This is a genomic window from Novosphingobium lindaniclasticum LE124 (genome assembly GCF_000445125.1).
GTDB classification, from domain to species: Bacteria; Pseudomonadota; Alphaproteobacteria; order Sphingomonadales; family Sphingomonadaceae; genus Novosphingobium; species Novosphingobium lindaniclasticum.
In genome coordinates this window covers 114,907-171,163 of sequence record NZ_ATHL01000076.1, presented here as the reverse complement: position 1 = coordinate 171,163, position 56,257 = coordinate 114,907, and the positions used below count along the sequence as shown (strand labels likewise).

Annotated in this window: 53 protein-coding genes and 1 riboswitch (2 of these 54 running past the window's edge); of the genes, 29 read left to right on the top strand and 24 right to left on the bottom strand. The window is 64.9% G+C overall.

Annotated features, from left to right (window positions below):
- Positions 1-63, bottom strand: the start of a protein-coding gene (locus L284_RS36030; RefSeq protein WP_021234183.1) for an ABC transporter ATP-binding protein. The gene continues 711 nt to the left of window position 1, outside the view; only the first 63 of its 774 coding nucleotides appear in the window; the start codon lies at positions 61-63; its stop codon lies off the left edge, out of view.
- Positions 57-1,013, bottom strand: a complete 957-nt coding sequence (locus tag L284_RS36025) for a FecCD family ABC transporter permease (protein WP_052018395.1) — start codon at positions 1,011-1,013, stop codon at positions 57-59. The genes L284_RS36030 and L284_RS36025 overlap by 7 nt, the downstream gene beginning before the upstream one ends.
- 141 nt (positions 1,014-1,154) lie before the next feature.
- Between L284_RS36025 and L284_RS36020 the strand changes: the two genes are divergently transcribed.
- Positions 1,155-2,003: an ABC transporter substrate-binding protein gene (locus L284_RS36020; protein ID WP_021234181.1), complete on the top strand. Its 849-nt coding sequence runs from the start codon at positions 1,155-1,157 to the stop codon at positions 2,001-2,003.
- On the opposite strand, the gene bluB is transcribed toward L284_RS36020, so the two are convergent.
- The 5 genes from bluB to L284_RS35995 form a co-directional block, all read right to left on the bottom strand.
- Positions 1,990-2,625, bottom strand: a complete 636-nt coding sequence (bluB, locus tag L284_RS36015) for a 5,6-dimethylbenzimidazole synthase (RefSeq protein ID WP_021234180.1) — start codon at positions 2,623-2,625, stop codon at positions 1,990-1,992. The genes L284_RS36020 and bluB overlap by 14 nt on opposite strands.
- Positions 2,626-2,627: 2 nt before the next feature.
- Positions 2,628-3,233 (bottom strand): cob(I)yrinic acid a,c-diamide adenosyltransferase, encoded by a 606-nt coding sequence (gene cobO, locus L284_RS36010; protein WP_031342185.1) that lies wholly within the window; start codon positions 3,231-3,233, stop codon positions 2,628-2,630.
- Between the two features lie 2 nt (positions 3,234-3,235).
- Complete coding sequence (gene cobN / locus L284_RS36005; RefSeq protein WP_021234178.1) at positions 3,236-7,048, bottom strand: cobaltochelatase subunit CobN; 3,813 nt, start codon at positions 7,046-7,048, stop codon at positions 3,236-3,238.
- 136 nt (positions 7,049-7,184) lie between these two features.
- Positions 7,185-8,234 carry a cobalamin biosynthesis protein CobW gene (gene cobW, locus L284_RS36000; protein ID WP_021234177.1) on the bottom strand — a complete coding sequence of 350 codons (1,050 nt, stop codon included), beginning with the start codon at positions 8,232-8,234 and terminating at the stop codon, positions 7,185-7,187.
- A gap of 192 nt (positions 8,235-8,426) precedes the next feature.
- A riboswitch (cobalamin riboswitch) is annotated at positions 8,427-8,670 on the bottom strand.
- 32 nt (positions 8,671-8,702) lie between these two features.
- Positions 8,703-9,284, bottom strand: a complete 582-nt coding sequence (locus tag L284_RS35995) for a histidine phosphatase family protein (protein WP_021234176.1) — start codon at positions 9,282-9,284, stop codon at positions 8,703-8,705.
- Between the two features lie 196 nt (positions 9,285-9,480).
- Here L284_RS35995 and L284_RS35990 point away from each other — a divergent pair, with 196 nt between their 5' ends.
- Positions 9,481-9,708, top strand: coding sequence for a CbtB domain-containing protein (locus L284_RS35990; RefSeq protein ID WP_021234174.1), 228 nt, complete (start codon positions 9,481-9,483; stop codon positions 9,706-9,708).
- An 8-nt stretch (positions 9,709-9,716) separates the two neighbouring features.
- Positions 9,717-10,469 (top strand): CbtA family protein, encoded by a 753-nt coding sequence (locus L284_RS35985; protein WP_021234173.1) that lies wholly within the window; start codon positions 9,717-9,719, stop codon positions 10,467-10,469.
- A gap of 102 nt (positions 10,470-10,571) precedes the next feature.
- Here the strand turns inward: L284_RS35985 and L284_RS35980 are convergent, their stop codons facing one another.
- Positions 10,572-11,048 (bottom strand): MarR family winged helix-turn-helix transcriptional regulator, encoded by a 477-nt coding sequence (locus L284_RS35980; protein WP_021234172.1) that lies wholly within the window; start codon positions 11,046-11,048, stop codon positions 10,572-10,574.
- A gap of 423 nt (positions 11,049-11,471) precedes the next feature.
- Here L284_RS35980 and L284_RS35975 point away from each other — a divergent pair, with 423 nt between their 5' ends.
- On the top strand, positions 11,472-13,262 hold the full coding sequence (locus tag L284_RS35975; protein WP_021234171.1) for a M14 family metallopeptidase: 1,791 nt from the start codon (positions 11,472-11,474) through the stop codon (positions 13,260-13,262).
- A gap of 108 nt (positions 13,263-13,370) precedes the next feature.
- On the opposite strand, the gene L284_RS35970 is transcribed toward L284_RS35975, so the two are convergent.
- Both L284_RS35970 and L284_RS47945 read right to left on the bottom strand, forming a co-directional pair.
- Positions 13,371-13,637, bottom strand: coding sequence for a DUF6356 family protein (locus L284_RS35970; protein WP_021234170.1), 267 nt, complete (start codon positions 13,635-13,637; stop codon positions 13,371-13,373).
- Between the two features lie 56 nt (positions 13,638-13,693).
- Positions 13,694-14,263 carry a hypothetical protein gene (locus L284_RS47945; RefSeq protein ID WP_152524661.1) on the bottom strand — a complete coding sequence of 190 codons (570 nt, stop codon included), beginning with the start codon at positions 14,261-14,263 and terminating at the stop codon, positions 13,694-13,696.
- Positions 14,264-14,278: 15 nt separating this feature from the next.
- Here L284_RS47945 and L284_RS35960 point away from each other — a divergent pair, with 15 nt between their 5' ends.
- On the top strand, positions 14,279-14,581 hold the full coding sequence (locus tag L284_RS35960) for a hypothetical protein (protein WP_021234168.1): 303 nt from the start codon (positions 14,279-14,281) through the stop codon (positions 14,579-14,581).
- A gap of 77 nt (positions 14,582-14,658) precedes the next feature.
- The gene (locus L284_RS35955) at positions 14,659-15,942 is read left to right on the top strand and encodes a cystathionine gamma-synthase family protein (protein WP_021234167.1); all 1,284 of its coding nucleotides are present in this window, start codon (positions 14,659-14,661) and stop codon (positions 15,940-15,942) included.
- A gap of 24 nt (positions 15,943-15,966) precedes the next feature.
- On the opposite strand, the gene L284_RS35950 is transcribed toward L284_RS35955, so the two are convergent.
- The 4 genes from L284_RS35950 to L284_RS35935 form a co-directional block, all read right to left on the bottom strand.
- Entirely contained in the window at positions 15,967-16,533 is a 567-nt protein-coding gene (locus L284_RS35950; RefSeq protein ID WP_235054367.1) for a DUF1989 domain-containing protein, read from the bottom strand.
- Between the two features lie 17 nt (positions 16,534-16,550).
- Positions 16,551-17,231 carry a guanitoxin biosynthesis heme-dependent pre-guanitoxin N-hydroxylase GntA gene (gntA, locus tag L284_RS35945; RefSeq protein ID WP_021234165.1) on the bottom strand — a complete coding sequence of 227 codons (681 nt, stop codon included), beginning with the start codon at positions 17,229-17,231 and terminating at the stop codon, positions 16,551-16,553.
- Positions 17,232-17,486: 255 nt separating this feature from the next.
- On the bottom strand, positions 17,487-17,678 hold the full coding sequence (locus L284_RS35940; RefSeq protein WP_021234164.1) for a hypothetical protein: 192 nt from the start codon (positions 17,676-17,678) through the stop codon (positions 17,487-17,489).
- 15 nt (positions 17,679-17,693) lie between these two features.
- A complete protein-coding gene (locus tag L284_RS35935) occupies positions 17,694-18,203 on the bottom strand; it encodes a hemerythrin domain-containing protein (protein WP_021234163.1) in 510 nt (169 codons plus the stop codon).
- A gap of 229 nt (positions 18,204-18,432) precedes the next feature.
- Between L284_RS35935 and L284_RS35930 the strand changes: the two genes are divergently transcribed.
- The gene (locus L284_RS35930; RefSeq protein WP_021234162.1) at positions 18,433-19,191 is read left to right on the top strand and encodes an SDR family oxidoreductase; all 759 of its coding nucleotides are present in this window, start codon (positions 18,433-18,435) and stop codon (positions 19,189-19,191) included.
- Here L284_RS35930 and L284_RS35925 read toward each other — a convergent pair.
- Entirely contained in the window at positions 19,157-19,486 is a 330-nt protein-coding gene (locus tag L284_RS35925; protein WP_235054366.1) for a hypothetical protein, read from the bottom strand. The genes L284_RS35930 and L284_RS35925 overlap by 35 nt on opposite strands.
- A gap of 175 nt (positions 19,487-19,661) precedes the next feature.
- On the opposite strand from L284_RS35925, the gene L284_RS35920 reads away from it, so the two are divergent.
- Positions 19,662-21,902: a fused MFS/spermidine synthase gene (locus L284_RS35920; protein ID WP_021234160.1), complete on the top strand. Its 2,241-nt coding sequence runs from the start codon at positions 19,662-19,664 to the stop codon at positions 21,900-21,902.
- Positions 21,903-22,263: 361 nt separating this feature from the next.
- Here the strand turns inward: L284_RS35920 and L284_RS35915 are convergent, their stop codons facing one another.
- Positions 22,264-22,527, bottom strand: a complete 264-nt coding sequence (locus tag L284_RS35915; RefSeq protein WP_031342178.1) for a hypothetical protein — start codon at positions 22,525-22,527, stop codon at positions 22,264-22,266.
- A gap of 172 nt (positions 22,528-22,699) precedes the next feature.
- Positions 22,700-23,296, bottom strand: a complete 597-nt coding sequence (locus L284_RS35910) for a TetR/AcrR family transcriptional regulator (protein WP_021234158.1) — start codon at positions 23,294-23,296, stop codon at positions 22,700-22,702.
- Positions 23,297-23,419: 123 nt separating this feature from the next.
- Between L284_RS35910 and L284_RS35905 the strand changes: the two genes are divergently transcribed.
- Genes L284_RS35905 through L284_RS35895 form a run of 3 tightly spaced genes read left to right on the top strand, consistent with a single transcriptional unit; the run spans position 23,420 to position 29,280 of the window.
- On the top strand, positions 23,420-24,604 hold the full coding sequence (locus L284_RS35905) for an efflux RND transporter periplasmic adaptor subunit (protein WP_021234157.1): 1,185 nt from the start codon (positions 23,420-23,422) through the stop codon (positions 24,602-24,604).
- 6 nt (positions 24,605-24,610) lie between these two features.
- Positions 24,611-27,805 (top strand): efflux RND transporter permease subunit, encoded by a 3,195-nt coding sequence (locus L284_RS35900; protein ID WP_021234156.1) that lies wholly within the window; start codon positions 24,611-24,613, stop codon positions 27,803-27,805.
- A gap of 2 nt (positions 27,806-27,807) precedes the next feature.
- Positions 27,808-29,280, top strand: coding sequence for an efflux transporter outer membrane subunit (locus tag L284_RS35895; protein ID WP_021234155.1), 1,473 nt, complete (start codon positions 27,808-27,810; stop codon positions 29,278-29,280).
- A gap of 61 nt (positions 29,281-29,341) precedes the next feature.
- Here the strand turns inward: L284_RS35895 and L284_RS0124185 are convergent, their stop codons facing one another.
- Complete coding sequence (locus L284_RS0124185; RefSeq protein ID WP_031342176.1) at positions 29,342-29,542, bottom strand: pectate lyase; 201 nt, start codon at positions 29,540-29,542, stop codon at positions 29,342-29,344.
- Positions 29,543-29,591: 49 nt separating this feature from the next.
- Between L284_RS0124185 and L284_RS0124180 the strand changes: the two genes are divergently transcribed.
- Positions 29,592-29,852 carry a LysR substrate-binding domain-containing protein gene (locus L284_RS0124180; RefSeq protein WP_031342174.1) on the top strand — a complete coding sequence of 87 codons (261 nt, stop codon included), beginning with the start codon at positions 29,592-29,594 and terminating at the stop codon, positions 29,850-29,852.
- A gap of 124 nt (positions 29,853-29,976) precedes the next feature.
- On the top strand, positions 29,977-31,026 hold the full coding sequence (locus tag L284_RS35890) for an NAD(P)-dependent alcohol dehydrogenase (protein ID WP_031342173.1): 1,050 nt from the start codon (positions 29,977-29,979) through the stop codon (positions 31,024-31,026).
- Between the two features lie 210 nt (positions 31,027-31,236).
- On the opposite strand, the gene L284_RS35885 is transcribed toward L284_RS35890, so the two are convergent.
- The gene (locus tag L284_RS35885) at positions 31,237-33,501 is read right to left on the bottom strand and encodes an NADP-dependent malic enzyme (protein WP_021234151.1); all 2,265 of its coding nucleotides are present in this window, start codon (positions 33,499-33,501) and stop codon (positions 31,237-31,239) included.
- Positions 33,502-33,921: 420 nt separating this feature from the next.
- Here L284_RS35885 and L284_RS35880 point away from each other — a divergent pair, with 420 nt between their 5' ends.
- Positions 33,922-34,389 (top strand): outer membrane protein, encoded by a 468-nt coding sequence (locus L284_RS35880; RefSeq protein ID WP_021234150.1) that lies wholly within the window; start codon positions 33,922-33,924, stop codon positions 34,387-34,389.
- A 209-nt stretch (positions 34,390-34,598) separates the two neighbouring features.
- Positions 34,599-35,006, top strand: a complete 408-nt coding sequence (locus tag L284_RS35875; protein WP_021234149.1) for a hypothetical protein — start codon at positions 34,599-34,601, stop codon at positions 35,004-35,006.
- Positions 35,007-35,051: 45 nt separating this feature from the next.
- On the opposite strand, the gene L284_RS35870 is transcribed toward L284_RS35875, so the two are convergent.
- The gene (locus L284_RS35870; protein ID WP_021234148.1) at positions 35,052-35,414 is read right to left on the bottom strand and encodes a winged helix-turn-helix transcriptional regulator; all 363 of its coding nucleotides are present in this window, start codon (positions 35,412-35,414) and stop codon (positions 35,052-35,054) included.
- A 101-nt stretch (positions 35,415-35,515) separates the two neighbouring features.
- On the opposite strand from L284_RS35870, the gene L284_RS35865 reads away from it, so the two are divergent.
- Positions 35,516-36,634, top strand: coding sequence for an NADH:flavin oxidoreductase (locus L284_RS35865; protein ID WP_021234147.1), 1,119 nt, complete (start codon positions 35,516-35,518; stop codon positions 36,632-36,634).
- 40 nt (positions 36,635-36,674) lie between these two features.
- Here L284_RS35865 and L284_RS35860 read toward each other — a convergent pair whose 3' ends face one another.
- On the bottom strand, positions 36,675-37,949 hold the full coding sequence (locus L284_RS35860; RefSeq protein ID WP_021234146.1) for an MFS transporter: 1,275 nt from the start codon (positions 37,947-37,949) through the stop codon (positions 36,675-36,677).
- A gap of 190 nt (positions 37,950-38,139) precedes the next feature.
- On the opposite strand from L284_RS35860, the gene L284_RS35855 reads away from it, so the two are divergent.
- Positions 38,140-39,879: a DUF4153 domain-containing protein gene (locus tag L284_RS35855; protein ID WP_021234145.1), complete on the top strand. Its 1,740-nt coding sequence runs from the start codon at positions 38,140-38,142 to the stop codon at positions 39,877-39,879.
- Between the two features lie 18 nt (positions 39,880-39,897).
- Here the strand turns inward: L284_RS35855 and L284_RS35850 are convergent, their stop codons facing one another.
- The gene (locus tag L284_RS35850; protein ID WP_021234144.1) at positions 39,898-40,710 is read right to left on the bottom strand and encodes an alpha/beta fold hydrolase; all 813 of its coding nucleotides are present in this window, start codon (positions 40,708-40,710) and stop codon (positions 39,898-39,900) included.
- Between the two features lie 87 nt (positions 40,711-40,797).
- On the opposite strand from L284_RS35850, the gene L284_RS35845 reads away from it, so the two are divergent.
- The 9 genes from L284_RS35845 to tenA all read left to right on the top strand — a co-directional run bounded on the left by L284_RS35845 (position 40,798) and on the right by tenA (position 48,886).
- Complete coding sequence (locus tag L284_RS35845; RefSeq protein WP_031342167.1) at positions 40,798-41,694, top strand: LysR family transcriptional regulator; 897 nt, start codon at positions 40,798-40,800, stop codon at positions 41,692-41,694.
- 60 nt (positions 41,695-41,754) lie between these two features.
- Positions 41,755-43,599 carry a sensor domain-containing diguanylate cyclase gene (locus tag L284_RS35840; protein ID WP_031342164.1) on the top strand — a complete coding sequence of 615 codons (1,845 nt, stop codon included), beginning with the start codon at positions 41,755-41,757 and terminating at the stop codon, positions 43,597-43,599.
- A 109-nt stretch (positions 43,600-43,708) separates the two neighbouring features.
- Positions 43,709-44,008 carry a hypothetical protein gene (locus L284_RS35835; protein WP_021234141.1) on the top strand — a complete coding sequence of 100 codons (300 nt, stop codon included), beginning with the start codon at positions 43,709-43,711 and terminating at the stop codon, positions 44,006-44,008.
- A 19-nt stretch (positions 44,009-44,027) separates the two neighbouring features.
- Complete coding sequence (locus L284_RS35830) at positions 44,028-45,326, top strand: replication-associated recombination protein A (protein WP_021234140.1); 1,299 nt, start codon at positions 44,028-44,030, stop codon at positions 45,324-45,326.
- 281 nt (positions 45,327-45,607) lie between these two features.
- Positions 45,608-46,237: a hypothetical protein gene (locus L284_RS35825; protein WP_235054365.1), complete on the top strand. Its 630-nt coding sequence runs from the start codon at positions 45,608-45,610 to the stop codon at positions 46,235-46,237.
- Positions 46,238-46,281: 44 nt separating this feature from the next.
- Positions 46,282-46,806, top strand: a complete 525-nt coding sequence (locus L284_RS35820; RefSeq protein WP_021234137.1) for a hypothetical protein — start codon at positions 46,282-46,284, stop codon at positions 46,804-46,806.
- 84 nt (positions 46,807-46,890) lie between these two features.
- Complete coding sequence (gene gloA2 / locus L284_RS35815) at positions 46,891-47,280, top strand: SMU1112c/YaeR family gloxylase I-like metalloprotein (protein WP_031342158.1); 390 nt, start codon at positions 46,891-46,893, stop codon at positions 47,278-47,280.
- Between the two features lie 140 nt (positions 47,281-47,420).
- A complete protein-coding gene (locus L284_RS35810) occupies positions 47,421-48,188 on the top strand; it encodes a S1/P1 nuclease (protein ID WP_052018394.1) in 768 nt (255 codons plus the stop codon).
- Positions 48,189-48,223: 35 nt separating this feature from the next.
- Complete coding sequence (gene tenA / locus L284_RS35805; RefSeq protein ID WP_021234134.1) at positions 48,224-48,886, top strand: thiaminase II; 663 nt, start codon at positions 48,224-48,226, stop codon at positions 48,884-48,886.
- Positions 48,887-48,906: 20 nt separating this feature from the next.
- On the opposite strand, the gene L284_RS35800 is transcribed toward tenA, so the two are convergent.
- Together L284_RS35800 and glpK are read right to left on the bottom strand one after the other, a co-directional pair.
- Positions 48,907-50,223 (bottom strand): Hsp70 family protein, encoded by a 1,317-nt coding sequence (locus L284_RS35800; protein WP_021234133.1) that lies wholly within the window; start codon positions 50,221-50,223, stop codon positions 48,907-48,909.
- Positions 50,224-50,298: 75 nt separating this feature from the next.
- Complete coding sequence (gene glpK / locus L284_RS35795) at positions 50,299-51,789, bottom strand: glycerol kinase GlpK (protein WP_021234132.1); 1,491 nt, start codon at positions 51,787-51,789, stop codon at positions 50,299-50,301.
- A 132-nt stretch (positions 51,790-51,921) separates the two neighbouring features.
- Here glpK and L284_RS35790 point away from each other — a divergent pair, with 132 nt between their 5' ends.
- The 3 genes from L284_RS35790 to L284_RS35780 form a co-directional block, all read left to right on the top strand.
- Positions 51,922-53,433, top strand: coding sequence for a glycerol-3-phosphate dehydrogenase (locus tag L284_RS35790; protein WP_031342154.1), 1,512 nt, complete (start codon positions 51,922-51,924; stop codon positions 53,431-53,433).
- Between the two features lie 151 nt (positions 53,434-53,584).
- Positions 53,585-55,270 carry a coiled-coil domain-containing protein gene (locus L284_RS35785; protein ID WP_021234130.1) on the top strand — a complete coding sequence of 562 codons (1,686 nt, stop codon included), beginning with the start codon at positions 53,585-53,587 and terminating at the stop codon, positions 55,268-55,270.
- An 8-nt stretch (positions 55,271-55,278) separates the two neighbouring features.
- Positions 55,279-56,257 carry the 5' portion of a phospholipase D family protein gene (locus L284_RS35780; RefSeq protein WP_021234129.1) on the top strand. The gene runs 665 nt beyond the window's last position, so only the first 979 of its 1,644 coding nucleotides appear in the window; the start codon lies at positions 55,279-55,281; its stop codon lies beyond the right edge, outside the window.

The following is a 56,257-nucleotide window of genomic DNA, read 5'->3' as shown; positions in this document are numbered from 1 at the left end:
ACCCTGCAGAACGTCACGGCGCCCGAGGCGGACATGCAGGTCCTCGATGGCGATGGTCACCACAGGCGGCGCTCCCTGAGCAGGTGGAAGAGGAAGACCGGAACGCCGAGGAAGGCCGTCACTACGCCCAGCTTGAGTTCGGCATCGGTGGGGATCAGGCGAACGAGCACATCGGCCGCGGTCAGCAGCACGGCACCGCCCAGCATGGAAGGCGCGAGGAGAGCGGAAGGGCTGCGGTCGGTCAGGGGGCGCACGAGATGCGGCACGATCAGGCCGACGAAGCCGATAGCGCCCGAAACCGCCACCGCGCCGCCCACGCCGATCGCCACGCCCAGCATCAATCGGCGGCGGGTATGGCGCAGATCGACGCCCAGCGAGCGCGCGCCGTCCTCGCCCAGCGACAGGGCGTCGAGCGCGCGCGGACTGGCCATCAGCAGGCCGGCGCCCACGACCACGCAGGGCAGGGCGATCCAGACATGCTCCATCGCCCGGTTCTCGATCGAACCGAGAAGCCAGGACATGATCTCCATCGCCGCGAAAGGATTGGGCGAGAGGTTGAGAGCCAGGCTGATCCCGGCGCCGGCCAAGGTCGAGACGGCGATCCCGGCTAGGATCAGGCTCAAGGGGCTTTCCGAACGCCCCGCCAGCGCGAAGAGCAGTGCGATCGAGAGCATGCCGGTGGCGATGGCCATCAGAGGCAACATCACCGGATGCCATTCGGAAAGCCCGAAGTAGAGCGCCACCACCGCGCCCAGCGCCGAGGCATTCGATGTGCCGAGGACCGACGGTTCGGCCAGGGGGTTGCGCAAGTAGCCCTGGAGAACCGCTCCGGCGAGGCCCAGCATCGCTCCTACCATGAGGCCGATCAGCGTGCGCGGCAGGCGAAGCTCGAACAGGATCGCGCGTGCTACCCGATCGTTTGCCGGGTCGCCGAGGGTTGCGACGATCCTGCCCCAGCCCAGCGCAACCGGTCCTACAGCCAGCGATGTGATGGCCACGGCGACCAGCGCCATCGCCAGCAACGGAATCAAGGCCGGATGACGCGGAACGGAGGGAGGGCGGGACGAACTGCGGCTCTGCACGATAACCTCGCATGCGATCGGGTTGCCCGTCACGCTTGTGTCCCGGGTCGGTGTTGGTAAGGAGCCCATGACATGGGCCTCGAAAAAATCCATCGCTATCTTCGGCTTGTCCCCTGCCTCCTGCTGGCGGCGCCTCTGGCGGCAGCCTCTTCGGGGGCGGCAAAGCATGCAAAAGACCGGCCGCACCGGATCGTCTCGCTGAATCTCTGTGCGGACCAGCTGCTGGTAGCGCTGGCCGATCGCGAGCAGATCGCCGGGCTGACCCGCTACGCATCCGATCCGAACATGTCCGAGGTGGCGAAACAGGCCCGGAGCCTGCCGGTCTTCGGCGGTTCGGCGGAAGAAGTCCTGGCAGCCGATCCCGATCTGGTGATCGGCATGCCGGCGCGCCGCAATTCGGCCATCGCCGTGCTCAAGAGCCAGCACTACACCTCGCTCGATCTCAAGTCGGCGCATGACTACGCGGGCATTCTCGCCTCGATCCGCGACGTGGCGCGCGCGGTAGGGCATCCGGAGCGCGGCGAAGCGATGATCGCGCGGATGAACGCCGATCTTGCGGGCTTGCGGAGTGCCGGTCGAGGCAGGGTAGCCGCCTATTACCAGCGGCGGGGCTATCTTACCGGCACCGGTACGCTGGTGGACGACCTGATGACGCGGGTCGGTCTCGTCAACCTGGCGGGGAAACTCGGCAAGCCATCGCTCTCGCAGATGAGCCTGGAAGACATGGCGGTGGCGCATCCCGATTTCATCGTGATCGACAGCGCCACGCAGCGGATTTCCGATCAGGGCACCGAGATGATCCATCATCCGATCCTGCGCGACATCCCGCGCGTGGCGATACCGCAGGCGTGGACCGTCTGCGGCAGTCCCGCCTACGTCAAGGCGGCGAAAGCGCTGGCGGCGGGGGTCAGCGCTCGCTGACGTTGGTCCGCCAATCCAGTCGCGATTGCCAGCCGCGTCTTTCGAGTTCGGGCGTGTCGTCCAGCTCCAGCGGGTGACCCAGACAGAGCAGGGCGACGAACCGCCAGTCCGGCGCGACGCCCAGCACGCTCTCGACATATTCCGGCACGACCACCGAAACCCAGCCGAGCCCCAGTCCTTTCGCGCGCGCCGCAAGCCAGAGCGTATGGATCGCCAGAACCACCGAATAGCGCCTGCTTTCCGGCATCGTCGCAGCACCGAGGCCCGAGCCTGAGACAGTCGCCTCGTCGCAGAACACGGCGATCACCTCCCCCGCTTCTCGCATGCCGTGAAGCTTGAGCGCGGAATAGGCGGCGCGGCGATCTTCTGACAGGGAAAGTCCGGCGCGCGCCACTTCCGCGTCGGCATGGAGTGCCAGTTCTTCCCGCAATTCGGCCGAACGCACGCGCACGAAGCGCCATGGCTGCGAGTTGCCTACGGAAGGCGCGAGTTGCGCGGTCGCCAGCAGTTCGGCCACCGCATCTTCGTCCAGCGGATCGCGGCGGAAATGGCGAACATCGCGTCGCCATTCCAGCAGTGCGGCAAGTTCGTCCTGGAATGCGGGGCCGAAGCGGGGCTGCATTCTCAGAATTCTATGCCGGCCTGCGCCTTCACGCCAGAGCGAAACGGATGCTTCACCAGCGTCATTTCCGTTACCAGATCGGCGGCGTCCATCAGGGCCTCCGGTGCATTGCGGCCGGTCACGAGGACGTGCTTCATCTCGCCGCGTCCGGTCAGGACCTCCAGCACTTCGTTGAGCGGCAGGTAGTCGTAGCGGAGCACGATGTTGAGTTCATCCGCCAGCACCATGTCGTAAGCAGGATCGGCAACCATGCGCTTCACCTCTTCCCAGGCTTCGCGGGACAGCGCGATATCGCGGGCACGGTCCTGGGTATTCCAGGTAAAGCCTTCGCCCATCGGCTTGAACTCGACCTGGTCGGGGAAGGCATCGAAGACGACCTTCTCGCCCGTGGTCATCGCGCCTTTCACGAACTGGACCACGCCCACTTTCTTGCCGTGGCCGATGGCGCGCACCACCATTCCCAGAGCGGCCGTAGTCTTGCCCTTGCCCTTGCCGGTGTGGACGATCAGCAGGCCCTTTTCGACCGTCTTGCCAGCCATGATCTTGTCATGCGCGGCCTGCTTCTTCTTCATCTTCTCGGCGTGCTGTTCATCGGTACGCTGCACCATGGTCATGCTCCAGAGAGTTCGGCGAGCGTGAGGCCCGCGCTGTTCGATCGGGGTTTCCAAAGGCCGCGCTCCAGCGCCTCGGACAGGCGCGCGGCGGTCTCCCGCAGGGCGGCGGGATTGGCCTCGGCCATGAAGTCTCGCACCGCTTCGTCCTCGATGAAAGCTGCGTGGACGAGGTCGAAGTGATGGTCCTGCACTGCATGGGTGGTTGCGGCGAAGGCGAAGAGGTAATCGACCGAAGCGGCGATCTCGAACGCGCCCTTGTAGCCGTGGCGCATCACGCCAGCGATCCACTTGGGGTTGGTGACGCGCCCGCGCACGATGCGCCCGATCTCGTCCTCGAGCGTGCGGATCACCGGGCGCTCGGGGCGGCTGTGATCGTTATGATAGCTGACCGGCGCGCGGCCTTTCAGATGCTCGACGGCGGCGGCGATACCGCCTTCGAACTGGTAGTAGTCGTCGCTGTCCAGCAGGTCGTGCTCGCGGTTGTCCTGGTTCTGGACCACCGCATCGACGGAGGCGAGGCGGGCCGCAAACAGCCCGCGCTCGGCATCGCCCTCCACCCCGCCGCCATAGGCGTAGCTGCCCCACTCGAGATAGACATCCGCCAGATCGCCGCGTTCGTGCCAGATCTTCTCGTCGATCATGGCCTGAAGTCCCGCGCCATAAGCCCCCGGCTTCGATCCGAAGACGCGCGTACCGGCCCGGCGCATAGCTTCGCTTTCCGCCTCGCCACTTTCGACCAGCTTTGTGCTTTCGGCGCGATGGCGCTCGGCGGCGGGGTTGTCGCCAAGGGGCTCGTCCAGTGCCATGACGGCACGGGCGGCGCTGTCGATCAGGTCGATCTGCTCGGGGAAGGCATCCCTGAAGAAGCCGGATACGCGCAAGGTCACGTCCACGCGCGGGCGGCCAAGTTCGGCCACGGTCATGATCTCGAACCCGACCACGCGGCCCGATGTCCAGTCCCAGCGCGGGCGCACGCCCATCAGTGCCAGGGCTTGCGCGATATCGTCGCCGCCGGTGCGCATATTGGCGGTGCCCCAGGCGGAAAGCGCGATGGCCTGGGGGTACTCGCCCTCGCGCTGGAGGTAGTCGTTGACCAGTAGATCGGCGGACTTGCGGCCGAGTTCCCAGGCGACGGCGGTGGGCACCGCGCGGGTATCGACCGAATAGAAGTTGCGACCCGTGGGCAGCACATCCGGCCGTCCGCGCGTGGGCGCGCCGGAAGGACCGGGGAGGACGAAGCGACCGTCAAGGCCGGCGATCAAGGCATCCGCCTCACGCAGCCCGCAAAGATCGATGCGGGGTGCGAGGTCGGCCGCGATGGCGTGGAGGACTGCGGCGGTGCGTTCGCCTACGTCGTCCCGGACCTGATGCGGGACCGCTGGCAGTTCTGGAGGCGCTTCCTCGCGAGCAAGGCGCCGCTCGGCCACCGGTCCCCGATCAGGTCCGGGACGACGGCGATCGACCAGTTCCGCCGCCAGCAGTTCCAATCGCTCGACGGTGTCGCCATGGGTGCGCCATGGCTCCTTCGACACCGCCTCCAGCATCTGCGGACGCGCGCCCTCCCAGCGGTCGCCCATCCGGCAATCGAGCGGGTCGAAATCGAGCCCGAAGTCCTCGGCCATGGCGCGCAGCAGAGAGGCCTGCCCGGCATGATCGTAACCGCGCGGTGTGCGCGCAAGAGCCACCAGCAAGTCGCGGCGCAAGCGGCCTTGCGGAGATTGCGTGAAGACATGCAGACCGTCGCGGATCTGCAACTCCTTCAACTCGCACAGATAATTGTCGATGGCTGAAAGCGCGTCGTCGCCGTCGCCGCTGGCCCCGGCATCGCGGTCGAGACCGTGGCTGCGGGCCAGATCGAGAATGTCGCGTCGCAGCCGGTGGAGACGGCGGGGGTCCATGCCGGCGGCGAGGTAGTATTCGTCCACCAGCGCCTCGAGCTGCTTGAGCGGCCCATAAGTCTCGGCGCGGGTGAGCGGCGGGGTGAGGTGGTCGACCACCACCGCGCTGATGCGGCGCTTGGCCTGAGTGCCTTCGCCGGGATCGTTGACGATAAAGGGATAGAGTTGCGGCAACGGCCCGGCGCAGATCTCCGGGAAGCACTCACGCGAGAGCGAGATCGCCTTGCCCGGCAGCCATTCCAGGTTTCCGTGCTTGCCGACATGAACCACGGCCTGCACGCGGAAATCCTGCGCCAGCCAGATGTGAAAAGCCAGATAGGCGTGCGGCGGGGGTAGGGCCGGGTCGTGGTAACTGGCCTTGGGGTCGATGTTGTAGCCGCGCGCGGGCTGCACCGCGATGGCAAGCCTGCCGAAGCGGTGCACGGGCAGGCGAAAGGCTTCATCCTTTACGAAAGGATCGGCCGAAGGTTCACCCCAGCGCTCCAGCATGGCCTTGCGCGCGCTTCTGGGGATCGCCGCAAAGGCGGTTTCATAGGCGGAGAGCGGCAGCGAGACTTCGCCGGGCCGCTCCAGCGCGGTAAGATCGTTGGTCACGCCGCCGGTCATGATCCGCATCAACGCGGCCCCGTCTCGCGGCGCGGCGCCGGTATCGTAGCCTGCTTCGGCCAGGGCGGCGATGATGGCGGCGGTGCTGGCGGGCGTGTCGAGGCCGACACCGTTGCCGATGCGACCGTCGCGGTTGGGGTAGTTCGCCAGCACCAACGCCACGCGCCGCTCGGACGGTTCGCTGCGACGCAGGCTTGCCCAACCGGCCGCCAGGTCCGCGACGAAGGCGACCCGATCCGGCGCAACCCGCGGAACGACGATACCGCACTGGGTCACGTCATCGAAGCGCTCGGCCGCCTTGAAGGCGACAGCGCGGGTGAAGATGCGACCGTCGACTTCGGGCAACGCCACGTTCATCGCAAGATCGCGAGGGCCCAGGCCACGTGCGGCATCCTGCCATTCGGTTTCCTCCACGCCTGCGAATGCGACTTGCAGGATGGGGCAGTCCGCCTTTTCGAGGATGCCAGGCTTGCGGTCGTCCCCGGTGGACGAGGAGGCGAAGCTCGTGGCGTTGACGATCACGTCCGGGGTGATCTCGCCCAGCAATCCCCCGAGCCAGTCCACGGCGAAAGGCTCTCGCAAAGCGCGGACATGGACGGCGGCGACATTGAAGCCGCGAGTCCGCAGCGCCGCGATCATGGCGTCCACGGCGTCGAGCGTCCCCGCGATCATCAGCGCGCGGTAGAACACCAGCAGTGCGAGCGGGCGGCCTTCGATCCAGCCTTCGCGCACGTCGGCCAGGCCGGCGCGCTCGGTGCCGGCAAGGTAGAGCCCGGCATCGGCAACCGGCACTGGATCGTCCGGCCGTCCCGCGTCATGACCGATGACTTTTGCGGCGGTGCGAAGAAAGGAAAGCGCGTTGGCCGTGCCGCCCTGCCGCAAGTAGTCACGCATCCGCTCGCGCAGATCGGACGGAAGGGTGGAGGCGCGATCGAGTGCCGGGTCCGCTTCGCGCCCATCGGTGATGGCGGCGAAAGCGATCCCGTTCTCGCGGGCGACGCGCGCGATTTCGTCAATCCCGTAAGGCCAGTAGCTCTTGCCGCCGAGCAGGACGACGCAGACGAACTTGGCCTTGGCGATCACTTTCTCGACGTAGAGGTCGATCGAGTAGGGATGGCGCAGTTGCAGCAGGTTGGCGAGGCGAACGCTGGGAGCGTCGGAGGAAAGGCGCGCCGCCGCGCTTGCAAAGCAGGCAAGTTCGCTGTCGGCCACGGTGAGGATCACCATGTCGCCGGGAGACTGGTCGAGGTCGATCGCCTCCTCGCCGTTGGCGATCGTTCCCGGCGTGGCGGAGAGCAGGTGCATCAGGCGCGGCCCTCGTACACGTCGCTCTCGTCATTGCGCGCGTGGCGAAGCAATCCAGGGCGGCTCCGCGCCGCTCTGGATTGCTTCGCCGGCTTCGCCTCCTCGCCATGACGAAGAGGGGAGGAATGGAGCGGCTTCACGCCGGCACGGTGCCGAGCACGTCCGCCAGTCCCGCTTCGAGGGTGGCCCGGTCCAGCCCCTTCTGGCCGATGACGACGAGCTGGGTACGGCGCGCTTCCTGAGCCTGCCAGGCGCGGTCGTAGAAGTGCTGGATGCGCGGGCCGACGGCCTGCACGACGAGGCGGCTCGGCTTGCCGCCGACCGCGACCATGCCCTTCACACGCAGCACGTCGTGCGCTGCGATCAGGTTTGCGAGGCGGCCGAGCAGGGCGTCGAGATCAGCCACGTCGCCGCCCGTGACGACGAAGCTGTCGAAATCGTCATGGTCGTGGTCTTCGGCCAGGCCGTCGATGTGAGAGGGGCGGGAGTCGAGGTCGTCCTCGGCGGCCGCGGTGATGCCGAGCAGGGCCGCGATGTCCACAGCGCCGTGATCCGCGCGCACGATCTTCACGCCGGGGCGGGTTTCGGCGAGGACCAGCGTTTCCACGCGCGCAAGCGCGTCGGCATCGACGAGATCGGTCTTGTTGAGCACGACCATGTCGGCGCAGCCCAACTGTTCCTCGAAGAGTTCCTCCAGCGGGCTTTCGTGATCGAGCATCGGGTCGGCCGCGCGCGCTGCGGCAAGGGCCGCTTCATCGGTGGCGAAGCGGCCCGCGGCCACGGCGTCGGCGTCGATCAGGGCGACCACGCCGTCCACCGTCGCGCGGGTGCGAATGTCGGGCCACTGGAAGGCCTTCACCAGCGGCTTGGGCAGGGCGAGGCCGCTGGTCTCGATGATGATGTGATCGGGCTTGTGCTCGCGGTCGAGCAGCTTCTGCATGGTCGGCAGAAAATCGTCCGCGACGGTGCAGCAGATGCAGCCGTTGGCCAATTCGACGATATCGTCTTCCGGGCATGCCTCGTCGTTGCAGCCCTTCACGAGTTCGCCGTCGACGCCGATGTCGCCGAACTCGTTGATGACGAGGGCGAGGCGGCGGCCTTTGGCGTTCTGCAGCAGGTGGCGGATCAGCGTGGTCTTTCCAGCGCCGAGGAAGCCGGTGATGACGGTGGTGGGAACTTTGCTCATGGTAGTCGTCTCCCGCGCGCCAGCGACCTGAAACGGCGGGGCTTCCTCATCGCGGGTGCGACGATCACGGAATAGCGCGTCAGGCCGGCGCACGGGCGCCCGACACGGCATGCCGCTGCGGCCCCGGCCGCATGCATCACGTCGCTCAGACGGAACAGTTACCGTGCCTTGGCCATTCCCTGGACCCGGGCAAGAGCGACATCGACGCCGGCAGGTTTCCTGGCTCGCGGGTCACGGCCCGATGCACGGCCTTCCCAGGCCTCGCATGACTTAGCGTCCGGCCCAGTGGCTGCGCCGGGCAATCTTTGCCCGCCGCGAATGTGCATCGCGCTCGCCGCTTACAGTTGCAGGGACAGCCTCGGATCGGGATGGCGGACCATCCTTACCGTGTTCCCGTATTAAGCCCCTTTCGGGGCACCGGCGCGATCTTTGCCGGGATGCCAGAAGGCATCCCGAACCTCACGGCGATTAGCTGCCGGCGCTCTCCCCCGCAAGCCCCAGCGACTGCAATCGCCACGTTCGGTTGAACGAAAGCACGGTTCGCGACAGCGGCGCCACATCGATGGAGAGAGTGCTGCGGAGCGGCATATCAAGCGCGTGCGCAAGGGCCGCGCGGACGATCATGGGATGCGTGATGGCGCAAACCGCATCGTTCCGCGCCGTGATCCGGTCCATCCATGCACCCACGCGCAGGCGTGCCTGCTCCAAGGTTTCACCTCCCGGAACGCCCTTTGACGGGTCGGAAAGCCACCTCGTCATCGCGCCCGGTTCCGCCGCCTCGATTTCGGCGAAGGATCGACCCGTCCAGCGGCCATGGGAAAGATCGGACAGGGCGATCTCCTCCTGCGCGAGAAGTCCCATCGCCGTGGCGGTTTCGGCGGCGGCGCGGGACGGACCTCGATGGACGTCGCCCCGAAAGCGGTTCGGCAGCGACACGCCTGCAGCCTCCCGGGCCCCAGCGGCATCGAGCGGTTCGCCATTACCTGGAAAACCGCCCTCCCGGCTCGATGCGGTGGCCGCGATGCAGATCAGCAGGAGGGTCGTCGCCAAGCGGTCATTCCGTGAAGTCGTTGACGCCGCCGCCCGCGCGGTCGTAAGGGAGCAGCGTCGAGTATCGAAGAAGCCGGTGAGAATCCGGCGCGGTCGCGCCACTGTAATCGCATGGGACCTTTTCCGTCGAGAGCCAGACCTTCCTGTTCGGCAACAGGTTTTCCGGGGACGCGCAATCCCGCCAAGGAGCATGACAATGGCTGTTTCCGCCGCAGTTTTCGATGACGCCTTTATTCCGGTAGAAGGCGGCAATGCCATTCCGCTCGAGGATATCGCACCCTGGGCCGTGCTCGGCGCCCTGCTGGCGGTAATCTTCCTCTATTTCGTCAGCACGGAGCAGGGCGCTTTCTCGCTGTTTCAGGGCATGTACGTGCACGAATTCGTGCACGACGGCCGCCATCTCCTCGGCTTCCCCTGCCACTGAGATAAGCCATGACCAGGGACCTGCTCTGGCGCGGGATGCTTGCCGGCATCCTGGGCGCCCTTCTTGCCACGCTTTTCGCGCGCGGCTTCGCGGAACCGCAGATAGACCTCGCGATCGGCTTCGAGGAAAGCCATTCGGCGCACCATGCCGCTCAGGAACATGCCGGACCGGCGCATGCGGAGCCGCAGGAGAAAGACCTCGTCAGTCGCGAGACCCAGAAGGGCGCGGGATTGCTCACGGCTCTGGCGCTTTACGGAGCGGCGGTCGGCGGTATCTTTTCGCTCGTCTTCGCCTATGGCTACGGCCGCATGGGGCATCTGGGGCCGCGCAGCTTTGCGCTGCTGCTGGCGGTTGTGACGTTCGTGCTCGTGGTCGTCGTGCCCGGGATCAAGTATCCGCAGACGCCGCCTGCGGTAGGCCAGCATGAGACGGTGGCCCTGCGTACCGCCGCCTATTTCGGAATGATCGCGCTGTCTCTCGGCGCCGCCTTGGTGGCGGTACGCGTTCGAAATGCCCTGGCCCGTCCTGGGCGAGGGTTCGACGCGACATTACTGGGCTTGGTGGTCTATCTCGGGCTGGTCGGCCTGGGCCAGTTCGTGCTTCCGACGATAAACGAAGTGCCTGCCGATTTTCCGGCCGTCCTGCTGTGGAAATTCCGCCTCGCCTCGCTCGGCACGCAGCTCGTGCTCTGGGCGACGATCGGGCTGGCTTTCGGACTGTGGGCGGAACGGGTTCTCAGGCGCGGGAGATCGCCTCGCTAGAGCGGTTTCCGATCAAATTGCACCGGATCGACCACCCTAACTTTCCGGTTAGATGCATTTTCGAGTCATCAGGTGATTCCACCTGATTGGAAAATGCTCTAATCACGCACTCTCGCTTCTTGCGACGAGACGGAGGGGAGCACGGCTCATCTCGTTGCCCGCCTGCGTCGTCTTTTGCAGAAGCTTGACGAAAAGCTCGCATTCTTCCGGGGTGAGGTGCGAGAGCAGGTCGGCCTGAACCTCGTCGACCAGAGGCGTCGCCGCATCGAGCGCCTCGCGTCCCAGCGGGCTCAGCAGGAGTACGCGCGCCCGGCGATCCGAAGGGCTCACCTCGCGGCTGACCAAGCCTTTCTGAACCAGCCTGTCGATTACGCCGCCGATGGTGACGCGGTCGTAGGCGATCATGCCGGCAAGCGTCTGCTGGTCCAGTCCCGGATGATCGCGCAAGGTCAGCATCGCAGCATATTGCACGGACGTGAGATCGAGCCCGGCTTGCGTCATGCGGCACGCAAAACGTGCAACGGAAATCTGATGCAGGCGGCGGACCAGATGTCCCGGCAAAGTCTCGAGGTCGCTCATGGCGCCACCTAGCGCGAGATTCCGTCATTGCTCAAGATCATGTTTTCGCGGCGCGGCGCTGAGCCCCAACGCGTGGGTTCTTTCAATGACAGCGCCAAGATGGCAGGAAATGTTGCAACATATCATTGACCCCAGAGGCACCGGCTGCCAGAAGCCGGAAGCCAAGGCTCCTTCCGGCCAATCTTTGGAACGGAGATAACGATTTTGCGCTTCGCCTCAAACGGCAATCTGTTCGCTGGGAGCTTGCCGATTTGCCTAGCCGTTTTTCGCTCCGGCATCTGCCAGTGAGGTGGAGGCGGAGACGGAGACAGGCGAACACGGCAAGCAGATCATGGACTCCGATGTGGATGGCAGGCCTGTGGCGGCAACTTCGCCGCTTCCGAGATCCCGTAAGCGATTGCCGAGAGAATGACAAAAAGGACGATGACGTTGACCAAGCTCCCTTTCGCCGCGGCGTTGGTGGCCGCATCGATTACCGTGCCGGTCCAGGCCGGGTCGTCGCCGCCGCCCGCGATCCTGCCGCCTGAGCTGCCCTGGTCGGGCGCCAGCGAGAAACTGATCGCGGGCAAGGACGATCCCTGGATCACGCCTGCGGAAGCGGCCGGGTTCGCGACGACGCCACGCTATGCCGACGTTCGTGCATGGCTGGAAAAGCTGCAGGCCGCTTCGCCGCTGATTCATCTGGAAACGTTTGGGCGTACCGGAGAAGGCCGTGACATGATCATGGTGCGGGCCGGCAAGGGCGCGCCGGGTAAGCCGGTCGTGCTGGTTCAGGCGGGCATTCACTCCGGCGAGATCGACGGCAAGGATGCAGGGCTCATGCTGCTGCGCGACATCGCGATGGGCGGCAAGGACGGCCTGCTCGACAAGGTGGACCTGGTCTTCGTGCCGGTCCTCAACATCGACGGGCACGAACGAGCGAGCGCCTGGAACTTCCTTCATGTGCGAGGCCCGGCCGAGAAGGGCACCGAGGGCAACGCACGGGGCATCAATCTCAACCGGGACTATGCCAAGGTCGATGCGCCGGAGACCCGCGCGATGATCGCCCTGCTACGCCGCCTGGATCCTGTGCTCTACGTCGACTGCCACGTAAGCGGCGGCTTCGACATGCAGTACGACATCACCTTCACTTACGCGGGATGGGGACGCTATGCCCGTCACCGCGCAACGGCGCAGTGGCTGGAAACCCGCTTCGGCCCGAATGTCACGGCTGCCCTGCAAAAGGCGGGACATGTGCCGACGATCTACCCGAGCCCCATCGATACCCGCGAACCGCAGCGCGGCATTCGCCAGAGCCCGGAAGGTCCGCGCTACTCGACGGGATATGGCGACTTCATCGGCGTGCCCACGGTGCTGGTCGAAAACCACATGCTCAAGCCCTACCGGCAGCGCGTACTCGGCACCTATGTCCTATTGGAAGCGGCGCTCAAGCTGGCAGCCCGCGATGCGTCCGAAATCGACCGGGCCAAGGCTGCGGATCGTGCCAGTCGCCCGGACACGCTGCTGACCCGCTGGCAACCGGCGAAAAACCCGATCGACTGGGTAGATGGGTTCAAGGGCGTGGCTTTCGAAAGCTACACCTCGCCCGCGTCGGGAAGGCGCGAGCAGCGGTGGACCGGGAAAAGTATATCGTTCCGCATGCCGGTGATCGGACAGGAGCCGGTGGAAATCGTCACTCTGCCCCAGGCCTGGCTGATCCCGGCTGCGCAGACCGAGGTCATCGACCGGCTCAAGGTCCACGGGATCGCTTTCGAGCCGATCGCGGCGGAACGGGAGCGAAGGATCGACCGCGTTCGCGTTCTCGAGGCGAAAGCAGGGCGAGCCCACGACGGGCGCGTACCGGTGGAAGCCCGGTTCCAACATGAGACGGTGACGCAAGTCGTACCCAGCGGAACCCTGCGCGTTCCTGCCGATCAGCCCCTGGGACTGCTCGCCGCAGCGCTCCTGGAGCCCGAAAGCCAGGACTCGTTCCTTGCCTGGGGCTTCTTCCCGGAAGTCCTGTCCTCGCGGCCCGGCAGCGAGGACTTCGTGACGGCACCGATCGCCGACGCTTTCCTGGCGCGCGATGCAAGCGCGCGTGCCGAGTTCGCGGCCAAGCTGGCGAACGAGCCCGCATTCGCCGCAGATGCCGATGCGCGGATCGCATGGCTGTTTGCGCGGATGAAGCGGCCGATCGCAGGCTTCCAAGACTATCCCATCCTGCGGGAGATGTAAGCAGGATACAGGGCGCGCCCGTCTGGCCGCGCCCTGTATCCTGGCGTTGCAGATCGGCACGTTAATCGAGGAAGTCTCCCCAAGCAGCTGATCTTCATGGCTAACCCACTAGATTTCGTACTCGATCTGCCAATGAGGAATGCGGGCAGGGCCCCCTTGCACTGCGCTTCTGGCTTGGCGCCGGGTCATCTCGCCATGCAGCTTCCTCACCATGTCGCTGCCTGCATGAGTGAGCAGACCGGGGACGAAGCCGTGGAGCATGGTCCCGAGACCTGCGATCACCATGCGCAGGCCGAAGCGGTTGGCGACGAGCCAATGCTGCGTGTAGCTTTCATCCACGGCACGGGGGTGATCGACGAAGAGTCGTTTCAGCATCGTTCTCACTCCAGACAGGAGGCCAGCGCGCCAATACACGAGCCGGCGAGGACTTTTCAGGCCGTGGGAGGGTAGGGATGGTGGCCGAAGACCCAGTGTGTGCGCGGGCTCGCGTGATCATCGGCCAGCACGACGGTAGCCTTGTGGCCCTTCATCCCGACTTGATGCGCAGCGTCGATCGCGCGGTTGATGGCGGCGCGTTGAGTCTCGAAGGCGGCGAGGAAAACGCCATGAAGGCTCACGGCCCACTCGAGTCCTTTGCGGACGACGTGGAAATCGCTTTGAAGCATGGATCCGTACTCCCGGTTTTTGTCTCTGACGATGGCGGAACCGTTCCTGCGTCCGTCACGGTCCGCCCGATTGATCCCGATTGCCGCTGAAAGCGGGGAGAATTTCAGAAGGCGATGTTTTTCCGTCCTGCTTCTCAACCTATTTAATTGAGAATGCAACGTCAAGGTTCTTGCTCCGCAGGCGGTGGCATTGTCGCCGAAGAGGTCATCCGGAGAGATGAAGCGCTGCGGGACCTGTCGAGCGGCGGTTTTCTGCGCTGTTCGCCGAAACTCCGGGCGTTCCTGCGCGTTGTAAAGAATTAGGAATCGCGCGGGGTCAGCGGGCTTCGCCGCCATCAGGAGTCAGGGAAAGTGAATATCTACGCAGGACACCGGAACCGTAACGAGCGGCTGGTTTCGCGTGATGACAATTCGCTCGGCAAGAATGCGCGGCGCGATGAACCGGTGCTCCAGGTGCGTCTCCTCGGCGAATCGGTCAGGGCGGCAGGGCAGTTTCAGCGTTCTGCGTTGGGGCATATCGATCATGAGCACTGGCTCGAGCGTCTTCGTGCGGATGGCCAGCGCCTGGTGGATCTCCTCACGCAGATGGGGTTCAGCCCCAGTACGGACCTGGGCAGCGACCTGCCCAAGCCCGGTGTGAAGCACCGCCTCTAGATCGTCCGATCTCTGCCATTGCAACTTGACGAATTATCGGCAGTTTATCTCCTTCGGCCCGGTCAGAGGAGAGGTATATGACGGCACCGCGTGAAAGCAAGACGGCGATCGGCGACCACCGGCTCCACCCCGATACCTTGATGCTGAACTACGGCTACGACCCGTTCCTGTCCGAGGGGGCGGTGAAGCCTCCGGTCTTCCTGACATCGACCTTCGTGTTCCCCACCGCCGAAGAGGGCAGGGACTTCTTCGATTACGTAGCCGGCCGCAAGGAGCCGCCGCCGGGGCAGGGGCGAGGGCTGGTCTATTCCCGGTTCAATCATCCCAACAGCGAGATCGTCGAGGATCGCATGGCGGTCTACGAGGGGGCCGAAGCGGGTGTGGTGTTCTCATCGGGGATGGGCGCGATCACCACTACGCTCCTGGCCTTTGCGCGGCCCGGCGATGTCATTCTCCATTCCCAACCTCTATACGGCGGCACCGAGACGCTGCTTGCCAGAACTTTCGCGAACCTCGGCATCAAAGCCGTGGGGTTCAGCGACGGACTCGACGAAGACGCCATAGCGCCGGCGGCCAAGGAGGCCGTGTCTCAAGGCCGCGTTTCCCTGGTCCTGATCGAGACGCCTGCAAATCCGACCAACAGCCTGGTCGATATCGCGCTCCTGAAGCGGCTTTGCGAGGACATCGAACGACAGCAAGGCCACCGCCCGCTCCTGGTCTGCGACAATACCCTGCTCGGACCGGTGTTCCAGCATCCGCTGCGGCTTGGCGCCGACATATCGCTCTATTCGCTCACCAAATATGTCGGCGGGCACTCGGACCTGGTTGCCGGGGCGGCGCTCGGTTCGGCCAAGCTCATGCGCGAAGTGCGCCTGCTGCGCAGCGCCATCGGTACCCAGCTAGACCCGCACAGCTGCTGGATGCTGGGCCGATCGCTGGAGACGCTGGGCCTGCGGATGGAGCGAGCGAACACCAATGCCACCGCCGCCGCAACGTTCCTGCGCGATCATGCCAAGGTTCAGGGCGTGGCCTACCCACCGTTCGCACAAGCCGGTACGAGGCAGGCCGAAGTCTTCGCAGCACAGTGCACCGGAGCGGGATCGACGTTCTCCTTCGACATCGCGGGCGGACAACCTGCCGCCTTCCGCTTCCTCAACGCACTGCAGATCTTCAAGCTGGCGGTGAGCCTTGGGGGCACGGAGTCGCTGGCCAGCCATCCGGCGACGACCACGCATTCCGGCGTGGCAGTCGACATCCGGAATCGTATCGGCGTTCTGGAATCGACGATCCGCCTCTCCATCGGCGTGGAGCATCCGGACGACATCGTTGCCGATCTTGCCCAGGCGCTCGACGCGAGTTGAACCCTCTGATCGTAGCCGTGCCGGTCAGTCCTCGATCCGATAATCGATCGGCTTGAACGTGCCACCATTGCTGGCATAAGCCGAGCAGGCGGTCAGACCGATGATCAGATCCTGCTCGGCCCGGAAGGAAACGCTGTCGCCGGCGCGACTGGGTGGCGGCAGGACCGAAATCCCGCCGGTGCTGTCGATCGGCACGTTCATGAAGCAGTTGAACGCCACCGGTATGTCGTCGGCGGTGACGCCGTAAGGAGCGAGCGCCTCCGCCAGATTACCGAAACATCCCCGGTGTTCGGGCTTGTCCGGGTAGAAGTGCCGGAAGGTGTCCACGCTGCACGGGGTAAGGAGGAAATCGTGGCAGCCGACGCTGTCCTCCTCGATCGTCAGCAGCACGCGGGATCGGTTCGACCAGATCCGATTGCCGCGCGTCAGCCTCAGGGTTTCCTCGTAATCGAACGTGCGGCCATTGCTGATCACTTCGCGCACATCGTCGGCCGCAAAGGCCAGCAGGTCGGATACTTGGGTACCGAGCGGATCGAGCACGGTCAGAAGCTGCCCGCGAGCCAGGGGAAAGGCCGCTCCGCTGCGGGGCATGATCCTGGTCGTTTCCATCACCGGGCAGCCCTCGGGTTCTGGAAAGGACATTGCCATTCGGGGCCAACCTCGCGCCCGCTATACTGCGCGGCTTCGCTCGCCTCGCCGTGCCGGGCGAGCATGGGATTGATCGAGCCTGCTATCTTGATGTCGCGTTCCAAAATGGTCTCTCGTATCTTTTCGTAGCGCCCTTGCGCCCGAAGCTGTTCGAACTGGTCGTGAAGATTGAACACCATCACCGGGCGCTCGAACCGCCGCGCCGGGCGACTGGCTTGGGGGTGCATGCCGACGACGAAGAAGGCTTCTCCTCCGAAGCTCAGCGAAAAATGGGGATCGTCGGGGTCGCTGCTGACCCGGCCATCGTAAGGAAGCCCCAGCCAGGCGTCCTTGTCGGTCAGCGACTGAACCCTGTTCCACAAGGCAAGTTCGAACTGGCCCTCGGTCAGAGGTTCGTCATCCGCGAAGATCACGGCAAGACTGCGGAACAGCGACGGATCTTCCTGATAGCTTGCCGTCCAGTCCAGCAGCTTTTCATAGATGACGAGGTCGTCCCAGCTGCTCTCGATGGAATGGCAGACGACGGTCGCCAACGTTCCGCGCGACAGTGCGGATTTGGCACCCACGCAAGGGAAGGACTTGGCTTCGATGAAGGCCCTGAACCGTTCTTCCCAGTGCGAGCGTTGATCTTCGGAAAGCACATGCTTCCTTTCCAGAGTTGAAGAGTCCCCGGAAGCTGCTGCAGCGTCTCCGGTATGGCGAATAGCGCTTTGAAACGGCATCACTTCAGCCGAAGGCATTCCAGCATTTCAGCGTCGTTCCTGATGCAGTCTTTCGGCCAGCCACAAGTGCCCCCCGGCGAAGATCAGCAGGACTGCTGCAAGAACGAGGATGACAGGATCGCCGCGTCCTCGCGCCGATGGGGCGGCAGCGGGCCATGCCCCTGTACGTGCGCCTCACCTTTTTTCCTCGAACTTTGCGCGCTGATCGTCCGGGTAATCCTCGGGCTTGACCGTGCTGACGTAAGGACGATCTTCCACTTTCTCGGGCTTCTGCGGGCCTTCCTTCTGGCGATGCGGATCGACCGCATCAGGCCGCGCATCGCCCAGAGGCTCGCGCCGGGTTCCGGTATCGTCCTGTTCCGTCATGGCCGTGGCTCCTTTTCAGGCCGCCTTGAGATTGATTGCGGTCGGCTGCGAGGGCGGCAAGCCATCGACCTTGGCTTGGGCGAGCAGTTCCTTCTTGCGGGCCAGCATACGATCCCGAAGGTCGACGAGATCCACATCGGTCTTGCGGCACTGGGCGAACATGCCCTCGGACTGCATTTCTTCCTCGTGAACGTGGTGCTTGATCTCTTCGGAAAGTACGGTGACTTTCGCATCGAAGAAATCATCCTCGGGCGATCCCGCCTCGATGTCGTTGATAAGAACTTTGGCCCCGTCATGCTCGACATAGGCTTCGTCGAGCGTGTCGTCCTCGATCTTGCCGCGGAAGCTGGGATAGAAGATTTCTTCTTCGATCAGGGTGTGGATCTTGAGTTCGGTGCAGATCTCATGAGCCAGCTTCTTCTTCTGAGCGGAAGACTTGGTCGCTTCGAACTTCTCGAACAGCGCCTCCACCTTGCGGTGATCGGCCTTCAGCAAGGCAATGGCATCGGTAAAGGATTCTGTCATGGGGTCCTCCTTCTCGGATTTCGTCCTGTAAAGTTCCCGAAACTTGCTCTCGTTCCCGCCATGTTGATCTAGGTTTATGCGATTAAGCCAGCCACGGGCGAGGAGAATGCCTGAACCGGAACCGTGATCGGGGCGGACTCGTGCCTGATGCGGAACGACCTCGTCTGTTGAGGACTTGTCCTTCTCGTGCGGTTCGCCGCCGCCCTCCAGCACAAGGACGCGACAGGTAATGAAGGATTTGTTCGACGCACATACCGCCAAGCCTGATCTGAACGGTCGCAAGGCGATCATCACCGGCGGCACCACCGGGATCGGCAGGGCCATTGCGGTGCTGCTTGCCAGCGAGGGCGTGGAGGTATTCATCTGCGGCCGCTCGCCCGAGCATCTGGGCGATGCGCTGGAGCGCATACGCGAGGTTGGCAAGGGTGACGGCGTGGCCCTCGACCTGGCAGACCCGGAACAGCTCGAAAGATTCTTCGATCAAGCGCGCAACGCGCTAGGGGATCCCGACATCGTCGTCGTCAATGCGGCCGTCCCGGCCTCGGCTTTGTCCGAGATGTTGGCGGATGAGATCCGCTACGCCGTCGCCGTCGATTTCACCGCCTACCTGCTCAGCGCCAAGGCGGCGCAGGAGACGCTGGTCGACAAGGGCGACATCGTCCTGATCGGCTCCATGTCGGCGCACGTCTTGGGAGCGGGATCTACCGTCTACGCGGGGATGAAAGCCGGAATCGCCGGCTTCGCCGAGGCTCTGCGCCGTGAACTGGGCCCTCAGGGTATCAAAGTCAGCCTTGTCGAGCCGGGCAAGACCGGGGCCGACTTCCAGTATCCCGACATCCCTGCGGAAAAGCAGCGCGAGATGATCGCGGAGGAGACCATGCTGCGTGCCGAAGACATCGCGGTGGGCGTCCACTATCTCCTGACGCAGCCGCGCCGTGCCGTCGTCCAGCAGCTCACGATCGCTCCGCGCGGCCAGGCGCAGGAATGAGAGCGTCGAACCAATCCGCATAGGGCGTATTGCCTATGAGGCGACGGTTGAGATCGGGATCGCCGTCGCTCCACCAGACCGGGCCGCGTTCTCCCAGAGCGCGCTTGGCCCGGTCCAATTCCCGGCGCGCGGCGGCTTCTGCATCGCGGTCCCCTGCGCGCTTGGCTTGGCCCACCGCGCGGCGGGCCTGCATCAGATCTCGAACGCGTTCCTCGCGGCAGGAGGGCGGCAGCGACGGATCGGACATGCGCCACAACCGCCCACGTACCACGAAATAGCGACCGTCAGGGGTCACCGGATAATCGCCTACGAATTGCACGGTTTTGGCCATGAGGAGCAAACGGGCGATCGTCGCGGAGGTTTCGCTTCCTGCGGCGCAACGCCCGGGTACGTGGCAAACGATGAGAGGACTGCTTTATCCCGGCACCTGCCTGCGTTAGAGCGCCCGCGCGCATTGGGATGAAACAAGGGTGGCCGCTGACGTGAAGGGCGAGGGAGAAGGGCGGGCAGCGCGCGGGCTATTCGTCGCCACTATATCGACGGGCAGCTTCCTGCTCTTCCTGGTGCAGCCGATGGTCGCCAGGATGGCGCTTCCTCGGCTGGGAGGTGCGCCGAACGTCTGGAACAGTGCCATGCTGGTCTACCAGGCGCTCCTCCTGGCCGGCTACGCCTATGCGCACATGCTGGGACGCTTGTCGCTGCGGCGGCAGACGATCGTGCACCTCGCGCTCCTGCTTCTGGCCGGATCGACGCTTCCCGTGGGCCTGTTCGATCTGGTGCAGCCGAAAGGACTGCCGGAGGCGCTGTGGGTTCCGGTGCTGCTGGGATTGAGCGTCGGTCCTGTGTTCTTCGCGGTCTCGGCGCAAGCGCCCTTGATGCAGCGGTGGTTCGCCGCCGATCCTGGAGCCGGTCAGCCCTGGGCTCTCTATGCCGCGTCCAACCTTGGCAGCTTCGCCGGGCTACTGGCCTATCCGCTGCTGGCCGAGCCGCTGCTGACTCTGCGCAGCCAGAGTATCGCCTGGTCGTGCGGCTTCGCCTTGCTGATCTCGCTGGTGATCCTCTGCGCTGCGAGCCGCCGCCACGCGCTGCCGCCGCCGCCTTCGCAAAAGCAGCTTTGGGGACAGGGCGTGCGGATTCCCGGCCGGACGATGGCGCTGTGGCTGGCGCTGGCGGCGATCCCTTCGGGCCTCATGCTCTCGACCACGACCCACCTGACGACGGACATCTTCGCGATGCCGCTGCTCTGGGTCATTCCGCTGGGGCTCTATCTGCTGAGCTTCGTCGTCGCCTTCGCCGACAACCGCGCGCCGGCCGCTGCCATCGCTTTCGTGACGCCTGTCGTGGTGCTGTTCGCGGGCAGCTATGCCATGCTGTCCAACGGATCGGGAACATTGTGGATCGCCGGAGGTGCGTGCCTCATGCTGTTCTGCATCGCGACGACACTGCACAAGCGGCTCTACGACCTTCGTCCCGCGCCTGCGCAATTGACGCGGTTCTATCTGGTGATGTCGGCGGGGGGCGCTCTGGGCGGGCTGTTCACCGCGCTGGTCGCTCCGCTCGTGTTCGACTGGGCCTGGGAGCATCCCCTGCTGGTCATGGCCGCGGCGGTTATCATGCCGCTCGATCCGATCCTGCGCTGGCGGAGCGGCGAAGGCATCGAACCGGGAATGGCGCGCGTGGCGCTCCTGCTCCTGCTGGCCTTCGCCGCGTTCCTGGGCTGGCAACTCGACCAGCGGGCGCTGCGTCCCGATGAAGGCCTGGCGGCAGTTTTGCTGACGGTTTTCCTGACCGGCACCGGCATCATGGTGATGGCCTGGCGCACCGCTTTCGTCACCGTTCTGGCGCTCGCCATGGTTGCGCAAGGCGGGATCTGGACGATTCGCGCCACGCTCGGCGGCGAACGAACGCGCAGCTATTTCGGCATCTACACGGTCCGCGACACGGCCGACGGTGCCTTGCGGACCCTTGCCCATGGCACGACCCTCCATGGCGAACAATCACTGGATCCCGTCAGATCGCGCGAGGCGCTGACCTACTACGGACCGACTTCCGGCGTGGCCCTGGCGCTTAACGCGGTGCCCCATCTCGAAGGAGCGGCTGCCCGCATCGGCGTGGTCGGGCTGGGCACGGGATCGCTCGCCTGCCGCGCCGTTCCGGGCCAGCGGTGGACGTTCTTCGAAATAGATCCGGTCATCCTGCAGTTCTCGACCAGCGAGCGCTTCACTTTCCTGCGGGACTGCACGCCCGGCGCCCGCGTGATCCTTGGCGATGCCCGATTGAAGCTGACGGATATGCCGGCGGGGGTCTTCGACGTGCTCGTGATCGACGCGTTCTCCAGCGATGCTATACCCGTGCACCTGCTCACGAAGGAAGCGTTGCAGGTCTATGCACGGGCACTCACGCCGCGCGGCCTCCTGCTGCTCCATATTTCCAACCGCTACCTCGATCTGGCGCCTGTCGTGGGCACCAATGCGGCGGCGAGCGGAATGACGGCGCTATCGCGGCTCGACCGTCCTATCGACACCGCTCTTTACACGCCTTCGCGCTGGATCGCCTTGTCGCGCGACGGATCGGTCGTGAAGGATCTGGCGAGGATAAGCGCCGATACGCCCTGGACGCCGCTGAACGATAGGGCCGCCCGCCCCTGGACCGACGATCACGCCTCCATCCTGCCCTTCGTCCGCTGGGACCGGCTGACAGGCCGTCCCTGAGGCGCGCCGAAAGTTCCCTGGCTGAGCGGCAAAGCGTGATGCGTGTTCTGTCATGGCCACACGTTTCCTCGTGTGGATTGGTCTCAGTTCGAGAGAGCACCAAAAGCCGGATTGCGGTGAGGCAGCGCGCCTCCCGCCTCTCAATGTGCCCAGCACCGACCGCCCAGTTTCACTCTGCTCGACGTGGCGATTCGCGGCGGGTCTGAATGATTGCCCCCAATTTCGTTGCAACGCCGGGCGCAAAGCTTTCCTCAGCCACTCGCAGCGGCTGTAAAGACCGCAATCACGATTGCATTCTTAGCATCAAACCGCTCTCCGGAGCGAAATTCCGGAGAGCGATCCCGACCCGTCAGGAAGCCGTTCAGTTCACGCGGTGTCGGTGCTTGCCGCCGAACTTTTTGCCGCAGAACTGTTCCAGTTCGCGCATTTCCGATGCTGCGGCGGTGGCGAGCGCGCTGGCACAAGGCAGGTTGGTTTCAGCGTCGGCGATGCGCGCTTCCACCTTCTCGCGCAATTCTTCGATATCGGCGCGGGTCAGAACATTCTTTTCACGCAAATAGCAGATCAGGCTCTGCAACAGGATCATCGCCTTGTCGCCTGATTCCACTTCGGTCTTCTCGATCATCTTGGGCATCCTCCGCACGACTTTTTACAGGGTCGTGTCTCAGCCAGAATGATACGACTTCAGGCTCGTGTCCAGCCTTTACACACATTTTGCGCAACGAAATGTCACAAGGCTTGGCTTCTTGCGAAACAAACGCATTATCGAGGCGAACCCGAGTAAAGTGCGCGCCAGCTTAGCGGGCCAGGGCGCCGATCTCCTGGCGCAGAATGGCCACAACGTTCCTGCGGACTTGCGCATGGTTCCGCTCGGGGGACAATTCCATCATCGCCATCATGCCCCACGACAGCAGAAAGATCAGGTCCACCACTTGCGATCGGCGGTTGCTGGGCGCCATCGGCGCAAGCGATTCTATCGCTTCGTCCAGGCGCAGCCTGACACGCTCGTCGGCCTGCCGGTTGAGGTCGGCGATGATGGGGTTCCTGCCGACTTCCGCCAACAGCTCGGCCATCAGGCGGCGGTCTTCCATGGACGGTTCGTCCGAACAGATGCGCTCGATCCAGGTCTCGATGGCGGCGGTGTCCCGGTTCGCCACGGCGGTTTCCAGCTGGTTTTCCTCAAGCCATGTGATCAGGTTCGCTTCGCAGATGGCAGCGATGATGGCTTCCTTGTTCGCGAAGTCCCGGTAGATCTGGCCGACCTTGATCCCGGAAGCGAGGGCGATCTGTGCCATGCCGGTCCTATGGAACCCTTGCTCGACAAACAGCTTTCTGGCGGTGTCCAGAAGATGTTCGCGGCGCGCCACCGAACGGGCTGCTCGCGAACGATCCATAATTATGTCATCTTTCACTGCATTCCTCCTCGCCTTGCAAACGCTTCGGCGACCCAATACACATCGCGCGAATCAATGAGTGAATACTCACTCACGCTTTAACTCTCATTGCGGGCTTGCTCCATGAAAAAGATCACCCCGGCTCTTGCCTTGCTCCTTGCCTCGTGCGGCGGCGGCGGAGAGCAGCAGGCTCCTGCCGGTCCTCCCGAGGTCGGCGTCGTCACGGTCAAGGAAGGCGCGGTCACGCTCAGCTCGGAACTTCCGGGCCGCACCACGGCCTTCGAGACGGCCGACGTGCGCCCGCAAGTGAACGGCCTGATCCTCCAGCGCCTGTTCCAGGAGGGCGACATGGTGCGCGCCGGACAGCCGCTCTATCGCATCGACCCCGCGCCCTACGAAGCGCAAGTCGCCAGCGCGCGTGCGGCACTGGTCCGCGCCCGCGCCAACATCGCGAACACCGCTGCCCTGGCCCGGCGGTACGGCGAACTCGTGAAGATCAACGCCATCTCGCGGCAGGAGGCGGAGAACGCCGTCGCCAGCGCCGCCCAGGCCCGCGCCGACGTTGCCGCCCAGGAGGCGGCAGTGCGCAGCGCCCAGATCGATCTGGCCCGCACGACCATTCGCGCACCGATCTCGGGCCGCATCGGCCGCTCCACTTATACCACCGGCGCGCTCGTTTCGGCTTCGCAGACCGACGCTCTTACGGTCATTCAGCGGCTTGATCCCATGTTCGTGGACATCCAGCAGTCGAGCACGGATGTCCTTCGCCTGCGTCAGGAGCTGCTTTCGGGCAATCTCTCGCGGGCCGGCGCGGCCGCCCGCGTGCGGCTGAAGTTGGAGGACGGCAGCACTTACGCGGAAGAAGGCACGCTCAAGTTCACCGACGTGACCGTCGACCCGTCGACCGGCAGCCAGGTGGTCCGCGTCCAGTTCGGCAACCCGCGCGGCCTGCTGCTGCCCGGCATGTACGTCCGGGCGGAACTGGTCGAAGGCACCAAGAGCAACGGCATCCTCGTGCCCCAATCGGCCGTGAGCCGAGACGAGAAGGGCAATCCTACGGCACTCACCGTCGGCGCCGGCAACAAGCTGGAAATGCGCAAGATCGAAGCACCGCGGACCGTCGGTACGAACTGGCTGGTGACGTCCGGTCTGAAGGCCGGCGACAAGGTCGTGGTGGACGGCGCGCAGATGCTGCGCCCGGGCATGCCCGTGAAGCCGGTCGCGCCGCAGGACGCCAAGCCTGCGGGCGGAGCACCCGCGCAGCAGGGCCGGAAGGCTGCAGGTCAAGACGCCGGACAGGGCCAGTAATCGATCATGGCACGTTATTTCATCGACCGGCCCATCTTTGCATGGGTCATCGCCATCGTGCTGATGATGTTCGGCGCGCTGGCGATCCGCAGCCTGCCGGTGTCCCAGTTCCCCGAGATCGCGCCGCCCACGGTGACGATCTCCGCCACTTATCCCGGCGCCGACGCGGAAACGCTGGAGCGCACGACCACGCAGATCATCGAGCAGCAGCTCAAGGGTATCGACAACCTGCGCTACTTCTCCGCGCAGTCGTCCTCGGCCGGTAACGTCAGCATCACTTTGACGTTCGAGCAGGGCACCGATCCCGACATCGCGCAAGTCCAGGTGCAGAACAAGCTGCAAGCGGCCACGGCGCTGCTGCCGCAGGAAGTCCAGCGCCAGGGCGTCACTGTCGCGAAGTCGGCGGCCAGCTTCCTCCTGGTCGCGGCGATCTATTCGCAGGACGGCAGCCACAGCGCCAACGACCTGTCGGACTATCTCGTCAGCCAGGTCCAGGACCCGGTCAGCCGCATCAACGGCGTCGGCGAGCTTCAGATCTTCGGCACCCAATATGCCATGCGCATCTGGGTCGATCCGCTGAAACTGCGCAGCTACAACCTGACGATCGGCGACATCCGAACCGCCGTGCAGGCGCAGAACGCGCAGGTTTCCGCCGGTCAGCTCGGCCAGCTTCCCGCGTCCAAGGAGCAGGAGCTCAACGCCACCGTTTCGGTTCAATCGCGCCTGCAGACCCCCGAAGAGTTCGGGAACATCCGCTTGCGTCAGGGCCAGAACGGCGCCGTGGTGCGTCTTCGCGACGTCGCACGGGTCGAACTTGGCGCCGAAATCTACGGCTTCGAAACGCAGTACAACGGCAAGCCCGCCTCGGGCTTCGGCGTAAAGCTGGCATCGGGCGCAAATGCGCTCGATACAGTGGACCTCGTGAAGGCCGAAATCGAACGTATCGCCCAGAACTTCCCGCAGGATGTAAAGGTCGTCTATCCTTACGATGCCACGCCGTTCGTCCGTCTGTCGGTCGAGCAGGTGGTCCACACCCTGATCGAAGCCGTCGTCCTCGTGTTCCTCGTCATGTTCCTGTTCCTTCAGAACTGGCGCGCGACGATCATCCCGACGATTGCGGTCCCGGTCGTGCTGCTCGGCACTTTCGGGGTCATGCAGGCACTCGGCTACTCCATCAACACACTCACCTTGTTCGGCATGGTGCTGGCGATCGGCCTGCTGGTCGACGACGCCATCGTCGTGGTCGAAAACGTCGAGCGTCTGATCCAGACGGAACATCTCAAGCCCAAGGAGGCCGCGCGAAAGTCGATGGACGAGATCAGCGGCGCGCTGATCGGCATCGGCATGGTGCTCTCCGCGGTGTTCCTGCCGATGGCCTTCTTCGGCGGTTCCACCGGCGTGATCTATCGCCAGTTCTCGATCACCATCGTCTCATCCATGGCGCTCTCGGTGATGGTCGCGCTGATCCTGACGCCGGCGCTCTGCGCCACGATCCTGAAGCCGCATGACCCCAGCAAGAACGAAGGCAACGGGCCGCTTGCCCGCTTCTTCCGCTGGTTCAACGACAAGTTCGACGCCGGCACCGTCAAGTACGAGAAGAGCGTTCGCGGGGCGGCCCGCAACTGGAAGCGCTCGGGCGTGGTCTATCTGCTGATTGTCGGCGCCATGGCGCTCATTTTCTGGCGCCTGCCGAGCGGCTTCCTTCCCGAGGAAGACCAGGGCACGATGATCGCGCTGGTCCAGGCGCCGCCAGGCGCGACGCTTCCCCGGACGCAACGGGGCCTGGATGTCGTTCGCGAGCACTTCCTCAGGGACGAGAAGGCGAACGTCGAATCCGTGTTCACCATCAGCGGCTTCTCGTTCAGCGGTCAGGGGCAGAATGCGGGCATGGCCTTCGTCAAGCTGAAGGACTGGAAGGACCGCAGCGGCGCCGAGAACAGGGCTCCGGCCATGGTCGGCCGTGCCATGGGCGCTTTCTCGAAGTACCGTGACGCCACGATCTTCGCGCTGGTTCCTCCCGCCGTGCAGGAGCTTGGCAATGCGACGGGCTTCGACCTGTGGCTCGTCGACCAGAACAACATCGGTCACGACAAGCTGGTCGCCGCGCGCAATCAGTTGCTTGGTCTTGCGGCTCAGGATCAGCGCGTGGCGCAAGTCCGTCCCGTCAGCCTCGACGATGCTCCACAGCTCGACATCAACATCGACCAGGACAAGGCCGGCGCGCTCGGGCTCGACCTCAGCACGGTGAACAGCGAGATCTCCACCGCATGGGGCGGCGCCTATGTGAACGACTTCCTCGATCGCGGCCGGACCAAGCGCGTCTATCTGCAGGCGGACGAGGCCTATCGCTCTTCGCCGGAGTCGATCCAGAACTTCTACGCCCGTGGCAGCGACGGCCAGATGGCGCCTTTCGGCTCGTTCTCGACGCTGTCGTGGAAGAAGGCTCCGGTCATCCTGACCCGCTACAACGGCCGTCCCGCCGTGCAGCTCCAGGGTGCGCCCGGGGCTGGTGTCAGCACCGGTGCAGCGATGGAGGCCATCGCCGAGATGCATCAGAAGCTGCCGCCGGGCACCGCCCTCGAATGGACCGGACTGTCCTATGAAGAACGCCTGTCGGGCGGACAGGCACCTGCGCTCTATGCCCTCTCGCTCTTCGTCGTGTTCCTGTGCCTTGCGGCGCTCTACGAAAGCTGGTCGGTTCCAATCGCAGTCATCCTGGTGGTTCCGCTGGGCGTCGTCGGCGCCGTGCTCGCCGCGAAGCTCACCGGCCTGAACAACGACATCTACCTGCAGGTCGGCCTGATCACTACGATCGGCGTGGCCGCGAAGAACGCCATTCTCATCGTGGAGTTCGCCGAGGAACGCGTGCAGGCCGGCATGAACGCCTTCAGCGCGGCCGTGGAAGCGGCAAGGCTTCGCCTTCGCCCGATCCTCATGACCTCGCTGGCCTTCGTGTTCGGCGTCTTGCCGCTGGCGGTTTCGAGCGGCGCGGGCGCGGGCGGTCAGAACGCCATCGGCCGCGCGGTCGTAGGCGGCATGCTCTCCGCCACGATCTTCGCGATCTTCCTGGTCCCGATGTTCTTCGTGGTCGTGAGCCGCCTGTTCAAGCACGGACAGACCGACAGGCACGAAGCTGAACCCGCAGTGGAGACCGAAGCCGGTCGCCGCTCATCCGACGGCACCGAGCCGCAGGGAATCTGAACATGAAAAAGTCCCTCATCGCCCTGATTGCCGGCACCACGATGCTGGCAGGGTGCAACCTGGCGCCGCGTTACGAGCGGCCCGTCGGCGCCGTTCCGGTGGCCCTGCCGCAAGGCGGGGTCTACCCGGCCGCCGCCACCGACGCCTTGGATGTAAGCCGCATCGGTTGGCAGGAATTCTTCCTCGATCCGCGCCTGCGGCAAGTGATCGAAACCGGGCTCGCCAACAATCGCGATCTCCGCGTCGCAGCCGCCAACGTGCTCCAGGCCCGTTCGCAGTTGCGCGTGCAGCGCTCGGCCCTGTTCCCGACCGTGAATGCGGGCGGGACAGCGACTTATACCAACAATATCATGGGTGCCATGGGCGCCGGGGGAGGTGCCGGAGCGGGCAACGTCTCTTCCGACATCGAGATCTATCAGGCGACTGCCGGGATCTCCGCCTTCGAACTCGACCTGTTCGGCCGCATCCGCAATCTGACCCGCGCCGCCCAGGAACAGTTCTTCGCCAGCGAGGAAGCCCAGCGTTCCGCGCGGATCAGCCTTATCGCGGAAATTGCGACGGCCTGGCTGACGATGGCGTCCGATACCGAGCAACTGCGTCTTTCGCGGCAGACGCTCAAGACCTTCGAAGACACCTTGCGCCTCACGCGGGAGCAATTCCGCATCGGCGTCGGCTCGGAACTGGAAGTGCGCCAGGCCGATACCAACTACCAGAGCGCGGTGAACGACATCGCCGCTCTGGAAGCCAGCATCGCGCTCGACCAGAACGCGCTGAACCTGCTCGTCGGCACCACGGTGGCGCAGGAGCAGCTGCCCAGCGGCCTTTCGTCCGACCCGGTGACGCGTGACGCCTTGCCGTCCGACGTGTCGTCCGACGTGCTGCTGCGCCGCCCCGATGTGCTTCGCGCCGAGCATCTGCTGATTGCGGAAAACGCCAACATCGGCGCGGCACGGGCCGCCTTCTTCCCGACGATCTCGCTGACGGGAACCGTCGGCACGATCAGCACGGCGCTGTCCGGCCTCTTCAAGTCCGGAACCTACACGTACAGTGCGTCGCCCGGTCTCTCGCTTCCTCTCTTCGACGGCGGGCAGCGAGCGGGTAATCTGGCCTACGCCAAGGCCTCGCAGCAGGCGGCGGTGGCGACGTACGAGAAGGCGATCCAGACCGCGTTCCGCGAGGTGGCCGATGCGCTGGCACAGCGCGGCAAGATCGGGGACCAGATCCAGGCGCAGTCCAACCGGGCGGAGTCCGCGCGGGTCGCCGCGCGCCTGTCGGATGCCCGGTTCAAAGCCGGGGTGGACTCGTTCCTGACCTCGCTCGACGCACAGCGCACGGCTTATGCGGCGGAGCAGCAGTTGGTTGCGACGCGCCTCATCCAGGCCAGCAATCTGGTCGAACTCTACCGTTCGCTCGGCGGAGGCCTCGGAGGCGAGCAGCCTGCCGGAGCAGGACAGACCGCGGCGCCGCAAAACTGAAGGCGAAAGGTCCGCAGGCGAACGAGTTATGCTTCGCCGCCTGCGGACCTGTTCGCGTCGGCTAGCGCCTGCCGACCACCGCGCATAGGCGTTCAGTGCCTTCCGCGGCAGGGTCGCGCAGGGCGACTTCCCGCGGCCACGAGACACCGCCCTCGATCGTCGAACGGACGGCAGGCGAGGGCGAGGGTTGGTCCATGAGGAAGATCAGCACTTCGGTGGTTTCGCCGCTTGCCACGGAGCGCGGCTCGTAATTGCGGGCCAAGTGGGTTCCAGCGGCAAGGAATCCATCGAGAAGGGGCGACGAATGCGAGGTGATCGACGTTTCCGGCCCGGTCACCATCGGGAATTCCCGCATCGGCCTGCACATGGCGCTGAGCGGTGCGGCGCTGATCTATGCCGCCGAACCCTCCATCGCCGCGCTTGTCGCGGAGGGGCGGCTTCGCGTGGTTCTGGAGGAGTGGGGCTCGAGGGGCGAGGCGTTCCACATCTACTATTCCAGTCGGAGGCAGGTGCCTTCCAGCCTGCGCCTGCTGATCGACCTCATTCGCGAAATCAGACCAATGGGCTTCTAGCCGTTCATGAATTGGGCTCATCACTGCATTCGACAAGTTCGGGGGTTATCGGCGGAACGGAGCAGTCTAGATTTGGAGGATGCGGCTTCGCCGTCTGTCCATCGTTTACCGGGAACAAACAACCATGACGAAAGCATTTGGTGTCGTCACCGAAAAGGCGCCGCTCGAGGCGCTGGAGATCGTGCGCCGCGAGCCAGGCGCGCACGACGTGTCTATCGACATCGCCTATTGCGGGGTTTGCCATTCGGACCTGCACCAGGCACGCGGCGAGTGGGCGGGAACGCTCTATCCCTGCGTTCCGGGCCATGAGATCGTCGGCCGGGTGACGGCCGTGGGCAGCGAGGTTTCGGCCTTCAAGGTCGGCGACACCGTCGGCGTGGGCTGCATGGTCGACAGCTGCCAGCACTGTCCGGCTTGCGACGAAGGCCTCGAGCAGTATTGCGACAACGGCTTCGTCGGCACATACAACGGCACGACCGCGGATGCTCCGGGGCACACCCTTGGCGGCTACTCGCAGAGCATCGTCGTCAGCGACAAGTTCGTGTTGAAGATCAGCCACCCGGACGAACAGCTGGCAGCCGTGGCGCCGCTGCTTTGCGCCGGCATCACCACCTGGTCGCCGCTGCGCCATTGGAATGCCGGACCCGGCAAGAAGGTCGGGATCGTCGGCATCGGCGGACTCGGCCACATGGGCGTCAAGCTGGCTCACGCGCTCGGGGCGCACGTCGTGGCCTTTACGACTTCCGAAAGCAAGCGCGAGGCAGCGCGGGAACTCGGAGCCGACGACGTGGTGGTGTCGCGCAATGCCGACGAGATGGCCGCTCATGCCAACAGCTTCGACCTTATTCTCAACACGGTGGCCGCCAGCCATGACCTCGATGCTTTCACCGCGCTGCTGAAGCGCGATGGCACGATGACGCTGGTGGGCGTTCCCGAGCATCCGCATCCGTCGCCGAACGTCGCCGCGCTGATCTTCCGCCGCCGGGCGATCGCCGGCTCGCTGATAGGCGGAATCGCCGAGACTCAGGAGATGCTGGATTTCTGCGCGGAAAAAGGTGTCGTTGCCGACATCGAGATGATCGACATCCAGGACGTCAACGAAGCCTACGATCGCATGCAGAAGAGCGACGTGAAGTATCGCTTCGTGATCGACAACGCGACGCTGCAGGCCTGAGCTTTCCCATGCTCCTGGCGCGCGGTCGCACCGGGAGCATGGCTTGGGCTGAAGGCGCTATGCCTACGACGTCATGCGCAGATTAACATAATATATATTACCAACCCAACTGGTCACCGCGTCTTGCTCGGAACGCCGAGGTCTGACTTACCCTTCCGGGCTACCCGTGAGCAAGCCGCCTACTCGGCCCCTCGCTCACGGGTATCGTGATCACACCGTTTCCAGTTGCGCCGCCGCGATCGCCGTGAGGTTGAGAATACCGCGTGCGGTGACGCCCGGCGTCAGGACGTGGATCGGCTGCGAGAGCCCCATCAGCATCGGGCCCACCGTAGGCGAACTCGACGAGGCCGAGAGCGCAGTCAGCGTGATGTTCGCCGCGTCGAGGTTCGGCATGACCAGCAGGTTGGCCGGCCCCTCGAACCGGGCATCCGGGACGAGACGATCGCGCAGCGCCTGGCTGAGCGCGGCATCGGCGTGCATCTCACCGTCCACCAGCAGGTCCGGCGCCGCTGCCTTCGCGATCTTCAGGGCCGCGCGCATCTTGCGGGCACTCGGGCTATGCGAAGCGCCGAAGTTCGAGTGCGACAGCAGCGACACGCGCGGGCGCAGGCCGAAGTGCTTGAGCTGTGTGGCGCCGAGCAGCGCCATCTCGGCGATCTGCTCGGGCGTGGGATCCGGCACCATGTGGGTGTCGGTGATGAACAAGGCACCCGCATCGAGGATCAGCCCTGAAAGCGCATAGACGCGGCTGATATCGGGCTTGCGGTCGATCACGCGCAGGACGTGCTCGATCTGGCCCCAATATTCGGAGCGCCCGCCCACCAGTGCAGCATCGACGCGCCCCGTCCGCAGCAGCAGCGCCGCCGTCAGCGTGGGGCGCCGGTAGACGTGCCGCGGGATCTCGTCCGCAGGCACGCCCTTGCGCGAAGCGATGGCGCGATAGGCTTCGACCAGCTCGGTCATGATCTCATGGTCCGTCTCGGGATCGATCACCTCGACATCGCGATCCAGCTCGAAGCTCAGGCCAAGGTTCGGCAGCTTCTGCTCGAGGACGCGGCGACGGGCGACGATCATGGGACGGGCGATGTCTTCATCGAGCGCGTCCTGAATCGCGCGGAGCACGCGCTCGTCCTCACCTTCGCCGTAGACGATCCGGCAGGCCGAGCCGCGTGCAGCTTCGAACACCGGAAGCATGAGCTGGCCGGAGCGCGTGTTCTGGCGCGTGAGCTTGCGCTTGTAATCGTCAAGATCGATCGTCTTGCGCGCGACGCCGCTCGCCATGGCGGCCTTGGCGACGGCGGTGGCGATCTCGCCGATCAGGCGCGGATCGAAAGGCGTCGGGATGATGTATTCCGGGCCGAACACCAGCTTGCGGCCGCCATAGGCCTGGGCGACGCTATCATGCGCAGGCAACCGGGCGAGCGCCGCGATGGCCTCGGCGGCGGCGGCCTTCATCTCTTCGTTGATCGCCGTGGCGCCCACGTCGAGTGCGCCCCGGAAGATGTAGGGGAAGCACAGGACGTTATTGACCTGGTTCGGATAGTCAGAGCGGCCGGTGGCGATGATGGCGTCGGGACGGACCTCACGCGCGATCTCCGGCCGGATCTCGGGTTCAGGATTGGCCAGGGCGAAGATCAGCGGATTGGGCGCCATCAGCGGCAGCCACTCGGGCTTGAGCACGCCGGGGGCCGAGAGGCCGAGGAACAGGTTGGCGCCCGGCAGCACCTCGGGAAGCGACCGCGCGTCGGTCTGGCGGGCATAGCGCGCCATGTTCGGCAGCATGCCCTCGCGCCCCGAATGGATCACTCCGTCCTTGTCGGTAAGGGTTACGTTCTCGACCGGAAGCCCCATCGATACCAGCAGGTCCACGCAGGCGAGAGCGGCCGCCCCTGCCCCCGAGGTGACCAGCCTGGCTTCCGCCAGCGTCTTGCCCTGGAGGACCAGAGCGTTCCGAACGGCGGCGGCGACCACGATGGCGGTGCCATGCTGGTCGTCGTGGAACACCGGAATGTTCATGCGCTCCTTGAGCCGCGCCTCGATGGCGAAGCATTCAGGGGCCTTGATGTCTTCCAGGTTGATGCCGCCGAACGTGGGTTCGAGCAGGGCGACCGCTTCGACGAACTTGTCGGGATCGGTCGTGTCCACCTCAAGGTCGAACACGTCGATATCGGCGAATTTCTTGAAGAGGACCGCCTTGCCTTCCATGACCGGCTTGGAAGCCAGTGCGCCGATCGCGCCCAGGCCGAGCACGGCCGTGCCGTTGGAGATGACGGCGACCAGGTTGCCGCGCGCGGTATAGTCCAGCGCCTTGTCGGGATCGGCCGCGATCTCCACGCAAGGGGCCGCGACCCCTGGCGAATAGGCCAGCGCAAGGTCGCGCTGGTTGACCATGCGCTTGGTAGGCTCGATGCGGAGCTTACCCGGCTGCGGATGGAGATGGTAATCGAGGGCTGCGCGGCGGAGATTGTCGTCCATGGCGGCCCTCATAGGCAAAGGTTTCGCGCTTGCCTATGCCTTCCGCGCCAGCATCTTTTCCTCTCCGTGCAGAAGCATGCTTTTACATTTCGGGCGGTGACCTCGGGTTGGCCGCGGCGAATGGCGCGTCGGGTCGCAAAACCGTACTTTTCGTGGGTTATCCTGAGTTGTCCGGTCGCTATCCCGCCCCAATGCCGGATTTATCCACAGTCTATTTGTGAACAGTCACAGCCGTCATGACCGCGACGAAATGGGTCGAAAACCCGCAGAATTCCTTGCCGGAAGCAAGGTCTGCCCGGCCCGCCGCCCGATTTCTGACTGTCATCAGAATGACTTGTTCACATCGGCGCAAGACCGCGCGGTCCAATCGGTGGCTGCCCGGAAGAGGGCCGGGGAAGATGAAAAGTACTGGAGTTATTTATGCGTATTGCACTTGTTTCGCTCGCTGCTGTTGCCGCCGTTGCCGCCGCCTCACCCGCTCTCGCGAACGAGACCCGCATCGAAGCGCGCACCGGCGTGATCTGGAACGGTAGCGACAGCGAAGCCGTGGCCGGCGGTGCCATCGGATACGACTACGATATCGGCGACAAGCTGTTCGTGGGCGTCGAAGGTTCTGCCGACAAGGTTCTCGCCAGCGACACCCGCGTATCCTGGGGTGTCGGCGGCCGCGCGGGCGTCAAGCTCACGCCGGCGACGAAGCTCTATGCCGCGTCGACCTGGCAGTCGAAGTTCACCAAGTACGGCAACAGCGCCGTCGGCGTCGGCGGCGGTATCCAGCAGGATCTCGGCAACAAGTTCTATGGCAAGGCTGAGTACAAGCACCTGATCGTCGGCGACAACACCCCCGACGCGGATGTCGGCCTGGTCGGCGTCGGCATGAAGTTCTGATCCGACACCCGCTTCGGCCGGCATTGCGGCCAGCCACCGGGATGGCCGGTGCAGGACAGGGAAGAAAGGGCGGCTCAGGCGAGCCGTCCTTTTTTCGTCACGTTTCCTGAGGCCCCGGAGCTCGGCGGAGGCCATTTCGCTGGCCCCCGCTTTTCGCTAGGGAAGGTCCTGCGGGTGGGAACTTCGGATAACCATTTGGGAAGACGATCATGACGGAATTTGCGTTGGGGCTGGCAATCCTTGCAGGCGCAAGCTTCCCGGCCGCCGTGGATGCCGAGGCACCGGGCGCGACTACGGGCCGGGCCGCCGTGGAAAAGCTCGTCGGCAACACGCTGGAAGAGGACGATTCGGCATCTCCCGGCGCGCACGTGATCTTTCTCAAACAAGGCGGCATCGCCCGTATGCGGGAGCATGGCAAAGGGCAGCCGATCATGAAGCAGCGCTGGACGATCAGCCCGGACGGCCTGCTCTGCGTTTCGGAAAATCGCAGCCCCGGCAATACGGACAGCGAGTGCGCCACTGTGGTAATCGACGGCGACCGCGTGGAGATGAGCGTGGCCGATCTCGACGAGCCGCTGACTGCCCGACTTCTTCCTGGCAATCCGTATAAGCTGTAAGGCCTAATCCTCTGATATAGATTAAAGCTATATCCTGAATACGCTTCAGGGAAGGCGCAGATCGAACGCTTTGCGTGAAGCTTCCACGTCCTCGATATTGTCCAGCGTCCAGCGGTAGAGCGCCTTGAACGGCGCGTGGAGCGAATGCCCGAGGGGCGTGATCTCGTACTCGACGCCCACAGGCGAGGTCGGGATCACGCGTCGGTGCAGCAGACCGTTGCGCTCCAGCTTGCGCAGGCATTGCGTCAGCGCCTTTTGCGTCACGCCTTCGACATGGCGCTTGATGGCGTTGAAGCGCATCGGACCAGGGACCAGCACCGTCAGGACCATCATCGACCACTTGTCCGCAATCTGATCGAACAGCTGGCGGCTAGGGCAGTCGATGTTGAAATGCTGACATTCGGGCACGAGGTTTCTTTCCGTATACTTAGGCGATCAAAGGTGCCTCATTGACGCTAGATATACAGTTTATACCTAGGGACATCGCTTTTCAATGGAGACCTGCCCGCATGTCGGCACCCGATATCGAAGTCCTGTTCCGCCCCTTCCGCATCCGCTCGCTGAATCTGCCCAATCGTATCGTCATGGCGCCGATGACGCGCGGCTTCGCGCCCGAAGGCATTCCCGGAGGACCGCAGGCCGCCTACTACCAGCGCCGCGCCCAAGGCGGCGTGGGCCTGATCCTTTCGGAAGGGACGGTGATCGACCGTCCGGCATCGCGCAACATGGCGGGTATTCCGCTCTTCCACGGCCAAGAGGCTCTGGCCGGATGGCAGGACGTGATCGGCGCGGTCCATGCCGCAGGCGGCAGGATGGGTCCGCAGATCTGGCATACCGGATCGACGAAGGGCCTCGATGGCTGGGATCCGGGCGTGCCGGTCGAAAGCCCGTCGGGTCTGCTCGCACCGGGGGAGCCGCACGGCCAGGCAATGAGCGAGGAAGATATCGCCGATGCCGTGTCCGCCTTCGCGCGCGCCGCCGCCGATGCCAAGCGCCTTGGCTTCGACACCGTCGAGATCCACGGCGCCCATGGGTACCTGATTGATCAGTTCTTCTGGGCCGGAACCAACGAGCGCAGCGACCGCTATGGCGGCGCCACGATTCGCGAACGCTCGCGCTTCGCCGGTGAGGTGGTGACCGCCGTCCGCGAAGCCGTAGGTCCCGACTACCCGATCATCCTGCGACTCAGCCAGTGGAAGCAGCAGGACTACCGCGCGCGGCTTGCCGAAACGCCGGACCTCATGGCGGAGTGGTTGCAGCCGCTGGTCGATGCCGGTGTGGACGTCCTCCACTGCTCGCAGCGCCGGTTCTGGGAGCCGGAATTCGCCGAAATCGACGGAGAAAAGGGCCTGAATTTCGCCGGCTGGGCGAAGAAGTTGACGGGCGCGGCGACGATCAGCGTCGGTTCGGTGGGCCTCTCCGGCGAATTCCTGGCAGCGTTCGGTGGAGAAAGCTCGACCTCGACGGCTCTGGACGACCTTGTCGAACGCATGGAGCGCGACGAATTCGATCTGATCGCGGTGGGCCGCGCCTTGATCGCCGATCCCGATTGGGTCGCCAAGGTCAGACAGGGTGAGGCCGCGAAGCTCAAGGGCTTCGACGCGGCAGCGCTGGGCGAACTCGTCTGACGCCATACAGGCGGAGCGTTTCGCGGCGCTCCGCCCCTCTTCAGCCCCGCCCTGTCTCGCGCGCCAGTTCCCTGCTGAAAAGGGCTACCAGCAGGGAGGCGAAACCCAGCACGCCGATTACGCCCGGTACGCTGATGCCTGCGGCAAGCAATCCGGTGACCGCCAGCACGACGGTCACCGTCACCCCCGCATTGACGATATTGTTCGCGGCGATGATCCGCGATCGCTCCTCCGGCAGGCTGTGCATTTGCAGGATCGCGTAAAGCGGCACGATGAACATGCCGCCGGAGAAGGCGACCAGGACCAGGTCGGCAAGAACGCGGGACGCGCCCGGCGAGGCCAGAAATTGCTGGAACGAGGCCGCCTGCGCCTGCACCGCGAAGTTGCTGGTCGAGAGCCACAGGTCGATCAGGCCCAGCCCCAGTCCCAGCGCGGCCAGCGGCACATACCGTGCCGAAACCTTGCCGCCGAGCAACTTGTTGACCGCCACCGAACCCAGCGCCACCGTCACCGAAAAGATGGCCAGGAAGATCGTGGCCACATCCTGCCGCGCGCTGAGCGTGCCGCTGACCAGCGGTGCGAACTCCGACACCAGCACCGCTCCGGCCGCGAAGAACCAGCTGATGCCGAGAACGGAGAGCCAGACGCTGCGCACCCGGCGCGCCGTGCCGAGAACCTCCATCGTGCCGCGCCAGAGGTTCCAGTCGACCGGGTGCCTGCCGCGCAGCGGCGGCGCCGGCGGAATGGCGAGCGCCGCAAGATAGCCCAGCACTGCAATGCCCATGGCGGTGAACCCTGCCGCGCGCGCCGGGATCACGCCGGCAAGAAGCTGGCCGCCCAGGATCGCGAGAAAAGTCCCCGCCTCGAACAGGCCGGTGCCGCCCATGATCTCGTGGCTCTCCAGATGCTGCGGCAGGATCGAGAACTTGACCGGTCCGAACAGAGTGGAGTGCAGACCCATCAGGAACAGGGCGATCATGAGAGCCGGGATCGAATGGAGCCAGAACCCGGCGAGCCCGATCGCCATGATCGCGATTTCCGCCAGCTTGATCCATCGGACCAGCCGCGCCTTGTCGAGACGGTCGGCCAATTGCCCGGCCAGCGCCGAGAACAGGAAATAGGGTGCGATGAACACGCCGCTGGCGATTGCCGCCAGCATCTCCGCCCGACCGGGCTGCTCCGCGAAGATGCCGAAGTTCGCCAGGAACAGCATCGCGAACTTGAGCAGGTTATCGTTGAACGCGCCCAGGAACTGGACGACGAACATCGGCGCGAACCGTCGCTTGGCCAGCAGCGAAAAGTCAGGTGCGGACATGGCAGACTCCCCCTTTCCGTCATCCGATAGCCGCATTCACCGCAAAGATCCGAAGGTTTTTCTTGCGCCATCGTGTCGCCGGCCATCAGCGCTGCCCCGCCGTTGTCTGCGCGGTCGCTTGTCGCTATCCTGCTGAGCAATGACGCTTTTTCGAGCGCTGTCTGTTGCGCGACTTTCGAGAGAACCCGCGATGCCCCCTTCCCCACCCCGCGAACCTTCGTCCGACATCGAAGCCGACGAATGGCCGCTGCGGTCCTGGGGCCTGGCACTGCTGGGCGCGCTGGTCGGCATTGCAATCCACTGGATCGTCCGTCCCGACCGGTCGCCACAAGACTTGAACATCATGCAGACGCGGGCGGCCCTGGCAACCTTCCTGGGAGTCGGATCTCTGGTGTTCGGGTTTGTCGTCGAACGCGCGCGCATCGCCTGGAGCGTGGCCGCCGCCGCGATCGGGGCGGCGGTGGTGGCGCTGACGATATACTGGAACGGACCATTCGGTGCTCGCCATGCCGAGGAACCCTGGCGAATCGTCTGCGCCGTGCTGGCCGTCGGGATCGCAGCCCCGCTGTTCCAGGCCTGGCGGGATGGCCGGACCCGCTGGCCCGATGGCAAACACTTCATTCCCTATCCGCAGGCCCATGGCCATGCCTGGACCAATGTTGTGCTCTGGTGTGCCGCCTGGGTCTTCGTGGGCGTGACCTGGGCCATGGCGCTGCTGCTGGGGCAGCTGTTCCGCCTCATCGGCATTCGCGTGCTCAGCGATCTGCTGGAAAAGGACTGGATGATCCTCCTGCTCACCGGCGCGGCGCTGGGTGCGGGCATCGGCCTGCTGCGGGACCGCGACAATATCCTGCGCCTCTTGCAGCGGGTGGTGACCACGATCCTGTCGGTCCTGGCTCCGGTGCTGGCCTTCGGTCTGGTGGCGTTCCTTGCCGCGATTCCCTTCACCGGTCTTTCGGCCTTGTGGGACGCCACGCGCTCGACGAGCCCGATCCTGCTCGGCTGTGTGATCGGAGCGCTCTGTCTGGTCAACGCCGTGATCGGCGACGAAGCCTCGCACGAAGCCCGCAACCCGGTGCTGCGCGGCAGCGTTGCGGCGCTCGGCATCGCCATGCTGCCGCTGGGCGTTATCGCCGCGATTTCGACGGGCTTGCGCATCGACCAACATGGTCTGACCCCGGATCGCCTCTGGGCAGTTGTCTTCACGGCCATAGCCTGTGCCTACGGGCTGGCGTACCTGGTGGCACTAGGCCGCTGGCGCCTGCACGCTGCCTTGCATTTGCGCGTCGCCAACCTGCGCCTTGCCGTTGGACTTTGCGGGTTGGCCCTGATCCTGTCGACGCCGCTGGTGAACTTTGGCAAACTTTCCGCGCGGGACCAGATAGCGCGGCTGAACAGCGGGCGCACTACGCTCGACACGTTCGACTGGCGCGCCTTGCGCTTCGACTTCGGCCAGGCCGGTCAGGCCGCCGTCCGGCGCCTGGCCGACAAGGGGCGCACGCCGCAGATCCGGGCTGCGGCCCAGAGGGCGCTCAAAGCCGAGAACCGCTGGGAGATCGACGCCGCGCCTTGGGAACCAAAGCGCGAGAGATTCGATGTCGCCCGTCTCGCTGTCCTGCCGCGCGGTACCCGGCTTCCTCAAGCACTCCAAGACAAGCTGAGCCAATACAACGCCTGCTCGCTCGACGGCGCCTGCACGGTGCTGCGCGAGCCGGGCAGTACAGAGGCCGTGATCGTCACAAGCTCGCAGAGCCATCGCTGGGTGCTCAGCAATGGGGTCTGGGATGCCGTACAGAGCCGTCCGCTCGTCGCTGGAAAGGATGCAGAACGCCGCGAAGCTGCGCTGAAGGCCGGCAAGGTCGAAGTGCGCGAAGTCAAGCGGCGTCAGGTGTTCGTGGACGGGCAGCCGGTGGGGGACGAATTCGAGTGATCCGCCCCCGCCCGGAGGTCAGGCAGCCTCGCGCAGCAGCCAGTTGCGCAGCAGGAAGTTGACCTGCTCGGGATGCTCCAGGGCCGCCATGTGACCGCAGGCGCCGATGAGGTGGAAGCTGGAACCCGCGATCCGCTCGTGGATCTCGCGGGCGTGGTCCGGCGGGGTGATACGGTCGCCCTCGCCCACCACGATCATCGTCGGCACATCGATGGAGTCCAGGCCGGCGAGCGAATCCGGACGCGTCATGATGGCCTGCTGCTGGCGGATGAACGCCTCGCCGCCGACGCGCGAGGCCATGGCCCGCATCTCATCCGCAACGGGTCCGACAGTATGAGCGGCATGGACCAGGTCGCCGAGCAGCCGGTGGGTGATCCCGACGAACTTGCCGCGCCGCAACGACTCGATGCCTGCCTGCCGCTGCCGGGTACGTTCCGGCGTATCGCTGCGGGCGCTGGAATTGATGAGGGCAAGGCGCGAGACGCGTTCCGGCGCACGGCGCATGATCTCAAGAGCGACATAGCCCCCCATCGACAGCCCGGCGAGCGAGAACCGCCGAGGCGCGGCAGCCAGCGTGCGTTCGGCCATGGCAGCGATGCTGTCGTCCAGGGTCAGGTCGGCAATCATCGGTGCCGCGACATCCGCCAGCGCGTGAACCTGGCCGCGCCAGAGCGACTGGTCGCAGAGCAGGCCCGGCAGGAAAACCACCGGCTCAAGTGCCGTGGCCCGCTCCGCTTCGACGCGGCTGCGCATGCCTGCGGCTGCCAAGGGCGCAGAAGCCGACGTCTTCTGCGCTACATAGTCGTTCGTTTCGATTGCCAAGCTTGCCATTTCGTATCTCCTGACGCCGAAATGGACTTGTGAACGCCATCTGTCCAATTCATGATCAATTCGATCTCGATACATTTTGGGTATGACGTGGAACTCCGGCACATTCGATATTTTCTGGCCATCGCGGAAGAAAGGCACTTCACGCGAGCAGCGCAAAAGCTGGGAATCGGGCAGCCGCCGCTGAGCCACCAGATCAAGGATCTCGAGCGCGAGATCGGCACCCCGCTGTTTCACCGCATTCCGCAAGGGGCGGAACTGACCGAAGCCGGCCGCGCCTTCGAGGATCGAGTCCGACAGATCCCGGGCTTGGTCGCTGAAGCTGTCAGCGCAGCCCAGCGCGCGGCGGCCGGTGAAACGGGAAGGATCCGCGTGGGCTTCACGGGATCGGCCGCGTTCAATCCCCGCGTACCGCAGGCGATCCGCATCTATCGGCGCCGCTTCCCCGATGTCGAACTGAGCCTGGCAGAACACAATTCGAACGGGCTCGTCGAAGGTCTCAAGAACGGAACGCTGGACGCGGCGTTTCTCCGGCCCGACGCGGTGGACAAGCAGGGCCTGCGCCTGTTCCACCTCGCCGATGAGCCCCTGATCGCCGCCCTGGCCTCGGCCCGAATGCCGCATGGTGAGCCGATCCGGCTGGAACAGCTTGCCGAGGATCCCTTCATCCTGACCCCGCGCGCTTTGGGGCCGACGCTGTTCGATGCTACTCTGGAGGCCTGCCGCCGTGCCGGGTTCGAGGCGGTGCTGGGTCAATCGGCGCCCCAGGTCGCGTCCGTTCTGGCGCTCGTCGCGGCCGAACTCGGGGTGGCGCTCGTCCCGGAATCGATGCGTGATGCCTCGTTCAAGGGCGTGACTTATCATGATCTGCAGGGCAATGCCCCCAAAGTCGCTCTGGCGCTGGCCATCCGCAGCGACGAACACGCTGCCACCGTCTCCGCATTCGTGGCCGAAGCACGCTTCCCCTCGGAACCGGAGGCAGGATAATCCACGAAGCCGCAGTTATCCGTTTACAGGACGATAACCATATTCCACTAGCCATGCGCCATGCCCCGCCCGTTCTCCAGTCGTTTTCGCCTGCCGTTGCGCGGGGCCGTTCTAACTGCAACCACCTACTTCGTCTGCGCCGCCCTCGCCTTGCAGCTGACGCGCTTCAACAGCGGCATTGCAGTCGTGTGGCTGGCCGGACCCGTACTCTTCGCGCGACTGAGCAGCACGCCCCGTCGCCGCTGGGCCGCGATCGCGCTGACGTGCGCTCCCTTCGGCCTTTGCGCATCGATCCTGTTCGGGTTTCGCGGAACCGTGGCCGTGCCGCTTTCACTGCTCTGCATAGCCGAAGCCACTGCAGCGGCCTGGCTGATACGGCGGGTACATCCGCGATTCGGGAAGTTTCGCTCCCTGCCGGAAGTGGGCTCGTTCCTGCTCGTCACTGCCATGCTGGTACCTGCGACGACGGCATTCGCGGCGGCGCTTTGCGCGCATGTCACGCAGGGCCTGCCCTATTGGCCGGCCTGGCGAGACTGGTATGCCGGCCATGCCCTGGGCTTCGCGAGTTTCGCCCCGCCCCTGCTGCTGTTCCTGCGCGGCGAGACAGGCCAGTGGATCGCCGGAGCCGATAGCCGCCGGGTCGGCGAAGCGGCCCTCCTGCTGGGTCTGGTCGCCGCCGCGTCGCTGGTGACTTTCGGGCAGAACGCCATACCCCTCGTCATCCTGCCTTTCATTCCGATGATCGCCGCCACGCTGCGCCTTGGCCGCTTCGGCGCGGTTTCCTCGATCGTCATTCTGGTTGCGATCGGCCTGACGTTCTCGCTCGCCGGGCGCGGCCCGACGACGCTGCTGAATGGCCCGATGGCGTTGAAGCTACAGGTTCTTCAGATCTACTTCGCCACCATCGTTCTGGTCATCCTGCCGCTCGCCGCCGAACTTCGCTCCCGCCGCAGCCTGGTCGAGCGATTGCATGCGGCCGAAGCGCTGCATCGCGCCGTGCTCGACCGGATGAGCGATATCGTCGTCCGCGTGAACGCCGATGGAATCGTCCGCTACGCCTCGCCCTCGGCAGTGCAAGTCACCGGCTACGAACCGGCAGAACTCGTCGGGCGATCGCTGTTCAATCTCATCCTGCCGGAAGACATGCCGCTGATTCTGGAAGCGCGCCGACGCGTCCTGGCCGCTCCCGACGAGCCTGCCATCATCGAGTACCGGACCCGGTGCAAGAACGGCGACATCGTCTGGGTGGAAAGCCACATCCGCGGCATCGTCGACGACCATGGCCGCGCCTCGGGCACAGTCAGCATCATTCGCGAGGTCACCCGGCGGCGGGAGGAACTGGCCAGCCTCACCACCCAGGCGATGACCGACCACCTCACCGGCGCTCACAACCGCCGCGCCTTCGACGAGGCACTCGCCGCCATGCTCGCTCTGCGGCCGCACGACATCGATCGAGGCGTGCCGGAAGAAGGTCTGGCCGGCTGCCTCGCCCTGTTCGATCTGGACCACTTCAAGCAGGTCAATGACGGCTACGGCCATGCGACCGGCGACGATCTGCTGGTTCGGTTCGTCTCCATCCTGCGCGGCGCCGTGCGCGACGGCGACCTTGTCGCCCGCCTGGGCGGCGAAGAGTTCGCCCTGCTGCTGAGCGGACTCAGCGTCGATCAGGCACATCTGATCTGCGAACGCATCCGCACGCGATTCGAAGAGGCTGCGGTGCGCGACCCCTTGGGAAACATCGTGCAAGCCACCGTCAGCGTCGGTATCGCGCCGCTGGTTCGCGGCCGGGAAAGCCGCGCGGTGATGGCACTGGCAGACGAAGCGCTCTACCGCGCCAAGCAGGGTGGCCGGAACCGCACGGGACTGCCCATCGTCGACGACGCGGCCGCGCGTCGCAGCGCATGATCCTTCTTCTGCCGCCCTATCGGCGCTTCGCTCTTGCGCCGAACACTCGTCGCCTGCACAATGCTGCGATGCAAAATCACTCGACTACCGAATTGGCTTCTTCACGCGCATGATCGATACCCGCCTTGCTCTCATGGAAGCGATCTCGTTTCGCCGCACCGTCAATGCCCGCTACAACGGCGGCATCATCACGCTTGCCCCGCACCTGATGTTCGAGCGTCACGGCGACCTCTTCGTCAGCGCATTGAACCTGAGCAAGGCCTGGCGCTCTCCCGAAGAACGCCGGCTCGGCCAGTTCAAGCTGGCAGGGCTGGAAGTGACCGAACTGCTCGAAGACGTCTTCGATCCCCTGCCCACCTTCGAACCCGCACCGCCCCGAGCCGACGACACCCTGCTTCTCGCGCTCTGAAGAGTAGCCGGGCACGCGAATGCCAGACTTGTTCGGCGCTGCTCCCACGACCAACATGCCTCTTGCCGCCTTGCTTCGCCCGGCTTCGCTGGATGAGGTCATCGGACAGTCGCATGTCGTCGCAGAGGGTTCGATCCTGCGGCGCAGGGTAGCTGCGGGCACGCTGGGCAGCGTGATTCTCTATGGGCCACCGGGCGTCGGCAAGACCTCGATCGCGCGTGCCGTGGGCACCATGCAGGGCAAGGCCTTCCGTCCCCTCAACGCCACCCGCGCCGGCGTGGCCGAGATCCGCAAGCTCGCCGACGAGGCACGCATGCATCCGCTGCTGATCTTCGTGGACGAAGTGCAGCGCTTCTCCGCCACCCAGACGGACGACCTGCTGGCGATCTGCGAGGATGGTATCGCCGACTTCATCGGGGCTACGACGGGCAATCCCTATCATGTCCTGACCCCGGCCCTGGTTTCGCGCTCGACCATCCTCAAACTGGAGCCGCTCTCCATCGAGGACATGGAGCAAGTGGTGCGAAGAGGCATCGAGCACCTCCACGCGGGCGGGGTCGCCATCGCCATGACGGCCGAACAGGTGCGCAGGATCGCGGGCCGCTCCGGCGGCGATGCCCGGCGGGCGTTGACGACGCTGGAAAGCCTGGCGGTGGGCCATGGCGAACAGGCCTTCGAGGTCACCGATGCCATGCTGGAGGAAGCCTACGCAGCGGCGCCCATCAATCACGACCGGTCCGGCGATGCCCATTACGATGTCGTATCGGCTTTCGTGAAATCGATGCGCGGGTCCGATCCCGATGCGACTCTCTACTGGCTCGCCCGCCTCGTCCACGGCGGCGAGGATCCCCGCTATATCGCGCGGCGGATCATGGTCCATGCCTCCGAGGATGTCGGTCTGGCGGACAACACCGCATTGCAGACGGCTGTGGCGGCGCTGCACGCCGTCGAGAAGATCGGATATCCCGAGGCGCAGATCGTTCTGGCCCATGCCGCCCTGCATGTCGCCAGAGCGCCCAAGTCGGCGTCCGCCTCGCGCGGAATATCGGCAGCGCTGCAGTTCGTTGCCGGACAGCCCCCGGTCCCAGTGCCGCTTCACTTGCGCGATGGGCACTACAAGGGCGCAGCCAAGCTGGGGCATGTCGGCTATGTCTGGCCGCACGACGATCCGCGCGGCTGGGTGGACCAGGTCTATTCGCCGATGCCCCCCGGTTCGCTTTACCGCAGCGAAGCCCGCGAAGCAGGTACGTTCGAACGGCGCGCCGACGAGCATTGGCGCAAGGTCACGGGCGGAGAGCCGCCCAGGCGCGGCGAGTAGAGGGCATCGTCCGACGCCGAGGCTACCTCGATTCTGCCGTTATCGAAGCGCGCATGGCGGCGTTGGGGCGTTCTTCTTCTCCAGCTTCGATGATCTTCGAAACGCCGATCGTCGCGATCGCCGCGATACTTCCGTTTATCCGTTCGGCGGTCCTCGTGTTTTCCTTAGAGTCCGCGTGCAGATCAAGCGACAAGGTGTTGATCGGAAATATCGTATCGTCCTAGACTTGCGACCGGCGGCACCGCTTCAGCGACTCCGCCGCGAACAGGGGATCGGACGCGATGTCTTCATTCAGATTGTCTGCGCTCATAGGGCTCACCCTGCTGTGTTCGGGCGTTGCTCTTTCGGCAGAGGCGCAAGCGCCATCGGCTGCGGCTTCCAGCGAGGTTCCCGAGGGCTTTTCCCTCGAGCCGGACGGGACCACGCTGCGCCACGACGCCAGCGGCCTCCGCTTCCCGATCGAATTCGACGGCTTCAAACGGTTGAACGAGAGGACTTACGACCCCAGCGGCGAATATGTCGCCATTGGCTATGACCGCCCGCTCGGTTCCGGCAAGGACCGGATTGTCGTGCGGATGGCCGTCGTCCATATCGACGGCATGCCGGCACGCGATCACTACATGATCATGCGGCAGGCCGCCATGGCACACTTCGCCGCCCCCTCCATCGTCTCGGAAGGCCGCGCCAGGATCCCGCACAATCGCCGGCTCGACGCCTATCGCGGCACTTTTAGCGGCTATCGGGACAACCAGCCCTGGCTGTTCAGTCTGACGACCGTGAACTACGGCTACTGGAGCGGACGCATGACAGCCGCATTTCCGGCCAGCCAGTCGGCGGAGGCGGAAAAACACCTCGGCGTACTCCTGGGCGAAGTGCGCGCGCAAAAGCCCAGGGCGCCCAAGGATAAATGAAACAACCCGTTGAAATGAGGGCTTTTGTCTTGCAGAGGGTGGTCATGAAAAGCCTGGCCCTGTTCACGACGGCGCTGTCCGCACCATCGTTAGCCACAGCGGCGACAGCCGATTTCTTCGCGGCCGCGCTTTGCGTGCCGCCCTATTCCACGGCGGTGGCCACCCGCCTCTACGAGGAAGCGGAGAGCTTCGGCAAAGCCGATACCTCCAGCCTCGGAGCCGCGATCTATCGTTTGCCGGAGCCTGTCGCGAGAGACGGGCTCAAGACCGAGGAGGTGGTCTTCGCGGGGATGTCGATCGGCGTGCTCATCGATGGTGCCAGTGCCGCGCAACTGGCCCGGCGTTTCGATCTCATACCCGAGAAAAGCTCGCTTTTCGGCGCTTCGAGCAAAGGCTTCGCAAGGGTCTTGCCGGACGATCTGCAAAGCATGAAGGACGCCGGCCTGATTTCGATCATCGCGCGGGAGGGCCCCGCCCTGGGCGGCAAGACCCTGCTCGCCTGCGAATTCGTCTCCAACGAGGACCGCCAAGCGCTGGAAGCCTATGAGGAAAGCGAATCCCGCCCCTGAGGGTTGCCCATCGCTCGTATCGTCAGCGTTTCGACAGGCGGATCGCAGAAGGACACCGGCGCTGCGCTGCGCTATAGATCTTCCATGATCGCCATTCATCATATTGCCATCATCGGTTCGGACTATCGCCGTTCGCGAGCTTTCTACCATGAAACCCTAGGACTTCCGATCATTCGGGAAGTCTACCGGGAAGAGCGTTGCTCTTGGAAGTGCGATCTCGACGCCGGTAATGCGCAGATCGAACTCTTCTCTTTCCCATCACCCCCGCCGCGCCCATCCCGGCCGGAGGCTTGCGGGCTGCGCCACCTCTCCTTCGCCGTCGTCGATCTCGACGCGGAAGTGGCGCGCCTCGCCGTCGCGGGCACGCCGTGCGAAGCTATTCGCGTCGATCCCTATACGGACAGGCGCTTCACCTTCTTCTCCGACCCCGACGGGCTCCCTCTCGAGCTCTATGAGGTTCCCGCCGAAGGATAGGCCTGGCTAAGATCTTGCAAGACTGCGGAAGAACGATCCTGCCGCAACTGGCAAGAGCGTCCGGTTGCTGTATGGAGTGCGCCATGCGCTATCCGACTCTCGCCTGTTCGCTTGCCGCCACTCTTGGCGGCGCCCTTGCCATGCCTGCTCCCGCCGCCGCCTGGGGCGCGATCGGCCACCGCATCACGGGTGCCATCGCCGACGAGAACCTGAGCGGTGTCGCCCGCGCGCAGGTCCGGTTACTGCTTGGCGAGGAGGATCTTGCCGAAGCCGCCACTTGGCCGGACGACATGAAGTCCGACCCCTCGGAGTTCTGGCAGAAGCAGGCCAGCCCGTGGCACTACGTCACCGTGCGCGAGGGCCACGCCTACAAGCCTTCCGATGCCCCCCCCGAAGGCGACGCTCTCACCGCTCTGCCGCGGTTCGCCGCGACCCTGCGCGACCCCAAGGCATCAGTGGAAGACAAGCGCCTGGCCCTGCGCTTCATCGTCCACATCATCGGCGACCTTCACCAGCCTCTCCATGCCGGCGGTGGCAACGATCGTGGCGGCAACGACGTCAAGGTCACCTGGTTCGGCAAGGAGACCAATCTCCACTCCGTGTGGGATTCGGGAATGATCGAGCAGCGCTCGCTCTCCTACTCCGAATATGCGCATTGGCTTTCGCGCAAGATCACGCCGCAGCAGGTGGTGAGCTGGAATGTGCGCGATCCGCTCGTCTGGACGGCCGAAAGCATCGCGCTGCGCAAGACGATCTATCCGGCGAACCCCAGCATCTCCTGGGACTATGCCTATCAGCACCGCGCCGAGCTGGACGATCGGCTGGAGAGGGCCGGTATCAGGATCGCGGCCTATCTCAACTGGATCTTCGATCAGGAAGGTTCCGCCCCCAGGCCTGCCGGCAAGTAACCGCCCGGCCCGCATCGAGCAAAGGACGAAGGTCCGTGAATTTCTGCACTACGATCTGGGAAGAGATCGCCCCGCTGCGCCGGGCGATCCTCTCCCATCCTTTCCTCGACGAACTGGCCGCGGGCACCCTGCCGCCGGAGACGTTCCGCCACTACATCGTGCAGGACAGTCTCTACCTCGCCGAATATGCCCGCGTCCTTGCCCTGGCCGCCGCCCGGGCGCCCACCGCAGCCGGACGCCTGGAGTTTTCCGATGGCGCCAAAGTTGCGGTTCAGGTGGAGGAAGCGCTTCACCAGGCCTTCTTCGCCCAGTTCGGCGTCACGCCCGAAATGGCGCAGCAGAGCGAAGCGACCCCCGCCTGTCTGGGCTATACCAGCTATCTGGCCAGCCTGGCCGCGACCCGCAGCTACGAGGAACTGATCGCAGGCATCCTGCCCTGTTTCTGGGTTTACTGGGAAGTCGGCTGCGACATTCGGCCGCGCGCCGCCTCGCCCAACCCCTACTCTGCCTGGATCGAGACTTACGCCGCGCCTTCCTTCGGGGAAGCGACCCGGCGGGTATGCGATCTCGTCGATGCGGCCGCAGCTCAGGCGACCCCGGCGATCCGCAGCGCCATGAACACGGCTTTTCGCAATGCCGCGCGCTATGAGTGGATGTTCTGGGATTCCGCCTATCGCCGAGAGCGATGGCCGATCTGAACGCCCTATGCGGCGCCTCTTCAGCCCGGATCGGTAGCGAGCCAGTCGTCTAGATCGGCAGACTGGCCGATGAGCGCCAGTCCATGAGCGATGGAGGTCAATTCGTCACCCGTTGCGATGCGACCTTCCCCAAAGCGGCGTTCGAACAGCACGCGAACGGCAGGGATCAGCGAGGAACCGCCGGTCAGGAAGACATGGTCGATCTCGTCGGGACGCAGGGCGGCCCCTGCCAGCGCGGCATCCACGGTCTCGCCGATGCGCTGCAGATCGGGCGCGATCCAGCTTTCGAATTCGCCGCGGCTCACTTGGGCCTCGATGGTCAGAAAGTCGCTCTCGAAACGGAATTCGCCCGCTTCGCAGCCGGAGAGCGTGCGCTTCAGGCGGCCCACGGCTTCGTAGAGCCCGAAGCCCAGTTCATGCTCGACAACCGCTATCATCCGGTCGATCGCAGCCGGATCGGTAGCGCCATGCTTCAACCGCGCCAGTTGTTCCAGAGTACGGCGGTTGCGCATCATGGCGAGACGCGACCAGTCACCGAAGTCCGCGAAGTGCCCAGGCGGGATCTCCAACACCTTGTCGAACGACTTGTACGTTCCGCCCTTGCCCAGCAGCGGCAGAACGAGATGGTCCATGATGCGGTAGTCGAAGCGATCTCCCGCGATGCCGATGCCTGCCGAGCCGAGTGGCTCGCAGCGCCGGGCGGCACCGGGGGCATTCACACGCACGATCGAGAAGTCGCTGGTGCCGCCGCCGAAGTCGGCCACAAGCAGGGTCGCGGGGTCGGCCAGGCGTGAGGCGAAGCTGAAGGCGGCGCCGATCGGTTCGTAGACGTAGTGAACGGGCCGCTCCAACCAGGCGAACATCGCATCGTAGCGCGTCCGCGCCAAAGCCTCGTCCGGGCGCGCGCCGACATAGCGCACCGGCCTTCCGACCACGATACGATCCGGCAAATGACGAAGCGCTTCGCCGGAATGGCCGACAAGATGCTCCAGGAAGATCCGACCGAGTTCCTCGAATCGCAGACGCTTTTCGAACAGAGTGGCATGTTCGAAAGCCGGGTTGGCCGCGACCGATTTGAACGACTGAAGGAAGCGTGAGCCTTGGGGGAATTCGAGAAACTCCGAGATGGCCCATGGCCCCGCTTCGTGCGCCAGCCCGCCGCGCTTTCTTTCCTCCTGCCAGAAGCACAGGGCGGATCGGAATACCGCGCTAGTACCGCTTGGTGCCGCGAAATCCACCAGATCTGCATCTCCGGTGTCGTTGGAGAGAGCGACGACGGAGTTGGTGGTGCCGAAGTCGATTCCAACGGAGCGAGGCGTGACCGTACTGGCCGACATGTCGGAAGTCCTTGAAGAGTGGAAGCGGCGGGCGCCTATCGCAGCGCCGGCCCCGTCGCGCAACCGGTTTGCGCCCTAGCGGCTCAGCGTTCGCTGCACGGCATCCTGCCAACCGGCGATGAGCCTGCCGCGCGCCGCTTCACCCATGTGCGGCGTGAAGAGCCGGCCTTGCGTCCAGGTTGCCGAAAGTGCGGCAAGGTCGGGCCATACGCCTGTCGCCAGCCCCGCATGGAAAGCCGCGCCCAATGCCGTCGTTTCGAGGTGAACCGGCCGTTCCACCGGCACCTGCAGCATATCGGCCAGAAACTGGCAGAGCCAGTCGTTCGCCGCCATGCCCCCGTCCACCCGCAGCTTCGCCAGCCCCTCGCCGCCGTCGCATGCCATGGCCCGTGCCAGGTCGGTGGTCTGATAGGCGACGGCCTCCAGCGCGGCGCGAGCGAGATGCGCCTGCGTTGCTCCGAGGGTCAATCCGAAGATCGCGCCGCGCGCGTCCGGGTCCCAGTGCGGTGCGCCAAGGCCGACGAATGCGGGAACCATATAGACGCCGTGATTGTCCGGCACTTGCGTCGCCATGCCATCGGTCTCGCTTGCATGGGCGATCACGCCGATACCGTCGCGCAGCCATTTCACGGCGGCCCCGGCCACGAAGATCGAGCCCTCCAGCGCGTAGGTCATCTTGCCGTTCAGACGGTAGGCCGGCGTGGTGAGCAGACGGCTTTCCGAAGCAAGCGCTTCGGTGCCCGTGTTGAGCAACATGAAACAACCCGTCCCGTAGGTCGACTTGGCCATGCCCGCCTCGAAACATGCCTGGCCGAACAGCGCCGCCTGCTGATCTCCGGCTACCCCGGCAAGCGGGATCTCCGCGCCGAACAGCGCCTTGCTCGTCCGGCCGAAGACATGGGCGTTGTCGTGCACCTGCGGCAGCATCTGCATCGGCACCCGGAACAGGCGGCAGAGTTCCTCGTCCCAGCGCTGCTCGCGAATGTTGTACAGCAATGTCCGGCCGGCATTGGTTACGTCCGTGGCATGGACCTGTCCACCGGTGAGCCGCCAGAGCAGGAAGCTGTCGATCGTGCCGAAGGCGAGTTCCCCGCGCTCCGCACGCTCGCGCGCACCACTTACGGTGTCCAGGATCCAGGCGAGCTTCGTGGCGGAAAAGTAGGGATCGATCAGCAGCCCGGTCCGGGCGCGGACCTCGTCCTCTGCCCCCTCGCCCTTGAGGTCGGCACAAAGCCGAGCCGTCCGCCGGTCCTGCCAGACGACTGCCTGGTGTATCGGCCGTCCGCCGTCTCGCTCCCAGACCACCACCGTCTCGCGCTGGTTGGTGATGCCGATCCCTGCAATGGCTTCCGGAGCCACGCCGCTGCGCGCGATCGCCTCGCTGGCAACCTTTACGGTATCGCGCCAGATGTCCTCGGCGTCGTGTTCCACCCAGCCAAGGTCGGGATAATGCTGCTCGAACTCGCACTGCGCCGTGGCGACCGGGCCCGCCGCATCGTCGAAGACGATCGCGCGGGTGGACGTGGTTCCTTGATCGATGGCGAGTACGTGTCGAGGCTGGGTCATGTCCGGCGCATTCCCAGGCTATTGGGCCCGCTTAGTCAAGCGCTGCCTCAACGAACAGCGGGATGGAGCGTTTGCACTTTGGGCGCGGTCGGCTACCCCTTGTTCGTGAAGAGAGAATTGCACGAGAGCCGCATGCCCCCTTCCCAGGAGGAAACCTACGATCTGCTGATCATCGGCGGCGGAGTGAACGGCGCGGGCATCGCTCGCGATGCCGCCGGGCGGGGGCTTTCGGTTCTGCTGGTGGAGCAGGACGATCTTGCCAGCCATACCTCGTCGGCTTCCACCAAGCTGATCCACGGCGGGTTGCGATATCTGGAGTATTGCGAGTTCCGCCTGGTTCGCGAAGCTTTGATCGAGCGAGAGCGGCTTCTCGCCATGGCGCCGCACATCATCTGGCCGCTCCGTTTCGTCCTGCCTCAGTCGCTGTCTCCCCGACCCGCCTGGATGGTCCGCCTGGGGCTTTTCCTTTACGATCATCTCGGCGGCCGGCAGCAACTTCCCGGAACGGAGAGCTTCGATCTTCACCGAAGTTCGTTTGGTAATGGCCTGTCGTTGAAAGGAAAAGCCTTCGTCTATTCGGACTGCGGGGTAGAGGATAGCCGTCTTGTGGTGCTGAATGCGATGGACGCGGCCGAACACGGCGCGCGGATCGAAACCCGCGCTCGCCTCGTGCAGGCGTCCAGCGAGAACGGCTATTGGGTGGCGACCATCGCCAACGAACGAGGCAATCGTCAGGTTCGCGCCAAGATGATCGTCAACGCGGCTGGTCCCTGGGTCGATACCGTGCTTCGTCAACTCGGCCGGGGGAGGGACGATAAAGGCGTTCGCCTTGTCAAAGGCAGCCATATCGTCGTCCCGCAGCTCTACCGAGGTAGACATGCCTTCCTGCTGCAAAACTCCGATAGACGGATAGTCTTTGCAATACCTTACGAAGATCATTTCACATTGATCGGAACAACCGAGGAACCGTGGACAGACGCTCCCGGCAAAGCGTCCATCAGTTCTGCTGAGATCGATTATCTCTGTGCCACCGCCAACCGCTATTTCGAACAGCAAGTCGGCCCCGAAGACCTCGTCTGGAGCTATGCGGGCATTCGTCCTCTTTACGACGACCACTCCGCCGACGCCTCGGCCGTAACGCGGGATTATGTCCTGGATTTCGACCAAGGCGACGAACAGCGGGCGCCGATCCTGTCGATCTTCGGGGGAAAGATCACGACCTTCCGCAAACTTGCCGAGCATGCAATGGTCCACGTTGCGCAGCTCTTCCCTGAAGCTGCCGTGCCCTGGACTGCGGGGACGAGGCTGCCGGGCGGAAACATACCCGGCGGCGACTTCGATGAATTTCTCGGAGAACTCTCCCAGGCCTATCCGCAGATGCCGGGCCCGCTCCTGCGCCGGCTAGCCCGCGCTTATGGCACGAGAGCCGCGAGGATTCTCGGCGACGCAAAAACGGTGGCAGACCTCGGCCGGGATTTCGGAGGGGGCCTTCATGCCAGCGAGATCGCATACCTAGTCGAAGCCGAGTGGGCCAGGAGCGCCGAGGATATTCTGTTCCGCCGCAGCAAATTGGGCCTCCATGTCTCTCCAGGCGTGGCGGAAGCGATCGACGCTTGGCTCGCAGCGGCCGGGTGCCGGGCATGAATAGCGTCTCGCCCGCCTCTTCCCCATTCCTCTCAACATTTGGGAAAATCTCGGTTCAAGATATTGATTTAGCAACGTTACGCGGCCTGAGACGGCTTGACGAGAGCATGCAGCAGCACAATCCGCCGATCGTGCCAGCCTATTCCGGCTTATGACGCGCCTTCGATCCCTGCTGCGCTGGGTACTTCGCCGGGCCATGCTCTACCTTGCTCTCGTCCTCGCCATTGCAGTCGCGCCCCTGCTTGCCCAGCAATGGCGGACGGCAGGCGATCGCGAGGCGGTCTATGTCGGGCTCCGCGAGACCGAGACGAGGTTGCGAGAAGACTTCACGCAGCTCACAAGCACCTTCGAAGAAGCGACGTCCCTGCTCGAAACGCAAAGCGCTTCAGAGCTTGATCGGCGCATTGCCGAAACGCGCCGCGATCTCGCGGAGGAACGCCGGCGTCTAGGTGAAACGCGTGGCATTCTGGCTCTCTACCGACGCGGCCCTCGCGCTTTGCTCGATGATCAACAGGGCCGCCTGCAACTCGTTCTCCTCACCCGCGAGCTCGAAAGCCTGGAAGCCGCACGCCTGCTGGTCGGCCGCCGCGATGCCCAGGTGAAGCAGCGAGAAGCGCAGACGCGGTTCAAGCAGAGCGATCGCCTGTGCCGCGAGGCGACGGAGCGGCTGCAACAGCTCGATCGGCGCTGGGCCTACCGCTGGCGCAGCTGGCTGGAAAGCGCCGAGCACAAGACCCTGGTGGCCACCCGCGACAGCCGCTGTGCCGAACGCGACGCGGCGCGCCGCAACTTGAACGCAGCTCGATATGTCCAGGGCAGCGTCGAGCAGGCTCAGGCCATCTATACCCGGTCCCGCCGCGGGCTGGCCGGTTCGCTCGATACCGCGCTTGCCGATCTCTCCCGCGAACGCGCCGAGGCGGAAACGCGGTGGACCGGAACCTTCCGCCAGAAACTCCAGCTCTGGGCCGAGGAATGGCACTTGCGCCGCCTGCTGATGAAAGCCCTTGGCGCATTTCTCCTGATCCTCGCCATGCCATATCTCATCCGCCTGCTGTTCTGGACGGTACTCGCGCCGCTAGCCGAGCGGCGCGCCGCCATCAGGATCGCGGTACCGGGCGGGCAAGGCGAGCCGGTGCCGCCCACTGAGCCCAGCAAGACCTCGGTCGCGATCCGGCTCACGGCCGAGGAAGAATTGCTGGTGCGCCAGTCCTACCTCCAGACCACCTCCCACTCGGGCGCAAAGGCGACGCAGTGGCTGCTGGACTGGCGCCATCCTCTTGCCAGTCTGGTCAGCGGACTGTCCTTTCTCACCCGCCTGCGCGGAGAGGGCGAAGTGACCACGGTTTCGGCAGTACGCGATCCCTTTGCCGAAGTGGCGATCCTGACGCTGCCGGAGGGCTGCTCCTGCGTGCTGCAACCCCGCGCGCTCGCCGCCGTGGCACAGCCGCTTGCGAAGCCTCTGCGCATCACGTCTCACTGGCGGCTCGGCTCGCTCAATGCATGGTTGACGCTGCAGCTACGCTATCTGGTGTTCCATGGCCCGTGCCGTCTCGTGATCAAGGGCGGACGCGGCGTGCGGGTGGAGAAGGCGGAGCGCGGCCGCGTGTTCGGCCAGGCGCAGCTGGTGGGGTTCTCGGCAGACCTGGCCTATTCGGTGACACGAACGGAAACGTTCTGGCCCTATTTTCTGGGCTACGAGCAGCTATTCAAGGACAAGGTGGAAGCCGGCGCAGGCGTGCTGATCGTCGAGGAAGCGCCGATGGCTTCCCTGCATGGCGAAGTGCGTCACGGTCTAGAGGGAGCCTTCGATGTCATGACCAAGGCATTGGGAATTTAGGAGCAAGGATGTTCGGCGGCGAACTCGGCAAAGTCATGTCCAAGACGGCGGGCGGCATCAAATGGGGCCTTGCCTTGGGCGTAGTGGGCGCCAGTATCGCCCTCATCCGGGCAAACCGCCTGCCGCGCCGCCATGCCCCTCGCCCCTGGCCAGCGCGCAATGGCGAAGAACCCACGCTGTCCCGTGCAGCCAGCGAGCAGGCAAAGGACAATCCCGGCCTGTCGGGCGTCCACCTCCTGACCGACGGCGTCGATGCGTTCGCCGCACGCCTGCTGCTGGCCCGGGCTGCCGAGCGGACGCTCGATCTGCAATACTACATCTGGCACGGTGATCGCACCGGCACGCTGCTGCTGGAAGCCGCCCTGGAGACGGCGCGGCGCGGTGTGCGCGTGCGGCTGCTGCTCGACGACAACGGCATCGCCGGACTGGACCGCGTACTCTCGGCGCTCAACGACCATCCCAATGTCGAGGTTCGCCTCTTCAATCCTTTTCGCATCCGCTATCCCAAAGCCATCGGTTTTCTCATGGACTTCGGCCGCCTGAACCGGCGCATGCACAACAAGAGCTTCACGGTGGACGGCGCCGTGACCATCGTCGGCGGACGCAATATCGGCGACGAGTACTTCGGTGCCGGAGACGGCGCGCTGTTCGCCGATCTCGATGTGCTGGCGATCGGGCCGGTAGCCCGCGAGGTCGAGGCCGATTTCGAGCGCTACTGGAACTGCCAGTCCGCCTATCCCGCCCGGCAGATCCTGCCGCGCGTCGGGCCGCGCCAACTCGCCAAGCTGCGCTCGCGCGCGTCGATCGTCGAGCGCGATCCTTCGGCCCGCCGCTATGTCGAGCGTCTTGGCAGTCTACCTCTCGTCCGCGAATTCAAGGCGGGAACGCTGCCCTTCGAATGGGCGCGGGTAGATCTGATCGGCGACGATCCGGCCAAGACCCTGAACGACCTCGACCGTGAGGACCTGCTGGCCGGCAAGCTTGACG

What these genes read in the sequence shown, in the direction of transcription:
- L284_RS36025 (WP_052018395.1), bottom strand. Translation starts at nt 1,013, where the DNA reads ATGGCGCTGGTCGCCGTGGCCATCACATCGCTGGCTGTAGGACCGGTT.
- L284_RS36020 (WP_021234181.1), top strand. Translation starts at nt 1,155, where the DNA reads ATGGGCCTCGAAAAAATCCATCGCTATCTTCGGCTTGTCCCCTGCCTC.
- bluB (WP_021234180.1), bottom strand. Translation starts at nt 2,625, where the DNA reads ATGCAGCCCCGCTTCGGCCCCGCATTCCAGGACGAACTTGCCGCACTG.
- cobO (WP_031342185.1), bottom strand. Translation starts at nt 3,233, where the DNA reads ATGGTGCAGCGTACCGATGAACAGCACGCCGAGAAGATGAAGAAGAAG.
- cobN (WP_021234178.1), bottom strand. Translation starts at nt 7,048, where the DNA reads ATGCACCTGCTCTCCGCCACGCCGGGAACGATCGCCAACGGCGAGGAG.
- cobW (WP_021234177.1), bottom strand. Translation starts at nt 8,234, where the DNA reads ATGAGCAAAGTTCCCACCACCGTCATCACCGGCTTCCTCGGCGCTGGA.
- L284_RS35990 (WP_021234174.1), top strand. Translation starts at nt 9,481, where the DNA reads ATGGCTGTTTCCGCCGCAGTTTTCGATGACGCCTTTATTCCGGTAGAA.
- L284_RS35985 (WP_021234173.1), top strand. Translation starts at nt 9,717, where the DNA reads ATGACCAGGGACCTGCTCTGGCGCGGGATGCTTGCCGGCATCCTGGGC.
- L284_RS35980 (WP_021234172.1), bottom strand. Translation starts at nt 11,048, where the DNA reads ATGAGCGACCTCGAGACTTTGCCGGGACATCTGGTCCGCCGCCTGCAT.
- L284_RS35975 (WP_021234171.1), top strand. Translation starts at nt 11,472, where the DNA reads ATGACGTTGACCAAGCTCCCTTTCGCCGCGGCGTTGGTGGCCGCATCG.
- L284_RS35970 (WP_021234170.1), bottom strand. Translation starts at nt 13,637, where the DNA reads ATGCTGAAACGACTCTTCGTCGATCACCCCCGTGCCGTGGATGAAAGC.
- L284_RS47945 (WP_152524661.1), bottom strand. Translation starts at nt 14,263, where the DNA reads ATGGCGGCGAAGCCCGCTGACCCCGCGCGATTCCTAATTCTTTACAAC.
- L284_RS35955 (WP_021234167.1), top strand. Translation starts at nt 14,659, where the DNA reads ATGACGGCACCGCGTGAAAGCAAGACGGCGATCGGCGACCACCGGCTC.
- L284_RS35950 (WP_235054367.1), bottom strand. Translation starts at nt 16,533, where the DNA reads ATGCCCCGCAGCGGAGCGGCCTTTCCCCTGGCTCGCGGGCAGCTTCTG.
- L284_RS35940 (WP_021234164.1), bottom strand. Translation starts at nt 17,678, where the DNA reads ATGACGGAACAGGACGATACCGGAACCCGGCGCGAGCCTCTGGGCGAT.
- L284_RS35935 (WP_021234163.1), bottom strand. Translation starts at nt 18,203, where the DNA reads ATGACAGAATCCTTTACCGATGCCATTGCCTTGCTGAAGGCCGATCAC.
- L284_RS35930 (WP_021234162.1), top strand. Translation starts at nt 18,433, where the DNA reads ATGAAGGATTTGTTCGACGCACATACCGCCAAGCCTGATCTGAACGGT.
- L284_RS35915 (WP_031342178.1), bottom strand. Translation starts at nt 22,527, where the DNA reads ATGATCGAGAAGACCGAAGTGGAATCAGGCGACAAGGCGATGATCCTG.
- L284_RS35910 (WP_021234158.1), bottom strand. Translation starts at nt 23,296, where the DNA reads ATGGATCGTTCGCGAGCAGCCCGTTCGGTGGCGCGCCGCGAACATCTT.
- L284_RS35905 (WP_021234157.1), top strand. Translation starts at nt 23,420, where the DNA reads ATGAAAAAGATCACCCCGGCTCTTGCCTTGCTCCTTGCCTCGTGCGGC.
- L284_RS35900 (WP_021234156.1), top strand. Translation starts at nt 24,611, where the DNA reads ATGGCACGTTATTTCATCGACCGGCCCATCTTTGCATGGGTCATCGCC.
- L284_RS35895 (WP_021234155.1), top strand. Translation starts at nt 27,808, where the DNA reads ATGAAAAAGTCCCTCATCGCCCTGATTGCCGGCACCACGATGCTGGCA.
- L284_RS35890 (WP_031342173.1), top strand. Translation starts at nt 29,977, where the DNA reads ATGACGAAAGCATTTGGTGTCGTCACCGAAAAGGCGCCGCTCGAGGCG.
- L284_RS35885 (WP_021234151.1), bottom strand. Translation starts at nt 33,501, where the DNA reads ATGGACGACAATCTCCGCCGCGCAGCCCTCGATTACCATCTCCATCCG.
- L284_RS35880 (WP_021234150.1), top strand. Translation starts at nt 33,922, where the DNA reads ATGCGTATTGCACTTGTTTCGCTCGCTGCTGTTGCCGCCGTTGCCGCC.
- L284_RS35875 (WP_021234149.1), top strand. Translation starts at nt 34,599, where the DNA reads ATGACGGAATTTGCGTTGGGGCTGGCAATCCTTGCAGGCGCAAGCTTC.
- L284_RS35865 (WP_021234147.1), top strand. Translation starts at nt 35,516, where the DNA reads ATGTCGGCACCCGATATCGAAGTCCTGTTCCGCCCCTTCCGCATCCGC.
- L284_RS35860 (WP_021234146.1), bottom strand. Translation starts at nt 37,949, where the DNA reads ATGTCCGCACCTGACTTTTCGCTGCTGGCCAAGCGACGGTTCGCGCCG.
- L284_RS35855 (WP_021234145.1), top strand. Translation starts at nt 38,140, where the DNA reads ATGCCCCCTTCCCCACCCCGCGAACCTTCGTCCGACATCGAAGCCGAC.
- L284_RS35850 (WP_021234144.1), bottom strand. Translation starts at nt 40,710, where the DNA reads ATGGCAAGCTTGGCAATCGAAACGAACGACTATGTAGCGCAGAAGACG.
- L284_RS35840 (WP_031342164.1), top strand. Translation starts at nt 41,755, where the DNA reads ATGCCCCGCCCGTTCTCCAGTCGTTTTCGCCTGCCGTTGCGCGGGGCC.
- L284_RS35835 (WP_021234141.1), top strand. Translation starts at nt 43,709, where the DNA reads ATGATCGATACCCGCCTTGCTCTCATGGAAGCGATCTCGTTTCGCCGC.
- L284_RS35830 (WP_021234140.1), top strand. Translation starts at nt 44,028, where the DNA reads ATGCCAGACTTGTTCGGCGCTGCTCCCACGACCAACATGCCTCTTGCC.
- L284_RS35825 (WP_235054365.1), top strand. Translation starts at nt 45,608, where the DNA reads ATGTCTTCATTCAGATTGTCTGCGCTCATAGGGCTCACCCTGCTGTGT.
- L284_RS35820 (WP_021234137.1), top strand. Translation starts at nt 46,282, where the DNA reads ATGAAAAGCCTGGCCCTGTTCACGACGGCGCTGTCCGCACCATCGTTA.
- gloA2 (WP_031342158.1), top strand. Translation starts at nt 46,891, where the DNA reads ATGATCGCCATTCATCATATTGCCATCATCGGTTCGGACTATCGCCGT.
- L284_RS35810 (WP_052018394.1), top strand. Translation starts at nt 47,421, where the DNA reads ATGCCTGCTCCCGCCGCCGCCTGGGGCGCGATCGGCCACCGCATCACG.
- L284_RS35800 (WP_021234133.1), bottom strand. Translation starts at nt 50,223, where the DNA reads ATGTCGGCCAGTACGGTCACGCCTCGCTCCGTTGGAATCGACTTCGGC.
- glpK (WP_021234132.1), bottom strand. Translation starts at nt 51,789, where the DNA reads ATGACCCAGCCTCGACACGTACTCGCCATCGATCAAGGAACCACGTCC.
- L284_RS35790 (WP_031342154.1), top strand. Translation starts at nt 51,922, where the DNA reads ATGCCCCCTTCCCAGGAGGAAACCTACGATCTGCTGATCATCGGCGGC.
- L284_RS35785 (WP_021234130.1), top strand. Translation starts at nt 53,585, where the DNA reads ATGACGCGCCTTCGATCCCTGCTGCGCTGGGTACTTCGCCGGGCCATG.